Here is a 57,671-nt window from a genome sequence, read left to right as displayed (position 1 = left end):
CGCAAAAGACAGTGGAATCCCTATCAACATAATAAGTCAGGGGATGGGGCACGACTCCGAAACCACCACACAGATTTATCTGTCCTCCCTCGACACATCTGTAATCGACCATGCCAACTCTCTGATTCTGTCATCCCTACTATAATAATATTTGACTCCTAACAGCAGTTGTTATTATTTTTTTAGTAAAAAAATCTTAGCATATCATTATGATGAATTGTCTTCTATTCAAATGCTATTATATTTCTTGCAATGAATCATTTGCCCACTATCATACAGCGGACACTGATATTTCTCAATATCTTTGTATTTCTTATACTTAGCTCCGCAAAGGGACACTGCATCAATCATACGGCTCCGGAAAATGAATCCGGAGCGATTATGATTGACACACCAAACATAACCGGTACTGTGGCAGACATTAACGGCAATCCAATTGCAGGGGCAATCGTTTCCGACGGAAAAAATATCGTTCTGACTGATTCCACCGGATTCTACAGCATGAATTCCGACAAAACAAAAGGAACCGTATGGGTAAGTATTCCAAGAGGATACGAGCCTCCGATATCCGGCTCACGTCCACAGTTTTTTGCATCGTTGACCAGGCCAAAGAAAGTTGCCGAGCGACATGATTTCGTTCTGACGCCGATAGAGAATCCCGACAGTTACGCACTACTTGTCCACACCGACCAGCATCTCACCGGACGCCCGACAGGCGACATAGAACAGTTCCGTTCATTTATCATCCCCGACTTCAATTCTACAATAGCGCAATACCGGGCTCAAGGGAAACACGTATACAGCATATCGCTCGGCGACGCCGGATGGGAGAAACACTGGGTCGAGTATTCATTCGGGCTACCTGACGTAGCATGCGAGTTTGACCGCATCGAATGCCCGGTATTCAGCGTCATCGGCAACCACGACTACAACCCCTATGTATCAGGCGATACCAATTCAACCGATATTTTCCGCAAGAACTTCGGCCCGACATATTATTCATTCAACCTTGGACGGATACACTATATCGTACTCGACGATATAGTGTACATCAACGCCAATGCCACACCTACAGAGATGGGCGACCGGGATTACCGTCGGCGTCTTGATGCCGACCAACTCCGGTGGCTCAAGGCCGATCTCGCCACACTCCCCACCACATCAGAGCCTATAGTAATATGCTCTCATATACCATTTTATTCGGCTCCGGCGCTTAACGACAACGGCTCGTTAACGGTGACCAACAGTCTGCGGAATGTTGAGGAAATCGAAGAGATACTACGCCCGTACAATAATATAAAAGTGTTCACCGGTCACCATCATCGTGCATATAATGTAGAAAGTCCACGCCACAAAGGAATTACCGAATGGGTATATCCGGCTATATGTGCCACCATGTGGCGAACAAAACAGCTGGCAGGCAATCACATAACGGCCGACGGATGCATCGGCGGCTACGGAATATGGACCGTCGACAGCACAGATATGTCCTACCGATATAAGTCACCGGGCTATCCGGCCGACTACCAGATGCGTGTCTACGACCTTAACACCGTGCTTATCAATGCCAAATTGGTCAGCAATAAAGCGGCAAAATCAAAGGTGGCCAAATGTGCCCATGGCTACAACAAACGCAACAAGCGCAACGAACTGCTCATAAACGTATTCGCTTACGGTCCGGGATGGAAAGTCGAAGCCCGGGAAAACGGATTGCCGCTAAAAGTCGAACAGGTGGCGGCAAGCGATCCGCTACATATTCTCTCTTATGAGATTGCGCAGCTCAACAACGGAGAGCACAACGCCCATTCCAAATCAAACCCCTCAATCCACTTTTTCAAGGCAACAGCATCGGCACCGGACACACAGGTTACCGTCACTGTTACCGATCCATGGGGGCATATCTACACCGAAACTGTAGAACGTCCTAAAGCATTTCATAAACTAATGAAATAACCCATTGACTCTCAACATGAACGAACATCAGGAAATTATCGACTATCTTACTTCGACGTCCGACATCCCGGCCGACCTTCTGAAAGCCATCCAACAATGGCTCATAGAACACGGCGGAGAGGCTGCGACCACAGGTGCTCTGTTTTCCGTATGGGACAATATGGGCAATGACAACGGACGCACATCCGTTGACCCCGATATAGCCAAGGGCCTGCAGCGAATATTACGCGATATTGACTCATCAAGAACAGATGCAGCACTGTCATCATCACATAGTGCCATAACGCTTTCCGAAGAACCATATATAGCGGATACCCCCCCGATTGAATGCTCCATAAAGCCCGTCAATGAAAAACCGGCATTTACAAAGTGGCTGTTTATCGCAGCTTCCATTTGTGTGATTTTTTCTGTCGGTTCATTCCTACTCGGAAATATGATGGCCCGTCATTCATCCGACACAGTATTGCTCGCTGCAGAAGGCTCAATCGGCAAATACACCCTGCCCGACGGCACTCGACTGTGGCTTAACGGAGGCTCGACACTGACATACAACAGCGACTTTGACGACTCCGCCGAACGACGTGTATCAATCGACGGCGAAGCATACTTTGAGGTGACACGCAATCCGCGCCGTCCATTTATTGTAGAGATGGAATCAATGGATGTAAAGGTACTCGGCACATCGTTCAGCGCACGCTCATACCCATACTCAGGAGCTGAAGAAGTAATATTGCTGTCAGGTAAAGTAGAACTAAACAGTCCGCTACTGCCCGATGCGCTTATAATGCGGCCCGACCAGAAAGTCACTCTTGACAAGGTAGCACGACAGGCTGTTGTCGAGCCTGCCAATGCCAGAGCATATTGCCGATGGATTGAGCCGGTGACCACATTTGACAACGAGCCGCTTGGCGACATTCTGATTTTACTGTCACGCCGTTATGGCCTCGACATCTCTGTAAACGACTCTGCTCAAGTCGACACACGCATGTCAATAACACTAAACAGTTCACAGTCGCTTGACGAAGTGATATCGATTATAGAGCATATAATCCCGGTAAAAATTACTGCCGATGGAAACAGTCTCACCCTCGCCTCGGCAAAAGCCGGATGACAACCCTTCTCCCGTATTTTACAATAAGCCAATCCAAAACCTTTTATTCAAATATACCAACCCTCAGACATGACTGCAAACTACAAATTCTGCGGCATTACGCGAAGGCTTTCACAAATTCGTGCAAAAGCCTTGATTGCGGCATCAATTATTGCTATGTCGGCCTCGTCGCCCCTATCGGTAGCCGCCGCTCTACCAAGGGTAAGCATCAATGCAAACGACATTACCGTAAAACAACTGCTTCACGACATTGAGTCGAAATGTAATTATACATTTGCCTACAGTGACGGAGCAGGTCTACCGACATCAAAGCGCGTCACACTCCATGCTACCGACCGACCTATCGACGAGATTCTCGCCGAAGTTCTTCCGGGAGCCGACGTGGAGATAAAAGGCACAACAATCATGCTCACCCCGGCCAAGGCTGCGCCCGAAACATCCAAATCCGGAAGCGCAAAGACACCCAAGGCCAATAAAAAGACCGTGACCGGGCGCGTTGTCGATGACAGCGGAGAGCCGATAATAGGAGCTACTGTGATGCAGAAAGGTACCAACAACGGTACCTCAACCGATATCGACGGCAACTTCACCCTTTCCATCTCTGGCAAAAACCCTACTTTGGTGGCCCGCTACGTAGGTTGCGAGCCCAAAGAGATAAAGGCCGCCCCGGGCACTTCGGTCAACATCACGCTTGACCAGTCAGGAGTAAAACTAAACGACGTTGTTGTCACCGCGCTTGGTATCAGCCGAGAGCAGAAGTCGCTCGGCTACGCTGTGTCAAAGGTATCAAGCGAAGACCTTAATAATACCGTATCCGGCAACTGGCTTAACTCCATGAACGGTAAAGTTGCAGGCCTTTCGATGACAAGTGCCGGTTCAGGCCCCCTTGGCTCCATGCGCGTTGTACTACGTGGTGAACAGTCGCTTAACTATGGTGCCAACGAGGCGCTTTTCGTAGTCGACGGTGTGCCCATCACCTCAGGAGATGCCGGCACCGGCAGTGGAGCTTCATTCTCCAACTCAGATGCACCTATCGATTTCGGTAACGGCGCCTCTGAAATCAATCCCGAAGACGTAGAGTCAGTGACCGTGCTGAAAGGTCCGGCGGCTACCGCCCTATATGGTTCACGTGCAGCCAACGGAGCCATCGTCATAACTACAAAATCAGGAAAGGCCGAGAAAGGCGTGGGAGTCACTCTCAACTCATCTATAACCTGGGAAAAAGCCGGATACTATCCCGAATTCCAGGGAGTCTACGGTCCGGGAGCCGACGGTGGCTTTGCCCCATACGCATTCTGGCGATTCAAAAACATAGACGTACCCGAAGGATTTCCGGCTAAAGCCAACGGCTCACGCATGAGCTACGGCGAAGCATACAGCGCCGACAAACTGCGCAGCCAATACAACTCGTACAACCCCGTCACCGGCGAGTGGACACTCACGCCCTTTGTATATGCCGACGACTGGTTTACCGGATTCATGGAAACAGGTGTAACATACCGCAACAACATTACCGTAAGCTCCAACAACGGCAAAGGAACATCAGCACGCCTGTCTATAACAGATACACGCAACGACTGGATTCTCCCCAACACCGGATATAAGAACCAGACAGTATCGGTAGCGCTCAACACAAAAATGAACAAATGGATGAAGCTGCAGGCCCGTGTCAACTATCTGCACAAATCATCCGACAATCTGCCGGTACAGGGCTATAGCAATCAGAGCCCATTCTACATGCTTATATGGGGCAACACCAACATAAGCCCTGCTCAGTATCGGGAAGAATATTTTGGAGGCAAATGTACTCTCGAAAACTATTCAGGCGACCGTTATGACGGCAAAGCCATGGTAGGAAGCATGGGAAATGCCAAGCCCGTAAACCCTTACCGTCAGATGTATGAGGCAACAAATGCCATAAACAAAGACCGCGTATACGGCAACGTTGCCTTAAACATTGCCTTCCCGGTAAAAGGTCTTACCCTTGACCTGCGTGCCGGCACTGACATAAGTGTCGACTGGCGCCAGCAGAAGAAGCCATTCCGCTCGCCTGACTACGACCGTGGCTTCTATCGCGAACAGAACAACCGTGACATCGAGACAAACCTCGACTTCATGCTACGCTATGTCAACAACAAACTTGTCGGAAAACGTCTCGGACTCAACGCTGCCTTCGGCGGCAACTCTATGATACGCCGTGTATTCAGAAATTCCGTGACTCTTAAAAATCTCGGAGAAGAGGGTATATACAATACCACCAACCTCCCCGACGGAGAGTTCGCCCGCCCATACAACTGGCGTAGCCATAAGGTTGTCAACTCATTTTATGGCTTTGTCAACTTGAGTTGGGATGATACATATTATCTTGACCTTACAGCCCGAAACGATTGGTCATCGGCTCTCGGTCGTGGCAACTGGTCATTCTTCTATCCCTCGGTCTCGGCAAGTGTATTGCTCGACAACGCCCTCAAGCTCCACGACTCTGCTCCATGGATCGACATGCTGAAAATCCGCGGTTCATGGGCCAATGTCGGCAATGATACAAACCCCTACACCCTTACCGACACATACGCGTCATCATCATCATATCCCTCAAGCTCACTTCTACCCACTACTGCAGCCAATTACTTCATCAAGCCTGAAAATGTAGAGAGCTGGGAAATAGGTATCGAGTCCATGTTCCTCCACAACCGCTTCGGTGTAGATGTCGCTTTCTACAACTCATCTACCACCAACCAGATTGTAAGCGCTGTAGCCGACATGATCACCGGAGTGTCCGCACGCAAGATGAATGCCGGCGAAATCAGAAACCGTGGTGTTGAAATCGCGCTCCATGTAATACCCGTACAGACACGCAACTTCACTTGGTCGTTCGACATCAACTGGAGCCGCAACTGGAACAAACTCGTATCTCTCGACAAAGACTGGGACCCCTCTGCCGCATTTATCCAGAACGACGGTGCAGGTGGCAGCTATGCTTCGATACGTTCCTACGTGGGCGAAGAGATGGGATGGATTTATGGCAAGGGATATAAACGTGCTCCACAGGGAGCCACCTACACCGATGCCAACGGCAATGTAGTCGACTGCTCGGGCATGAAGATTATCGATGCCTCCAACGGCATACCTCTGCTCGACGATGCCGCCGACACACGAATTGCAAAAGTCAATCCCACATGGCGCGGCGGTATGACACATTCATTCCGCTACCGCGACTTTACTCTCGGACTTACATTCTCGGCACAGATGGGCGGACATGCTTTCTCCCATACAAATGCCGTGCTTTCCTACATGGGAAAACTCACCAACTCGCTTGAAGGCCGCTACGATGGACTTACTGTAGAGGGTGTCGTAGCCACCGAAAATGCCGACGGATCCATCACCTACACTCCCAACACCCGTCCGGTAGCGTCGGTAATCGACTACTATCAGAAAGCCAAATACATCCGCAATAACGCCGAAGAGCACACATTCAAGACCGACTTCTTCAAACTCGGCGAAGCCCGACTCGACTACTCGCTCCCTCGCAAGATATGCCGTAAACTGCGTGTCGTGCAAGGAGCCGCCATCGGCGTTTATGCCACCAACATCTTCTGCATCACCGACTGGCCCCAGTTCGACCCTGAGGCGGCCGGTACAATGAACGGTACAAATATTGTAAACGGCCTTGAAATGGGCGCCCTTCCGATGACCCGCACATACGGCTTCAATATCAAACTTTCATTCTAATCCCATCATATCCGACATGAAAATCAAAAAATATACAATCGGTATCCTTACAGCATCGCTAATTGCCACCTCTTCGGTGTCATGCTCCGACAGCTTTGAAAGCATAAATACCGATCCCAACGAGACTCCAATGGGAATGCTTAACCCCTATGGAGTGTTCGAAGCGATGTTTTACGGCTATGTAAACCGATCGCTTGCATTTACACGCCAGTACAACAACGAACTCGTACAATTCACTGCGTGTACCGGGTCCAACGGCAACGACATACATCGCTACAGCATAAACAACAGCAACGTATCCACCATCTGGACATACTACGCACGCTATGCAGCCAACGCCGACCATATGGTACAGCTCGGCATAACAAAGAACGAGCCGGCGGCACAGGCTGTAGGTCTGACGCTCAAAGTCCTTATAATGTCGAATCTCACCGACCTGTTCGGCGACGTGCCATACCGCGAGGCTTTCCAGCACGACCAGGATAACTGGACACCGGCTTTCGACTCGCAGAAAGATGTATACGAACAGATGTTCGCCGACCTTGAGGCTGCCAACAACCTGTATGCGAAATCGCCGGTATTTGCCAAACCGTCCATCGACCTTATGTATGGCGGTAATATGACCCTGTGGCAGAAATTCAACAATTCACTGTATCTGCGATTGCTCATGCGCGTGAGCGGACGCACAGAAATGGGAGCCGACACAAAAATCGCCGAGATTGTGTCCAACTCCAGCAAGTACCCAATAATCTCTTCAGAATCCGAAAGCGCTACTGTAAAATACACAGGTATCGACCCGTATTTCAACAATTTCCGTCCAAGCAACACTACAGAGACACAGGTAAAGGCCAATAAGATTGCCAAAACTTTGCTCAACCTCATGCTGCTTACCGGACGTGACTCCGAAGAAGACCCTCGACTTACCACTATGGCCATACAGAGAGCCGGCGACTGGAAAGGTGTACAGGGAGGATGCGCTATATCCGACGCACGCCTGGAGGATGACGGCGCAAGCTATCCCAACTATGCCGTGCTTGTGCGCGACGCCGCGCCTGCCTGGATTCTCGACTATTCCGAGGTACAGTTCATCCTCGCCGAAGCCGCACTGAAAGGCTATATAACCGGTGGAGAAAGTACTGCACGCACTCACTATGAGAATGCCGTGACTGCAAGTTGCAGGAAATGGGGACAGCTCACCCAATACAGTTCGGAAAAATACCAGATTACCGATGAACGTATCGCCGACCTTCTTGCCGGAAAACTCGCAGGATGGGATGAAAATTCCGACCACGACATTCTTATCGCCAACCAGAAATTTATATCTTTGTTCTGGATTGGCTTTGAGGCATACCATGAACTGCGCCGTACCGGATATCCGGTAATTACTATCGGCAATGGCTGCAGTTACAACAACTTCGAGTATCCACAGCGCCTTTACTATCCGACCAACACTGTAGGCTCCAACAGCACAAACGTACAGATAGCTCTCGACCGCATGGGTGGTGAAAACAACCTCCACACTTCGGTATGGTGGAGCTACAAGGCTATCAACGGTACATTTACCGCTGTACGCCAGCAAAAGTAAATCCTTTAATCGCTCACACAACAACCATTATGAAACTCAGACATATATTCAGATTTCCGGGAATGCTGGCCATCTCGGCACTAATAGCCGGAATGGCTACTGGCGTCACCTCATGTAAGGAAGACGACGAGACCATATCAGGCGAACCATATTTCTATATCGAGGGGGCTGAAGACGGTGTGGTACACATGGACGTCAAAGGACTCGCCCAGGACAAATGGGCGTTCGGAGCCGGCGACCATTATATAGTACGGTCCAATTGCCCGTGGAAGATTATTCCGATCGACGGAGAGATGCCCGAATGGATGAAAATATATCCCCTTGAAGGAAATGGAGAAGGAATACTGCGCTTTTATGCAGTCAGCAATCCCATGGCCCAAATACGGTCGGCCGAATTCCGTGTAATAATAAACGGCATCGAGATGGACCAACACCTCGTGCTGTCACAAAACCCGTCAGGGCCGGTACTTACCCTTACCGCAGACAACCTGATGCTCCAGCAGAGCGGCAGTTTCAGCGACGTGATAGTGACGGCCAACTATGATTGGGTAGTTGTTCCCGACCAGACCGCCACATGGCTCAGTGTAGAACGTAATGAAAACAAACTCACCATAGGCACCGATGAACCAAACCACTCGGGAGCCGAACGCACTGCGACTGTCATAATACGCGGTACTGGAGAAAACGCCACAATTACCACTCCTATCACAGTCACCCAGCTCGATGCGATATTCTTCGATGACTTCGGTTGGTGCTTTACCCCAATGAACACGACCGCCGACTTCTGCGACGAACCCAATCTCGACGCTGTAGTCTGCTGGGGCGATCAGAGCCTGCGTATCGACAAATGGATTGACCCTGTAAAGTCGGCCAATCCGGGATGGACAGGTGTAAGAGGTACAAAAAACAAGTCGGCAGGCCCCTACACATACTCCCGCCACAATTACATCCTTTTCGGAACATCCAACAAATGTGCCGGCAACATCTGCTCCCCGGCAATTGCGTCGATTGAAGGAGCAATCAACACGACAGTAAGTTGGAGCATGGCCGGATTCACTTCTGCAAAAAATGCCAAAGAAAAAGGCAATGAGTTCTGGGTATCAATCCTTGGACCCGGACGCATAACCGAGGTGACAGCCAACGGCAGCAGCACCGCGGAAGTAGTGACCGGTCTATGCACAATCCCGTACAACAGCACAGGCAACACGCCGGAAGGCAAAGCCGGCGTGCACGACATTGACCTTACCGAGGCTGCCCGATTCTACATCGGCAAGGATGGTTATTTCGATGTGGACACCGATCCGACAGGCCTTGAAGTCTGGAAAAATCCCGAAAGCATGTTCAGCATGAAAGTCGATGGCATGACTGCCGAGACCCGTATTGTATTTATCGCATGCGACGCCGACAATCTAACTATGGAGACAGGCGAAGGCTGGGATGTACGTGAAGGAAACAGCAAGTATAAGTCAAACCGAAAACTATTTGACAATTTCAAAGTAGTAGAAAACTGACAAAAAGTGTGATATGCCTACAATGGAGGGCGGTGACAGAATAAAAATGTCGTTTATTCTGTCATCCTCTCCATCTCAGGCATCTGTAATATATATTAATCCTATATATTATATCAAGATGGACAGAACACATATTTTCTTCTCCACAGTGCTGATGGCGTTATCGCTGAATACCTCCGCAGAAACCATCGAGATAAACGGCACTGAACGACAGTACGAAGTAATCAAGTCGGAGCAGCCGGCTCCTGGAGTCACATATAGCCGACTGCGATTCACCGACAGCAGTTTTCAGCTCAATGTCAACATGATTGTCACCGACCTGTCAAATCCGGGATGCCGCGTAGAGACATGGTGTGCCAAGGAATCCTCGCGCGGAATCGAAGCCATCACCTCAGCCGCCTCGCGTCTTACCTCCGAAAATCTGAAACCGGTAGCAGCTGCAAACGGCAACTTCTGGTACTGCTACGGACAGAATGAATACCCCACATACAACTATATACCGCGCCTGCTGTCAATACGCAACGGCGTATTAGTGACCGAGCTTAATACCGGACGTGAGAAATGGGACGGAGGAGCCAAGCGCAACGGCGCCGTAGGCATAACATCCGACGGTCATATATACGTTGATTACTTCACCCCCGACTACACGCTTAAAATGCCTACCCGCGAGATGAACATCAATGTATGCAACAAAGGTGTTTCCGCTAAATACGCAACGGCCGGAGAATTGGGTATATACAACAGCTACTACGGCCGCGACACAAAATTCATGTATGTGGAAATTGACGAGAACAAAAAACTCATAATCGACGAAGAGGTAGCCGACGCTACAGAGGTACTGCTTGATATCGATGAAGGTGAAAGCTGGATGACCGCACGCGACATTTCATTTACGGTAAAAAGTGTCAAGAAGAATGCTCCTGCAGGCACTCTTGGAGACCATGATCTTGCCTTGGTAGCGCGCGGCACAACCAAAGCAAAGCGACTTGCTGAACTAAAAGTCGGCGACAAGGTGCAGCTCAACTACTCATTCCTCGTTACCGGCTCCAATGTTACTCCGCAATTTGAACAAGCCATATGTGGCAACGCTCTTGTGATGCGCGACGGCGAACTAACCGAACACAACTACAATGAAGAGTACAACTCAATGATATACTCACGAACAGCCTACGGATGCGATGCCGACAACCGAAAGCTGTATATAATCGTGATTGATAAATCGACCGATCCGGTGTATGGAAAGTCACGTGGCTGCACTACCGCCGAGATGTGTCAGATAGCCCGCCACTTCGGATGCTCTAATCTGGCCAACTTCGATGCCGGAGGATCTGCCGAAATGATGTACGATGGCAAAATCATAAACACCACTACCGAAGCTACCCCTCGCGATGTTGCAAACGGTCTGATGATATTCTCCACCGGAATGTCGGCGGCTATTGATACTGTTATTTCTGAAAACAGTTCGGCAGCGCCAGTCGAATGGTATTCAATCGACGGACGCAGACTCTCAACCGAACCCACGGCATCCGGTATGTATGTACGCCGCCGGGGCAACTCATCTGAGAAAATATTTATAGAAAATTAGCTAATCTGCCCGCTGGATTGTCATAAAAGCGTGTTGACAATATAAAATGACAGAAAAGGATATATCCGACAGCCGACTCATACAGCTTCTGCAAGGCGAAGAGGATACCGCAAGGGGTGCATTGACTATGCTCTATCTGCGGTATGCTCCTCGTGTGCGCGAACTGGCGCAGTGTATCCTTCATGATTCCGACGAAGCCCTCGATGTGGCCCATGATGTATTTATGGCTGTATGGCAGCACCGAAGTGTGCTGGAGGGAGTCGTATCGCCGTCGGCCTATCTGTTCCGGATGACACGCAACGCCGTACTCAACCGTCTTAAGCACCGCCGTATTGTCGATGACTACGCATCGCAGCCATTTGACACGATTTCGCCCTACGACCCGGCCGCGACATTCTCAACACGCGAAATGGCGGCAATGATACGCGCGGCAATTGCCGGAATGCCGCCCCTCCGTCGCAAAATATTTCTTATGAGCCGCTCCCGCGGCATGACCTACCAGCAGATTGCCGAAGCCGTGGGCGTAAGCCACAAGACAGTACAGTATCATATAGGCATAGCGCTCAAAGAATTGAGAAAGGTACTTTCTGCCCTCATGCTGTTTATATGATTTTTCACCTTTATAATCGTAGACATGTGTCATATTCCCGCATAAGCGCGTCTTTATATAAAACGAGCATGAAAAATCTCCAATCAGTATCCATCCTCGCTATAGGAATATCTGCGGCTATGTCACAGGCAGTAGCCGCCACTCAGACAAAAGGTAAACGTCCGAACATTCTGATATGCATGGCCGATGACGCAGCCCATATGGGCGCTTACGGCAACCGCTGGGTCAACACCCCTAACTTCGACCGTGTGGCTCGTGAAGGACTTCTCTTCCGCAATGCATTTACCTGCAACTCAAAGTCGGCGCCGTCGCGAGCGTCATTCATTACCGGACGCAATTCATGGCAACTGCGCGAAGCCGCTAACCATTAGTGTGAGTTCCCTCGCGACATAATGTCATTCCCTGAAGCTCTCCAACTCAACGGCTACTTCACAGGATACACCGGCAAAGGATGGGGCCCCGGTATAGCTACTGACTCTCTCGGCAACGACCGTCTGCTCACGGGCCGCCCATATAACGACATCACATGCACTCCGCCTACAAAGCAAATCAACGCCATTGATTACTCGGCCAATTTTGCACAGTTTCTTAAGGAGTGGGATGGAGAGCAGCCGATATGTTTCTGGTACGGCGCACGCGAACCTCATCGCAAATATGAATACGGCTCAGGCATACGGGCGGGGAAGTCTCTGACAGATATAGACTCTGTGCCGTCCTACTGGCCCGACAACGAGACTGTGCGTACCGACATGCTCGACTATGCCTACGAAATAGAGTATTTCGACCGACATCTCGGCAATATTCTCGCCCAACTCGACAGCATCGGACAACTTGACAACACAATAGTAATCGTAACATCCGACAACGGAATGCCTTTCCCGCGCTGCAAGGGCCAGGAATATTATCAGGCCTCACACCTACCTATGGCAATGATGTGGCACGACGGATTAAAGCACCCCGGACGGGAAGTCAATGAAATCATAAGCCAGATTGACATAGCGCCTACTCTTATGGAACTCGCAGGAGTAGACCCCGTAAACTCCGGAATGCTGCCCGTGACCGGACGCTCCATGACCGACATCATCGCCGACAAGACCAACCCAAAAGTCGACCGCGGATATGTGATGCTCGGAAAAGAGCGCCACGATGTCGGACGACCCGACGATCAAGGATACCCTATCCGAGGAATAGTGCGCGACGGCTATCTGCTGTTGCGCAATTACGCTACCGATCGCTGGCCGTCAGGCAATCCTTCTACCGGATATATGGATACAGACGGCTCACCCACAAAAACCGAAATAATCAAGGCACGCCTTGACTCTGCATCCCATTATCTATGGAATCTTTCAATGGGCAAACGACCGGAACTCGAGCTTTATGACATTAAATCCGATGCAGAATGCATCAATAACCTTGCCGACAATCCGGATATGGCTGAAATCATAACCCGTCTGAACCGCGAGATGACCGAACGTCTTATCGACGAAGGCGACCCGCGCATGTTCGGCGAAGGATACCTGTTTGACCAATATCCAAGTATGAACAAATCGCATATGTATTGGAATCGTGTCAATGCAGGAGAAAAAAAGGTCCCACACCACTGGATAAGCAAAACCGACTTCGACCCCGCCGCCGAAGAGTCGGAATAACAACATACGTTTTATACATCAATCGGTCGGCTATGCCCTCAGGCAATGGCCGACCGATTGATGCTATATCGCCCTATTATTGCGTCGCGACACAAAATTTCATTAACTTTGTCGCCACAAATTATCCGATAAACAGAATATACGCCGCAATGAACCACCTTTTCAAAGAAGTCTCTGAAAACTACACTCTCCCCGAAGCTATCCGCGAAGCTCAGCGCTGTCTCCACTGCAAGGTACCCGGATGTAAGAAAGGCTGCCCCATTTCCAATGACATCCCCGACTGGATTTCCGAACTCGCCAAAGGCAACTTCGGAAACGCAATGAAAATAATCAACTCGCGCAGCAATCTGCCGGCAGTGTGCGGACGCGTATGCGGCCACGAACGTCAATGCGAGGGCAATTGTGTGCTCGCAAAGAAAGGCCGCCATATCAATATTGGTAAACTCGAGCGCTTCGTAGCCGACTTCGACGGAGAGGCCGGACTCACCCACGAGGCTATCCCGGAGAAATCGCGCGGTGCAGTGGCTGTCATCGGTAGCGGACCGGCCGGGCTCACTATTGCCGGCGACCTCGCACGCCAGGGATTCCGGGTGGAAATATTCGAGATGCAACCCGAGCCGGGAGGCGTGCTGATGTTCGGCATACCTGAATACCGTCTCCCAAAGGAAGTTGTCCGTCGCGAAATCAAAAAAATCGAGAACCTCGGTGTACTGTTCCACCTCGATACCACCATCGGCCGCACCCTTACCATCGACGACCTCTTTGCCCGTGGCTTCGACGCCATATTCATGGGCACCGGCACCGGACGACCAAAGACACTGCCGATACCGGGAATTAATCATCCCGGAGTGCGTCAGGCCATCTGGTTTCTGCGACGCGTGAGTCTGTATCAGTCAGGCTGCATCGACCAAAAGGAAGTGGTAATAGGCCGGGGCGACCGTATAGCCGTAATCGGATGCGGCAATACCGCCATCGACGCCGCACGCACAGCTCTGCGCATGGGTGCCGCTGAAGTGACCGTAATATATCACCGTACAGTCAACGAGATGAGCGCCCTCCGCGCCGAATATGACGATGCCGTCGCCGAAGGCGTAAAATTCATGTGGAAATCATCCGTCAAAGAGATTCGCGGAGCTGAAAACGATGGAGCGCCGACCGATATGCCATGGGATGCCGGCAATCGGCTGAGCGGCATAACAGTCGACACCGAAGGCACTCTGACCGACATGACGGTAGACCGCGTGATACTTGCCGTCGGATCGGCCCCGGCATCGCGTATCGTCGACTCGACCGACGGTATTAACGTCGATTCCAAAGGCTATGTACTCACCCGCGATGTGCCCTATGGCATGACGTCACGCAGAGGAGTATTCGCAGGAGGCGACGTAACCAACCGACCAGCCACAGTAGTCCACGCCATGCAGGACGCTAAACGTGTGGCCGACGGTATCATACGCTACATCGATGCCGTAAAACTGATGGAATCCATCGACTTGCCATCATAACATAATTTTGCCCGATACATACGTGAGGTATCGGGCAAAATTATATTATCAATATTTATTCTTCAAAGATATCTCTCAACTCCTTGTTGGATATTTCGATTGTCAACGACTTTCCCGAATGGCTCTGATAGACATAGATTATCTTGGCCCCGGCTTTGATGATGTTATCAAAAAAACGCTTATTTGCAGCATTCAAGCCAGCCTCGCCTTTCAGCATGTACAATAATGAGCTCTTAAAACTGTCATTATTGCCAACACCATCATTAATTCTATCAAGACTATAATAATATATTACAGAATTATCCTCATAAGCGATACTTTCCAAAGTCACATTATTGCCCATTCCAAGAGATATCGGACACTTTGAATTTGAAAAGTCTATCTCTTTCTTGATTTCGGCATATATGCCCGATTCAATGTCGATTGCGGAATTGTCGTTATTCTGACGGGGTTCCGTGTCTTGAACCGTTTCTGCGGCAGCCTGAGAATTTGTATTGGACGAACTGCATGAAGCACACAATCCCAGGACCATGCTGAAGATTAACAACTGTATTTTTGCCATGATTATCAAATTTAGGTTATACAGCCGTAAATATACGCATATATTTTGAAACATGAATCAATGACATGTAGAATATCTGTGTTCAATAAAAAAATTACCGCTATATATACCATCCTGTCACCTACCGACAACGTTACCGCCGCACAGGTATGATTGACAGCAACCGGTTTAGATTGCGGCGCGAGAAGATGTGGATAGAAAGGAATGTAACCATATAGCCGGTAGTCAATGCAGCGATGGCAGTACCCTCGCGTATGCCGTCGATTGTACCTGACATAGCCAAAGAGAGCAACGCCGCAGAGCTTACAAGAAGCAAATCGAAGCCTACCTTCAGACGTCCGAACTCCTTATTATATCGACGCGATGCATATTTTACGAAGCCTTCGGCGCTCATTATCGCCACATTGGGTTTAAACTCAAGCACTACACCTATAGCCTGCGACATACATCCCACACAGAGCATCGCCAAAGCATACCAATAATTTGAAATCTCAATCCCGCGACACATCCACATGTTGAAGTCAATGAATGCTCCGAAAGCAAACGAAAATGGAATCTGCAACAGTATCTCTACCACATCCTTACGAGTGCTTCTCCCCTTGATTAGCTCAAACTGCCCGAGTATCAGCAGCATGTTGAGCAAAAAAGTTGCTGTGCCGAGAGTAAGAGGCGTGTTTAGCGATAATACATAATTAATACTTGATATAGGCGTTGTGCCAAGAGTCGATTTTACTATACACACTACTCCAAGAGAAAGAAAATACAGACCGGCCACAAACACCGCATACCTGATAACAAGATTTCTCATAATTTCAGTTGACCTTAAATGATTGTTTATCAGCGGCTCCACACCGCCCCTCTTGGAAACATTGAGTTTCTTAATGCGTGCCATCAGCGGCACATCTCTTTTTGCAGTGCAAAATTACAAAAACTTCCAATCATATCATCCACCTACCCCTACTCATCTACCTGACGTATATCCCCCGTATACAGACATATACTTTCCATTTCCGACAATCAGTCGATTCTCTCCGACAAAATATCACTGTAAAACGATAGATTTCTCGTTTTTATTTAATAAATTTGGGAAAACAAAAATTTAAAAACCTTACAAAACATTCCAGTAATGACACTTTGGATTATATGGCTCTCTCTGGCAGCACTTCTTATGATTGTCGAAGTGTTCTCGCAGATGGTATGGACACTATGTCTTGCTATCGGATGCGTTGCGGCCCTTGTCGGCGACTGTTTCGGAGTCGCCCTTGAGTGGCAGCTCATCATTCTCGCAGCCACTACCGTAGCGGCCTACATTATTCTTGTCCCATACGTAAAGCGCTGGCACGAAAAACAGGTAGCCAAAGAAGGCCGCGCATCACGCACCGGCATGGAGGCCCTTCTCGGGCGTCGCGCCGTAGTCACTCAGGTAATTCATCCCGGAGAAATCGGACGCGCACGTATCGACGGCGATTCATGGCAGGTGGTAGCTCCGGGCGTACCTTATGCGATACCCTGCGGTGCCGAAGTAATCGTCACCGACTACAATTCAATCATACTCACAGCCACTCTCCCTGATAAATAGAACCCTAAACAATAAGCTATGACATACATTCTTGCAGCAATCATTGTCGTACTGGCAATAGTGATTATTTCGGCCGGTGTAAAAGTCGTGCCACAGTCTGAAACCCGGGTAATCGAGCGGCTCGGACGCTTCCACAGCGTGCTCAATCCGGGCCTCAATTTCATCATACCGTTTATCGACAAGCCAAAGACAATCTATACACGCCGTGTAGAGACAACCGTCGGCGGACGCTATTTAGTGCGCAACACCGTGACAAGCGTAATCGATCTCCGCGAACAAGTATATGACTTCCCCTCACAGCAAGTCATAACCCGCGACAATGTAACCACCGAAATCAACGCGCTACTCTACTTCCAGATTACTGACCCGAAGAAGGCCGTATATGAAATCGACAATCTGCCAAACGCCATCGAGAAACTTACACAGACATCGCTGCGTAATGTCATCGGCGAACTCGAGCTCGATGAAACACTCACAAGCCGCGACACCATCAACACAAAGCTCCAGGCAATTCTTGACGACGCTACCAACAAGTGGGGCGTGAAAGTAAACCGAGTGGAACTGCAGGATATCACACCTCCCGAATCAGTACGCGTGGCTATGGAGAAGCAGATGCAGGCAGAGCGCAACCGCCGCGCCGAAATTCTCAATGCCGAAGGCGAAAAGCAATCCCTCATATTGCGTTCCGAGGGTGAGAAAGCATCTAAAATCAATCAGGCCGAGGCCACGAAGCAGTCACAGATATTACGTGCCGAGGGCGAGGCTCAGGCAATAATCCTCAATGCTCAGGCTGAAGCAGATGCAATCCTGCGTGTAGCCGAAGCCGTACGCTCAGGCAACACAGACCCCGCCACCTATATGCTCGCAATGAAATACATTGACACTCTGCGCGAGATGACATCAGGAAAGGACAACAAGACTGTATACATCCCCTACGAAGCATCATCGGTGCTCTCCTCAATAGGCTCGATTCAGTCGTTGTTTCAGAAATAAACTACATAAGCTATATCCATAATGACGAATGCCGTCGAAGCCAACAGGCCCGACGGCATTCGTCATTATGGATATCAAAAGTCAATAGTTGGTAGCCTCTATTTCAAAATAGCTTCTGGCATGTGCGCATACCGGACATTCCTCGGGAGCATTCTTCCCGATTACAATATGTCCGCAATTGCGGCATACCCATACAGTATCACCGTCACGGGAGAATACAATGCCCTGTTCAATATTGGCAAGCAGTTTGCGATAGCGCTCCTCATGATGACGCTCGATGGCTGCCACTGCACGGAAACGGTCTGCGATTTCTGAGAATCCCTCCTCGTCGGCTTCTGCCGCCATACGGTCGTACATATTGGTCCATTCGAAGTTCTCTCCCTCGGCAGCCTCGCGAAGATTGGTCATTGTATCGCTGATACCGCCTCCATTAAGGAATTTGTACCACATCTTGGCATGCTCCTTCTCATTGTGGGCTGTTTCCTCGAAGATTGCGGCAATCTGCTCATAACCATCCTTGCGGGCCTTGGAGGCGAAATAGTTGTATTTGTTACGGGCTTGCGACTCTCCGGCAAAAGCCTCCATGAGATTACGCTCTGTCTTTGTTCCTTTTAATTCTTTCATTTTCTATAGATAATTATATTAGTTATTATTCAGTACAATCCTTACAGATTCCTTTGAAATATACATCCATGCTGTCTGCACGGAATCCGGGCATGAGCGACAACTCAATCCCATCGGGAATCTCCACATCTGTTATTCTCCCACATCTGCGACATATAAAATGTCCGTGAGGAGGCTGCAGCGCAAAGTCGTAGTGACGGTTGCCGCTCTCTATCTCCAGCTCCTTGACAAGCCGTCCGGACGTAAGAGCATGAAGAGAATTATATACTGTCGTACGCGACATTGACGGAAATTCCTCCACAAGATCAGTGTAGATTTCGTCGGCAGTCGGGTGTCGCCTCAGATTGGCGATATGAGAAAGCACCGCTATACGCTGTACCGACGGACGCACACCGGCATTATGCATCATTTCTGTCAGTCGTGATGGCGAGAGCAATGTATATGATTCAGTCAAGGACATAAATTTAACTATATTGTAATTACTACAAAGTAAGTGATAATTTCAATTTATCGATATTGATTTTACATTTCTTCTGAAAAAATATACTCCATTAACAGAATGCGTCGATTCAGTATGTCCCTTCCATGCGGATACACCTGCCTCACAATACATATAAGCGGAGGCAAACATTTACAGAGAATGTAGGGGTGAATTGGAGGAAAATAGGTATATTTGCAGAACAATTCATAGACAATACAATATGGGAAAAGTCATACTTACCGGCGACCGTCCTACCGGCAAACTCCATCTCGGCCACTATGTTGGCTCGCTACGGCGCAGAGTCGAGCTACAGAACTCAGGACTCTTCGACAAAATCTTCATCATGATTGCCGACGCACAGGCCCTTACCGACAATGCCGACAATCCCGAGAAGATACGCCAGAATCTCATCGAGGTTGCACTCGACTACCTGTCTGTAGGCATCGACCCCGCTAAATCGACCATATTCGTGCAGACCGCCGTGCCCGAACTCACCGAGCTCGCATTCTACTACATGAACCTCGTAAGCGTAAGCCGCGTACAGCGCAACCCTACAGTAAAGACCGAAATCAAAATGCGTGGATTCGAAGGAGAGTCAATCCCGATGGGCTTCTTCTCCTATCCCGTAAGCCAGGCTTCGGACATCACCGCATTCAAGGCCACGACAGTCCCCGTAGGCGACGACCAGGCCCCAATGATTGAGCTGACACGCGAAATAGTCAACCGCTTCAACCACATCTACGGCGAGGTACTCGTGGAGCCTGAAATCATGCTCCCAGACAATGCCGCATGCCACCGACTGCCTGGCACCGACGGCAAAGCAAAAATGAGTAAATCGCTCGGCAACTGCATCTATCTGTCCGACACGCCAAAAGAAGTCAAGAAAAAAATCAACTCGATGTATACCGACCCTCTCCACCTTACCATCGATTCGCCGGGACATCTCGAGGGTAACTGCCCGTTCATTTATCTCGACGCATTCTCTCGGCCCGACCACTTTGCCAAGTACCTGCCCGAGTACGCGTCGCTCAACGAGCTAAAGGAACACTACACCCGCGGCGGAATAGGCGACGGCACTGTAAAGAAACTTCTTTACAACGTAATCGAAGAAGAACTCTCTCCAATACGCGAGCGCCGCAAGATGTGGGAAAAAGACATACCGGGCGTATATGAAATACTGCGCAAAGGCTCGGAAGCCGCACGCGAAACCGCAGCACAGACTCTCGAAGAAGTACGCGCGGCAATGAAAATCAATTACTTCACCGACAAAGCCCTCATCGAGAAGCAGGCCAAGGCTTTCGGCAAATAAGCCTGCAATCATACAACAGCAATTATTCATTTACTTTAACCCGACAATATGAAAAAAGGCACAATCCTCGTAACCGGCGGTACCGGCTACATTGGATCGCACACCGTAGTCGAGCTGCAGCAGGCCGGCTACCCTGTAGTGATTATTGACAATCTCTCCAACTCAAACCGCGAGGTACTCGACGGAATCGAGCGCATATCAGGCATACGTCCCGAATTTGTCGAGGCCGACTGCACTGACATGAAGGCCCTTACCGCTCTCTTCGACAAGTATACCGACATAAAGGGTATCATCAACTTTGCCGCCAGCAAGGCCGTAGGCGAATCAATGGAAAAACCGGTACTCTACTACCGCAACAACCTCAACACCCTGATGAATCTTCTTGACATCATGGCCGAGCGCGGAGTCAAGGGTATTGTATTCTCATCATCCTGCACTGTTTATGGCGAGCCCGACGTAAACCCGGTCACCGAGCAGTCACCCATCAAGAAAGCCACATCGCCCTATGGCAACACCAAGCAGATTTCCGAGGAGATAATCACCGACGTAATCAATGCCGGCGCACCCTTCAAGAGCGTCATACTCCGCTACTTCAACCCCGTGGGCGCACACCCCTCTGCCGAAATCGGCGAACTCCCCAACGGCGTGCCCCAGAACCTCATCCCCTACCTCACCCAGACAGCCATGGGCATACGCAAGGAACTCAGCGTATTCGGCAACGACTACAATACACGCGACGGCTACTGCATCCGCGACTTCATCGATGTGGTCGATCTTGCCAAAGCCCACGTAATCGCCGTAGAGCGTATGCTGGAAGACAAGTCGGAAGCCAAGATTGAAATCTTCAACCTCGGCACAGGCAACGGACTCAGCGTAATGGAACTCATAACCGCCTTTGAGCGCGCCACAGGCGTAAAGGTTCCCTACCGTATCGCACCACGCCGCGCCGGCGACATCGAACAGGTATGGGCCAACCCGACATACGCCAACGAAGTACTCGGATGGACAGCCTCGACTCCCATTGACGACACCATGCGTTCGGCATGGAAGTGGCAGCAGCGTCTGCGCGAGCGCGGTATCATGTAATCCGCTCGCTATCTGACAAATAACATCGCCCCCTGAACCGGTCGGTTCAGGGGGCGATGTTATTTGTCAGACTGAATGAATCAACATCCTGAAGCCTCATTTTAGGTTTGCTCGTTTTGCGGATTTTTCGTAAATTTGTATGCTCTAAACAGGGCAATGACGCCTGAAGACAAGGGCGTTGAAAACAATCAAACGCAAACATAAATGTCAGAACAGAAAGAAGAATACAGCGCCAGTAACATCCAGGTGCTCGAAGGCCTTGAGGCCGTAAGAAAACGCCCTGCGATGTATATCGGCGATATAAGCGCAAAAGGTCTGCACCATCTTGTATATGAGGTGGTCGACAACTCTATCGACGAGGCTCTCGCAGGATTTGCCAATCATATCGACGTCACCATCAACGGGGACAACTCAATTACCGTGGTCGACAACGGCCGCGGCATACCCGTAGACATGCATGAGAAAGAGCACAAAAGCGCCCTTGAGGTTGTGCTCACAGTGCTCCATGCTGGCGGAAAGTTCGACAAAGGCAGCTACAAGGTATCGGGCGGTCTCCACGGCGTAGGCGTGAGTTGCGTCAACGCTCTGTCGACATATCTCCGCGCAGAGGTACACCGCAACGGAAAGGCCTACATGCAGGAATACTCATGCGGCAAGCCCACCAGCGAGCTGAAGATTATCGGAGAAAGCACACACACCGGCACAAGCATAACATTCAAGCCCGACGACAGCATATTCACAGTCACCGTCTACGACTACAACACCCTGGCCAACCGTCTGCGCGACCTCGCATTCCTCAACGCAGGAATCACCCTTACGCTTACCGACATGCGTGCAATCGACGCCGACGGAAACCCGCGCCGCGAGGTATTCCATAGCGAGCACGGTCTGGAGGATTTCGTACGCTACATCGACTCAAGCAAAGAATCGCTCATCAACGACATAATCCACCTCAACACCGAGCGCCAGGGCATACCTGTGGAAGTAGCGCTGACCTACAACACAACATACAACGAAAACGTCTACTCGTTCGTCAACAATATCAACACTATCGAAGGTGGCACACACCTCTCGGGATTCCGCCGCGGACTCACCTCGACACTGAAGAAATATGCCGAGGACTCCAAGATGCTCGAAAAACTCAAAATCGAGATTGCCAGCGACGACTTCCGCGAGGGTCTTACCGCCGTAGTATCGGTAAAGGTAATGGAGCCGCAGTTCGAAGGTCAGACAAAGACCAAACTCGGCAACAGCGAAGTCACAGCTTCAGTATCACAGGCTGTGAGCGATGCCCTGCGCGACTATCTCGAGGAACACCCCCGACAGGCCAAAATGATTGTCGACAAGGTAATCCTGGCCGCCACCGCACGACATGCAGCCTACAACGCACGAAAAAATGTACAGCGCAAATCACCACTCTGTGGCGGAGGTCTTCCCGGAAAGCTCGCCGACTGCTCAAGCCGCACGGCTGAAGACTGTGAACTCTTCATCGTCGAGGGTGACTCGGCAGGCGGTACCGCCAAGCAGGGCCGCGACCGTACATTCCAGGCAATCCTCCCGCTCCGAGGCAAAATCCTCAATGTCGAGAAAGCCATGGACCACAAGATTTTCGACAACCAGGAAATCACCAACCTCTTCCGCGCCATGCGTGTCACAATCGGCACGGCCGAAGACTCCAAAGAGGTAAATCTCGACAAACTCGCCTACCACAAAATCATCATCATGACCGATGCCGACGTCGACGGAGCCCACATCGCCACACTGCTGATGACATTCTTCTTCCGCCGCATGCGCCCGATTATCGAGAACGGATATCTCTATCTGGCTACCCCGCCGCTGTACAAATGCACCAAAGGCAAGGTTGAAGAATATTGCTGGACCGACGCACAGGTACAAAGTTTCATCGCACGCAACGGCGACAAGACAAAGGTAATGCGATACAAAGGTCTCGGCGAGATGAGCGCACAGGAATTGCGCGACACAACCATGTCACGTGAAGGACGCCTGCTCAAGCAGGTCAACATCAACGACGCCGCCGAGGCCGACAGAATATTCTCCATGCTCATGGGCGAGGATGTCGCACCACGCCGCGACTTCATTGAAGAAAACGCCAACTATGCAAATATCGACGCATAATCTCCTATAAACCTTTACACAACGACGAGTGGCACACACAACTTATGCCACTCGTCGCGCGTTATTAAAACATAGCTGCGGGAGCCCGCATTATACCCTTTCTCCATATATTTACCAAACTTATACACAACATGGCCAATTCAAGAAACGCCCGCAAAAACGCATTCCGCGAACTACACGCGGCAATCGATGACTTTATCAGCCGACAGGGCAACAAGACATTCAACTACAAGCAGGTGGCCCATGCTCTTGGCATAGACACCAAACCGCAGCAGAAAGCTGTGGCAATGCGTCTTGCCGAGCTTGAATTCGACGGCATACTTGTCGAAGTCGCACCCGGCAAGTATCAGGCTCCGAGCCGTGGCACAGAAGCTATCGGCACATTCTCACGCCGCAGCAACGGCAAAAACGGTGTAATACTCGACGGCGAGGAGGATAACCTCATATTTGTAGCCGAACGCAACTCTATGCACGCTCTCAACGGCGACCGCGTAAAGGTGCTTGTCGCAGCCCACCGCAAAGGCCAGGAACCCGAATGCAAGGTGCTTGAAATTATCGAGCCGAATGACCAGCAGTTTATCGGAACTCTCACTGTCGAACGACACATAGCGACTCTCAACACCGACTCCAAATTCCTCGCCAACGATATATTCATCCCCAAAGGCAAACTCAAAGGCGGAAAGACCGGCGACAAAGCTATAGTCAGAATCACCGACTGGCCCGCCGACGACAAAAACCCGCGTGGTGAGGTAATCGACATACTTGGAAAGAACGGAGAGAACAACACCGAGATGCATGCCATTCTCGCCGAGTTCGGGCTCCCCTACCGCTACCCGGAAAATGTTGATAAAGCCGCCCAGCGTATCGACGCGGGCATCACACCCGAAGTGATAGCATCGCGACTGGACATGCGCGACGTGACTACATTCACCATCGACCCGCGTGACGCCAAGGACTTCGATGACGCCCTTTCAATACGTCGTCTGCCCGACGGACACTACGAAGTAGGTGTCCACATAGCCGACGTGACACATTACGTCACACCCGACACGATAATCGAGAAAGAAGCCCAGAAACGCGCTACATCGGTATATCTGGTCGACCGCGTGGTGCCGATGCTCCCCGAACATCTCTCAAACGGCATATGCTCCCTGCGTCCCGACGAAGAGAAACTGACATTCAGCTGCGTATTTGTCATGGACGATGATGCCAAAGTGCTCTCCCATCGTATCGCGCGCACAGTCACACGCTCCGACCGACGCTTCACCTATGAGGAAGCCCAGGAAGTAATCGAGACAGGCCATGGCGACTTCGCTGAAGAAATCATTACTCTCGACCGTCTTGCAAAGATACTGCGCAAGCGCCGCTATGAGCACGGATCGGTCGAATTCGACCGTGAGGAGGTACGCTTCGAAATCGACAAAGACGGACATCCCATCGATGTATTCTTCAAGGAATCCAAGGACTCCAACAAACTAATTGAAGAATTCATGCTGCTTGCCAACCGTACTGTAGCAGCCGAGATAGGCGTCCCGAAAGGGAAAAAGAAGCCAAAAGCATTCGTCTATAGAATTCACGACCAGCCCGATGTGACACGCCTCACCGACCTGGCCGCAATAGCACGCAACTTCGGATATAAAATCAAGACAACCGGTACGGCCAAGGATATAAACAAATCAATCAACCGCATGCTTGCCGACGTCAAAGGCAAGGGAGAAGAGAATCTGCTGTCGGTACTCGCAATCCGCTCAATGGCCAAGGCTATTTACTCGACCGACAACATCGGACACTATGGTCTGGGATTCGACTATTACACCCACTTCACATCGCCAATCCGCCGATATCCCGACATGATGGTCCATCGCCTTCTCGACAAATATCTCTCCGGAGGCCGCTCGGTCAATGTCGAGAAGCTGGAGGAACAGTGCAAGCACTCTTCGCAGATGGAACAGCTCGCGGCAAACGCCGAACGCTCGTCAATCAAGTACAAGCAATGCGAGTACCTTGCCGACCGTCTCGGAGAAATCTACGATGGAGTAATATCCGGCGTGACCGAATGGGGATTATACGTGGAGCTCAACGAAAACAAATGCGAGGGCCTTGTGCCGATACGCGACCTTGCCGACGACTACTACGACTTTGATGAGAAAAACTACTGTCTCGTCGGACGCAAGACCCACACACGCTACACGCTTGGCGACTGCGTACGCGTGCAAGTGGCACGTGCCAATATCGAGAAACGCATGGTAGATTTCTCACTGCTTGACGACAAGGGCCGTCCTGTAGGCGAAGATGCAAAAGGTAAAGAGGTAAGCGTGAAGGAGGCACTCTCCGGACGTCCGAAGTCGGGACGCGGTTCAAAGCAGCGTCGTGGAGCTGACCGCACCCGCCGTCGCCGCTAACCCGACTGCTGCAAACAGTATCGACTCTATAAATCAGATATGGCATTATCAATCGACGATTGATAATGCCATATCTGATTTGTAGTTTTTTGATAGATTATAACACTCAGACACTTAGTCTCCTTTGTTACGTTCCTTGGCTTTGTTTTTTGATTTTGTTGAAGATGTCTCGAGATCTTTCTCCTCGGCAAGTTCGATTACATTCTTATCGCGGTCGAGTACACGGTACTCCAGGTAAGCCAGCGACTGATCGGGCATTATCTTAAATTTGCCACCGAGTTCAAGTTTCCATCTGCGCGACAACGACACAAGTCCCTTCTTAAGATAGGCATCGACATAAGGGTGCACATACATAATGAAATTGTTGACCTTAAGATCATTGATAAGATACTCAAGTTTCTCTTTCAGTGTATCGGTAAACAGCAGCGAGGGTTGCACCTCCCCTTTGCCGAAGCATGACGGGCACTTTTCTGCAGTAACGACATCAAGAGCCGGACGCACACGCTGACGCGTGATTTGCATCAAGCCGAATTTGCTAAGAGGCAGTATGTTGTGGCGGGCACGGTCATTGGCCATTACCTCGCGCATGTGGTCGTATAGAGCCTGGCGGTGTTCGGCCTTGTTCATATCGATAAAATCGATTACTATTATACCGCCCATATCGCGCAGACGTAGCTGGCGCGCGATTTCGTCGGCGGCACGCAGATTTACCTCAAGAGCATTGCTCTCCTGGTCGTTTGCAGCACGGGAGCGATTGCCGGAGTTGACATCAATGACGTGGAGCGCCTCGGTGTGCTCGATGATAATATATGCGCCGGAGCGAAACGATACCGTCTTACCAAACGATGATTTTATCTGCTTCGTTACGTTGAAATGGTCGAAAATCGGCTCGTCCTTAGCATAGAGTTTTACAATCTCCTGCCGCTCGGGAGCAATCAGACTTACATATTTTGAAATCTGTCCGAACGTCTCGGCATCGTTCACGTAGATGCTCTCAAACGACGGACTGAACACGTCGCGCAACATCGACACGATACGGCTCTCTTCCTCGAAAACGAGAGTGGGCGGAGTAGAACGCTGTGCATTGGCCACAGTATCCTCCCAACATTTGAGAAGAGTCTTCAGCTCATGATTAAGCTCGGCCACACGCTTTCCTTCAGCCGAAGTGCGCACGATTACTCCGAAATTTTTAGGACGTATACTCTCCACCAACTGACGCAGACGCACCTTTTCCTCGGTGGTCTTTATTTTCTGCGATATTGAAATCTTGTCGCTGAATGGTATCAGCACCAGAAAACGTCCGGTGAAAGTAATCTCTGTGGTAAGGCGCGGACCTTTTGACGAAATAGGCTCCTTGACAATCTGGACCATCAGCAACTGGTCCTTCTCAAGCGTGTCTGTCACAGACCCGTGCTTGTTTATGTCGGGGAGCAGTTTCATCCTCGAGAGAGAGGGAACACGCTTTTTATCGTCGAAAGCCTGCTTAAGAAATTCGCAGTAAGAGGCGAATTGTGAGCCAAGGTCAAGGTAATGAAGAAAAGCGTCTTTATCATAGCCTACGTCGACAAACGCAGCGTTGAGCCCCGGCATAAGTTTTTTTACCTTTGCCAGATATATATCGCCGACGGCATAGGCAATGTTGCGCGCCTCTTTCTGAAGAGAGACGAGCCTATTGTCCTCGGTAAGCGCAATTGACACTTCCGATGGTTGAACGTCGATGAAGAGTTCGCTTTTCATTATCTGAATATCTCCGCCTTGATTAGATACAGACGGCAACGTGGCGCGGTGGCGGAGTCAGCGCCGGCCGCCGGTAATAGGGATTCAGGAACTACAGCCCGAGCCGAAAAATCCATATAGAAATAAATCCTATCAGGAGTGGCGGGCTGCCTTCTGATACGCGCACATTTCATTTTATTTCGCACGCGTGATATACGCAGAGAACAAACGGCGCCAGGCGGAATAATGAATGCCGCTTTGGCAGCGTTTGCTCTCGTGTATATTCATAAAGAACCGCTTCGCGCTTATTTCTTCTTGTGGCGATTCTTTCTCAGGCGCTTTTTGCGCTTGTGAGTGGCCATCTTATGGCCTTTTCTTTTCTTTCCGCTGGGCATCTTGATGCAGTTTTGGAGTTAATAAATATAGTTGATTTAAAGGAATAGCTCTTGTAGGGAGATTTACTTAACCTCTTTCATGAACACTTTTGCAGGCTTGAAAGCCGGAATTTTGTGCTCGGGAATAATAATGGTGGTATTCTTGGAGATGTTGCGAGCTGTCTTTTCGGAACGAACCTTCACGATAAAGCTGCCGAAGCCACGGAGGTATACGTTCTCGCCATGTGCAAGAGAATCCTTCACGATCTCCATAAACTTCTCGATGGTATCCAGTACAGCGCCCTTCTCAATGCCGGTGCTTTTGGATATTTCGTTAACGATGTCGGCTTTAGTCATTGTTTTGTATTATTTAGAAAATATGATTTGAGTTGTTGGGTAGCAAATAGTTAGAAGCCCACAAAATCCCTGCGGGCATTTGCAGGTGCAAATATCGCACTTTTTTTTGACATAGGAGATATATGTACCATATTTTTTTGAATAAAAAGCACAAAAACACCTACTTAGATACAATGCGATATATAATCAGAGTGTGACCTCTCCGCAGATATTGCACTCCAGATATTTTCTTACATCCTCGCCCGAAAGGCCGATACCGAAGAGATACATCATCTTGGTGATGGCAGCTTCGGAGGTCATGTCGTGGCCCGAAGTCACTCCGGCGGCTGCCAGACGGTCGCCGGCCACATACCGCTTGGTATGCACGCCTCCGTTGACACACTGCGTGACATTAAGTATCACTATGCCGCGGTCAATGGCGCTCTTTATGGCATGAATGAACCACGGAGAGGTAGGCGCGTTGCCGGCTCCGAACGTGCGGAGCACAATACCTTTTATCCCAGGAGCATTGAGGAGATAATTGAGTATGTCTTCGGTAATGCCGGGATGCAGGTCGACAAACATCACCCCTGTGTCCATGGCGTAGCGCACCTTGAGAGGGCGCTTGATGCGCGCTCTCATCAGCGCTTCTTCATTGAAATGGATGCCAAGGCCTATCTTTGCGAGCGATGGATAGTTGTTCGACTTGAATGCATTGAAGTTGTCGGCGCTCATCTTGGTCGAGCGGTTGCCTCTCCAAAGGTAGTTTTCGAAAAGTATAGCCACCTCCTGCACCATTGGCTCGCCATTGACGTCGGTAGCTGCGGCTATCTGCAGGGCTGTGATAAGATTCTCTTCGCCGTCGGTCCGCACTTCACCGATTGGAAGCTGCGAGCCGGTGATAATCACCGGCTTATGGAGATTCTCAAGCATAAACGACAGAGCCGATGCAGTATAGGCCATAGTATCGGTGCCGTGGAGCACTACAAATCCGTCGAAGCGGTCGAAATTCTCCTCTATCGCGCGAGCCATCTCTACCCACCTGTCGGGATTCATGTCGGATGAATCTATCGGCGGGTTAAACTGTATATTCTCTATCGTATAGTCGAGCATCTTGATTTTCGGGACATTGTCAATCAGATGGTCGAAATCAAACGGCTGCAACGCATGGGTATGCGGATTTTCAATCATGCCGATAGTGCCGCCTGTATATATGATGAGAATATTCGGTTTATGCATAGACAAGAGATATATTGGGATAGCTGAGTTTCAACTTCTAAGCGCAGAGTCGGTTATCCGATTTTCGCACCGGGAGCCGTCGGTGCCGATGGCGATATTACCACCAGAGAGCCGTCGGGCTGCTCGGCCGACAGAATCATGTCCTCGCTCACGATGCCGCGCAGTTTGCGTGGAGGCAGGTTGGCGATAAAGCACACTTGCTTGCCGACAAGCTCCTCGGGCTTGTAGTAATGTGCGATGCCGCTTACTATGGTGCGCTTCTTCCGCCCGTCGTCGATAAGGAACTGAAGAAGTTTGTCGGCCTTAGGCACCTTAATGCATTCGAGCACGGTGCCCACGCGCAGATCGGCTTTCATGAATGTGTCGAAGTCGACATCGGCAGCCTGCGGCGCCGGCTCCCAAGAGTTGATTTTGTTTTGTTCCTTGATATCTTCCAGACGCTTCATCTGACCTTCGATTACAGAGTCTTCAATCTTCTCGAAGAGTAGTTCGGGAGTGGCGAGGCGCGAGCCGGCGGCAACTATGTCGAGCGAGCCGAGCATATCCCAGGATATGTCACCAAGACCGAGCATGTCGCGCAGACGCTTGCTCATAAAGGGCATGAACGGCTCGGCGGCCACGGCGATATTTCCGCAAAGCTGCAGAGCGGTGTTAAGGATGGCACCGGTAAGCGAGAGGTCGGTTTTGGCGAGCTTCCACGGCTCCATATCCTGGAGATATCGGTTGCCGATACGCGCGATTTCCATCATGGCCTTGAGGGCATCGCGGAAATGGAATGTATCAAGCGCAGCTGTAAGGTCGGCGGCAGCCTTCTCCAGTTCAGGAGCGAGAGCGGCACGTCCGGCATCTACATCTGCTGGTACGGGGGGCACCACGCCATCGAAATATTTATGGGTAAGCACCATGGCGCGGTTGACGAAGTTACCGAGTATCGCCACAAGCTCGCTGTTGTTGCGGGCCTGGAAGTCGCGCCATGTAAAGTCGTTGTCCTTTGTCTCGGGAGCATTGGCTGTAAGCACATAGCGCAACACATCCTGCTTGCCGGGGAAGTCGCGCAGATACTCGTGGAGCCATACAGCCCAGTTGCGCGATGTCGATATCTTGTCACCCTCAAGATTGAGGAATTCGTTGGCCGGAACATTGTCGGGAAGCTGGAATCCGTCGCCATAGGCCATAAGCATCGCCGGAAACACGATACAGTGGAATACGATGTTGTCCTTGCCGATAAAGTTGATGATGCGGGTCTCGGGGTCTTTCCAGTATGTCTCCCACGTGTCGGGCAGTATCTCCTTTGTGTTGGATATATAGCCGATAGGGGCGTCAAACCATACATATAGCACCTTACCTTCGGCGCCCTCCACGGGCACAGGTATACCCCAGTCGAGGTCGCGGCTTACGGCACGAGGCTTCAGTCCGAGGTCGAGCCATGATTTGCACTGGCCGTATACGTTGGTCTTCCACTCCTTGTGTCCGTCAAGAATCCACTCACGCAGGCGTTCCTCCCAGCGGTCAAGCGGAAGATACCAGTGGTGGGTGTCGCGAAGTTCGGGCACAGCTCCGGTAATGGCGCTTTTGGGGTCAATCAGTTCATCCGGGCTTAGGGATGTCCCGCACGCCTCACACTGGTCGCCATAGGCGCGCTCGTTGCCGCAATGAGGACATTTGCCTGTCACATAGCGGTCGGCAAGAAACTGTTTTGCCTCAGGGTCGTATAGCTGACGTGATGTCTGCTCTACAAACTGGCCGTTGTCGTAAAGACGACGGAAAAATTCGCTCGCAGTAGCCGAATGTGTCTCGGATGTGGTGCGGGAATATACATCAAACGATATACCCAACTCCTCAAACGAGTCCTTGATTATCTTGTGGTAGCGGTCAACGATATCCTGTGGAGTCACACCCTCGCGGCGTGCCTTTATAGTGATAGGCACACCGTGCTCGTCGCTTCCGCCTACCATCACAACGTCCTGTCCGCGCAGGCGCAGATAACGGGCGTAAATGTCGGCCGGTACATAAACACCGGCGAGATGTCCGATATGAACCGGACCATTGGCATATGGAAGAGCCGTAGTAATCAGTGTGCGTTTAAATTCCTTTTGCATCGCGTAATTATATTTATGTGTGCAAAATTAGCCATTTCCCGCTTAAAAAACAAATGTAAACCACCGCCCCATAGAATCCTACGCCAAAGCATCCATGCAGTGCCAATGACCAAATTATTGTACCTCAAAAATATTGATAAAAATGAGTCATGGCGGTGTATCCCGAGGAAACACCGCCATGACTATGGATTGGATAGTGTGTGTGGTATTACTTCATGGCTACCTTCTCTACTTTGACTGTGCCGTCGCTGAAGGTGCGCACTACTACATATACATTGCCGTCGGAAGTGCTCGGCTCTGCTACCTCGATACCTGCGGCGTTGAAATAGCGTGAGTCGATTACTTCAAGACCATCGGTGTCGACACCGTCGATACCGGAGGTTGCGCTTACCTGTATCTCATACTCCTTGGAGTGCTCTCCGGCAGTAGCGGTAATGCGAATCTTTCCGGCGAATGCAGCGGTAAACGATGCGACGCTCTCATTGAATGAAAGAACGGAACAGTCGCTCGACCAGGCTACGACGGGAGTGCCTCCGACATGGAACGGACCGGTGACACTTTCGGCAGTGTCATTGCCGCCGAACACAATCTGCGCTGCATTAAGCATTGCCACATCATTATCGGCGAAGCCCTTGACTACGGGGAATGTGTAGTCGTCGACAGAATCAAATCCTGCGCCGAGGTCGAGTGCGGCAAGTGCGGCTACAGAGACAGCCTTTGCCGATGCATCGGCGTCGTTGTCACAGCTGTTGGTGTCGATGTAATAGCAGTCGGTCATAACGTTGCCCTCAGCCCACTGCTTGTCGTTGTTGACACTTATGCCCACAATCGAGCCGCAAGAATCGGCGGGAGCTATAATCTTGCCTGCATTGTAGCAGTTGGTAAACGAGGTCTTACCCTTGGTAGTGTTGCCGACAAGACCGCCTACACGCGAGAGTCCTTCGACAGTACCGGAATTGTAGCAGTTGATGAAACTTGCCGCATTGCTGCCGGCGAGGCCTCCGATTTCATTAGAGCTTGTAACCTTTGTGGCCTGCTCCTCGCTTGTCGAAGATATATATCCTGTGTTCCAGCAACCCTCGACAACTCCATTGGTCGGGGCTCCCCATGCAATGAGACCACCGGCACGCTGTGCTTTTGCAGTGATATTGCCTGTGTTGTAGCAGTTGAGGAGCTTCGGCCCGGTTCCGGCAAACGCGGATGTAATACCGCCAAGCATCTGGTTGCCCTCGATATCGCCCGTGTTGTAGCATCCTGTCATGGTCACGGCACCGCTTACGTAGCCGGTAATACCGCCACCCTGGTTTCCGTCGGCCACGATAAGACCTTCGTTATAGCAGTCGGTAAATTCGACTGTAGCGGGGGTCGATGTAGAACCGGGTGTTCCGCACAGATATCCGGCTATACCTGCGGCATAGACATTCTTGTTTGATATGATTGTACCTTCGTTGTGGCAGCGTACGAACTGCGAGCCGGGAGTGTACTGCATGATGAGTCCTGCGGTATACGACGAGTTTACAGCCTTTGTGGCGGCAGATGTGATATCGCCCGTATTGTAGCAGTCGGTCATTACAAACTGGAAGTTGGCCGCTCCGCTTGACGATGTAGGTCCGCCGGCAACAATACCGGCTACCTTTCCTCCGGCCGTAATCGGAGTAGCGTTATAGCATTTGGTGAATGAATACAGACCGTCGGCCTTGTTGCCCGATGCATTTCCAATGAAACCGGCAACATTGGCTGAATATTCGGTGTCAGCGATGTTGATTTCGCCGTCGCTATAGCAGCCTGAGAATGTCGACGGGCCGCATGTGGCTACCAGACCGCCCACTGTCACGGCAGTGGCCTTTGTATATGTGGCTGTCTGTGAAATCGTACCGGTGAAGGCACATTCATTGAATGTAACGCGACCGGTGCTCTGGGTAGTGGCTACAATACCACCGATCATGTTCTGGGCGCTGGTAATTGAACCGGCAAACACTACGTTGTCGAACAGTGCGCCATCGTATGCATTTCCGGCTACACCGGCACAGTTGGCCTTGGTAGTGGTGACAGCAACATTGCTCTTAACATTGCGGAGGGTACCGTAGAGTTTATCTACGACAGGAGCCACATATGTATAAGCTCCGCTTGCTTCACCACTTACTACTATATTCTTGACAACAGCTCCGGCGCTTATTGTGCCGAATATAGCGCAGGCATTGTTGGCAGTAGCCTTAAGCGACAGGCCCTTCAGTTCGTGTTCGTCACCGTCGATTGTACCGAGGAGGGTAGTCACTCCGTCGGCTGCCATCCGGCTGATTGCAGTCTCGGTGAAATCAAGGTCGGCAGTAATCTTAACAAACTGATTTTCCAGACCATCGCCCGCTCCGTCCATATACTTCACGAGTGAATTCCAGTCATCGGTATTGTTGATAAGGAAGGGGGATTCCTCTGTGCCCTTTCCGGTGAGCGGATTGGATGGTTTGGCAGTAAGAAGGATGGCACGACGTACTCCGGCCTCGTTTAAAGCAACAAGGGTGTCGGATACTACCGATTCCACCTTGGCGGGAGCAATAAGCCGGTTGCCCTCGATTGAGAATACCTTACCGTCGGCAAGACTCCATTCGGCACCGTCCGACAGGGTGGACGCTACAGTAAGATTGCCTACAGTCTGTCCGTCCGGGATAAGAGCATATACCTTTCTTGCTGCTTTCACCTTCACCTCATCGGCAAACATTCTGAAGGCAGGATACATACCGGCGGCAAAGTCCCATTCGGCAGTATCGAAGCCCTCGATTGTCTCACCGGAAACGAGAGCCGAGGTCTCCATCGGGGTTACATTCTCCATATCGCTGTTAGCACCGGCCTTCAGACCAATCATCTGCACATCGTAGTATACGCCTGCTATATCTTTTGTACCCTTCAGGCCTGTAATAGCTCCAAGAGTAGCCTTGTTGCCGCAATATACATTGCCGAAGCTGAAGCAACGTGTGAGGTCGTCCTTGCCCGAGCCGGCTGTGCTGGTGCCTTCGAGCGAACCGCATATGCCGCCGGCATTGTTAAGGTCGGCCGACACATTGCCATAGTTCACACAGTTGATAAACGAGCCTCCGTTGGAACCGCCTGAGATGCCACCGGCACGCTGCAGCTGCTTGCTGTAGTTGGTGACAAGCAGAGTGGCACGAACATCGCCGGTGTTGACACAGTTCTCGATTGTTCCTCCGGTAGTACCGGAAATACCTCCGACATTAGCGTAGCTGGTTGTGATATTTCCTGCATTGTAGCAGTCCTTGACCACACTGCCCTTGTTCATCTGGCCTACGATACCACCTACCCAGCATGAGTAGCCGATTACATCGGCATAGTTGCGGCAGTTCTCCACGCGGCCGTCAAGCTGGCCCACGAGAGCGCCACATGTAGCATACATCTCAAGACGTGAGTCGGCTCCGATGGTGACGTTGCGGATTATGCCATCGACACCCACACGTCCGAACAGGCCCGATATGCCCTTACACTGACTTGCATTAAGCGTGCCGGGCTTGCCGTCCTGGATTGGAGTAGTCCATACAAGCCGGTCGGGAATTACCAGACGGTTTATTGTATGACCCTTTCCGTCGAATACGCCCTGGAAAGCTATCGAGGCCGAGCCGGCGGAATTGTCGGCGTTGATGCCAAGGAATGCCGTGTCATACTCCATATCGATGTCACCGGCAAGCTCAAAGTACATTCCGGGGAATGTCTGACGTTTCACGGTAGTAGCCAACGACATGGCCACAAGGTCGTCCTTGCTCTTTATGATAAACGGAGATTCGACTGTACCGTCGCCTTCGAAGGGTATGGGAGCGATGTTGACATAATGGTAGGTCTGCGAGGTACCGTTGACTACATAAAGGGTGTCGACACCGAACTCCTCGCCGATAACAATCATACCGTCCTTGATGGAAGCATAATAGCCGTCATCGTAGAGGCGTCCCTGCTTGAGGAATTTGAACTGTGTATTGCCGAGCGCTGTAATGGGAGTGTTGTTAGACAGTTTCTTGAAATTGTCGGAGGGAATCATATCTACGGCCGAGGCACTGTACATAGCAGCCTGCGAATCGGCAGTAGCCTTGATACGAGGATATGCTCCTTGAGTAAAGTTCCATACGTCGGCCGAGAATCCCTTGGGACCGGAAGCCGAAGTAAGATCACTTGTCAGGGCTCCGAAACGTGTGGAGTAGAAATTGGTCACCTGACTGTCGTAATATATATTTTCAAGCACAGGATTGCTACCGTCGATAATCTTGCCGATTACCTCATTGCAGTTCTCGCGGTTGTACTGATATGTCTCACATTCTACAGTAGCGGAAGTGTAACAGTTGCGCACCTCCGGCGAAATCTTGTTGGAGCCGAGTTGAATCTGGCCGACGATACCGCCTGTGATACGCGAATAGCAGTGAACGAATCCGGAAGAGTAGCAGTCGACCAGTTTGCCGGTGAGCAGACCAGTGACACCACCTACACACGATTCATTGCTGTAGCCGACCACCATGCCTGCCGAGAAAGAACTGCGCAGAGTACCCACCTGTACCATACCGGCAACACCGCCGAGATACTGCTGACCGTCGGTATTTTTATATCTTATCAGACCGCTGAATGCGAGATTCTCGCCATCGCCTGTAATCAGGTTGCCGACAACGCCACCGCCGGGATTGCCCGAGCCGGTCATGAACACCTGTGTGCCTGTGGCCGAACAGTTGCGCATGCCGCCGTGCACCTCACCGGCTACACCGCCGACATAACCGCCGCCTTCGATGATTCCACCCTCGACATGGCAGTTGCTGATTGAACCGCTTACGATACCGGCCACACCGGCGGCAACCACACGCAGAGTGGATACCTCGGGATTATATACGGTGATATTCTCAACCGAGCCTAATGTCCAGGCCACAATAGAGCCGGCATTGTAGTAGTCAGCGCTGACCGTAGGATTTTCAAGTATCACGTTTTTGAACACGCTTACAGTATCAGCCATGCCGAAGAGTCCGGCATAATATTTCGAGGCTCCATTGACTGTAAGCCCCTTAATTTTATGTCCGCGACCGTCAAACACACCGGCAAAACGCTGCGACCATGTCGAACCGATAGGCTCGAAGCGATAGCCGGCCATGTCGATATCGTTGGCAAGGGCGAAATATTTGCCGAGGTATGTACGTGTATACTGGTTATTATAGTAGGCCCCCACATACTCTGTGTCGTTGTTGACCTTATCGGCCAGCAAGATAAGATGGTCGAGCGACTTGATAAGATAGGGACTTTCTTCAGTGCCATCTCCCTCAAACTCACTAACGGAAAGCGAAGGATAGCTGAACGGCGTGAATGCAGTCAACTCGGCATCGGTCAGTTTGCCCGCATATGAGCTGGCGGCGGCACACAGCAGCGACCAGTCGGTCCACGACAATGTTGTATTATTGTCGTCGGCAGCGGCCGGGGTCTCTATTATATTGCTGTATTTGGTGAGATTACCCGCTTCGTTAAATTCCACACAGCGAATCATAGTCCACGCTCCGCTTCCATTGATAAAAGCGGTCTGGCCGTTGATTTCAGCGGTGCGGTTGCGTTTGAGTTCAATCTCGATGTCATATCCGCGGTTGAATATATTGCTGACAGTAAGCATATTTTTGCTTGTCTGCTTTATCAACACATAATATCCCACAGCATTTCCGGCAGAGTTCTTATAGGTGAACTGACCGGTTGGCCGGGAAAGGACAAGATTGTAATATGCAGCGACAAACTTATCCTTGTTGGTGCCAGTCTGAACGAATATTCCCCACCATGCCTCAGAAAAGTCGATAGAACCGTCGGCAGCAACAGTTCCGGTTATCTGACTGCTGTAGTCGGGGGTGCCATTGGTATTGATTACCGCAATATCAAGCGTTCCATAGCTGGCGTCATTGGTAATATACTGGCGCGGAACGGAAATAGAGCCGGTGGCGGCATCAAGATGCGCACGCACATCACACCCGCTCCAGAAAGATTTGATTGTGACAGAATCGCCTTCGGTGTCAGGCACAATCTGCATAGTAGACCCTCCGTCAAAACTGCTTGACGTAAGGGTTGAGTACTTGCCCACATAGTACCCGCTGACACTTTCTGCGGATGTAGCCACGCGTGAGGCTGCGCGCAGTGTGTTACGGGCACTTCGGGCAACAAGCTCGCCGGAACCGACAGATAGCGCAACCCGTGGCGCAGTCTCAAGCCGGAAGTCGCTCGCAGAGGCTACCGCTCCTGAAGAGGCGGATGCCACAAATGGCTCATTGTTCAAGGCCTCGGCAGAGGCAGGCAGCTGAGCCTGTCCCATGCCGCAATTGCCTATGAGCGCGCCGGCGACCAGAATTAATGAAGCAAAATTCTTCATAGATGTGAATATGACTGAGGATATTGTAGGAATAATTGGCCGGAGACGCTACCGATGTCCTCTATTACACCGACGGCGACAATAACCTGGCCAATCCGGTATTTATCTTACTACTTTCAGGGTCTTGGCTCCTTGTCTTACAATAAAAATTCCATGACGCCCTGCGTGCTCTGCTATGCGCATACCCTCCAGAGTATACCACTCTGCCTCTCCGTCGGAGCAGAAGTCAGAGAGCACACTCTCGATTGCCGACGAGCCGGGCTGCAATCCGAAGGCAATCTCCTGTATCCGGCATGGCGCCGAGGCATTGCCGCTAATCTGAGTCAGCTTATATGATGCGCCGGAGGCCACCGGAACACTGAAATTAAGCGTAGCCGTAGCGCCTTTGGCAACAGTTGGATTGGATGTACCTGAGATTGTGTTGAGGATTACCCACTTTGTTCCGCCGTCATTGGAATAATAGAACCGGAACACGGCATTCTGCGACGTAGGGTTATCAATCGTTATCGTGCAGGTCTCTACCTCTCCTTCAAAAGGATTACATACAATAACGCTCCCCTTTACAGTAGTGGCATAACCGGTGCCGTCGTCAGCAATCTGTATCCTGGCGCCGGAGGTAAGACTCCATGTAGTGAAACGTCCCCGGACATTGTCAATGTCATCATCGGTGGATTCCATCGTGGCAAAATCCTCGACAAGAGTCGGAGTATCATCCACACTGACCGTAAACGAGATATTTCCGTCGTCATCATATGCAATATCCTCCACAACCAAAGGCGACGATACCATAGTCCACGAACGGATGGACGGAGTGGTGGCATTGGTTATTGACGTCACATTGCCGCTGCCGGGGAACGGATCGCCGTCGCTGTCTGTAACTGCACCTTTAGAGCTGACCTTCGGTGTGGCGCGCAACAGGCTATAATATGTATGTGTCGGCGAAGCATTCACCTTGTTGTTCTCCCATACTGAGGTATTGGTCGAATCCACCCGGTGAACAAGCATCCCCTCGCCGGGGAGGTATTCATCCCAACGCACTTTCTTCCTGTGCTCAAGCAGAAAGTATTCATTATCCACAGCGGAATTGATGCGACATCCGTCGGGGTTGTCGCCTTCGGTAAGCGGAGACAGAGTGTATGTGCCCGGCGAAGTTATCTGCCGAGGGGATGTGAATCCGAGAGCATAACGCTCAAACAACGAGTATCCGCATGGAGTACGACTCATATTTAGATAAGAGCCGGAAGCCATTATCGACCACCGCTGCGGATGAATCGCCTGGCCGCCGGTCTCGTAGTCGACATCGTAGAGGTCGGGCAAACCGAGCACATGGCTGAACTCATGGCATATCGTGCCGATACCATCGAGCTGCTTATTGGCAGGAGCGCCGTAAAGTTCGGTAGAGCAGGCATAGCGTCCGAACGATACGCCGTCGAGCGAGAGATTCATGACTGTGGATGCATGTGGCCAAAGCAAAGTGGCATCGTTTCCGGAATGATTCGAGCCTCCTCCGGAGAAAATAAAGTAGACCATGTCGACCTGGCGGTTGCCGTCGGTATCATACAATGTGTAGTCCACCTGCTCATCGGCGGCACGAAGAGCAGCGCTGACAAGAGTCTGGGCTCCGGCGCTCTGATTGGCATAATGCTGGGAATAATTTATCTGCACCGGCCCTACCACATCAAACTGAGGGTCAAACTTGCCGTTGGAGTTTTCATAATAATAATCTCGCACCGAGCCGGTACATTCCACCTTCGACGGAATGAGAGTGTTTGACATATACCCGTCATAGTCACGCTTGTTGACCATATCATTGACAATATCATAGATATCCTGGCGTGAAAATGGCGCGTCATTATACTCTACAAGTATCACCAGCCCCCGGAATTTACTGTAATCATATCTGGCAGGCGCTTTATGTACCCGCATTATATTGTCGGCATTCTGCCGCACGGGATTTATTGCCGGCTTGAGATTCTTCACTCCTGTAAGAGACCGGAGTCCGTCTACGGCCCGCTCGCCGGTAGGCACAAGGCTTCCGTCGACAGGACTGACGCGTGCATACTCCCATACGCCATTGTCGGTATTGAACACTACCGTGTTGCCTTCTGCGGTAGTTGTATAATTGAAGTATTCATCGCCATGAAGCACAAGTGTCACCGTATTCCCGTCAGGCAAAGTAACAGTACGGGGAGAAGAATCTGCCATGACAGCATATGCAGGCACTGACATAGCCATGAACACAGCTCCGGTAAAAACAGATTGTAAAATTTTATTCATATACAGATTGTCATTTTATCAACGCACCAGACTTAAAATTGACATGGAGCATATAACATCAAAATAAATCTCGACTGTTAGATATGTAAATATGTACCATTTGCAAAGTTAATAAAATTTCATTAAGAGTAATTTATTTTAACTAAAAAACGACGAATCTGACATTTTTCCAATCATACATCCATATTTTACTAATAAATAAAGAAATATCTACTCTGAATCTAATCCAAGCACATCTGTTTCTGGCAAAATGCTACCGGTTTATACGGTCATTTTCATATAATCGATGCTTAATAATCCTAAAACAAGATTCTGCGTAAATAACGTGACGGCATACCGGAGCATTCCGGTATGCCGTCACGTTATTTACGCAGAATCTACGCTATTATACTATATGTTGTCGGATTTCTGTCGGTGAAGCCTGAGTACCTGACATGTGCGTGCCGGCAGATAAAGTTTGAGCCAGCCTTTATGGTCGGGTGCATAGAGCGGATCGGGCTGGGTGAAATGATGTACACCCTCATCAATATTGCCGAAGCCTCCGAAATCCTTGTTGTCGGATGATAGGATTACCTCATATTCCCCTTCGGGAGCAAGGAATCCATAGCCGTCATACGACTTGAACGGAGCCCAGTTGAACACAAACACAAGGTCGCCGCGCTTGAATGCCAGCACCTGGTCATCATCCTTTTCCCATAGTTTCTCGACAGGTAGTGCCTGGAAATCATATACATCACCGACAAGCTGCACCATGGCGTTGTCAAATGCGTTGAGCTCACAGTAGCGCAGCTCCTTGCGGTCGACAAGATCCCACTGGCGGCGTGCATACTTATAGCTCCAGCCATTACCTTCGCGCGGGAAATCAATCCATTCGGGATGACCGAACTCATTGCCCATGAAATTGAGATATCCGCCATTGATTGTAGCGAGGGTGACGAGACGTGTCATCTTGTGCAGAGCAATGCCACGGTTTACCGCCGCATTGTCGTCGCCTTTGGTCATATGCCAGTACATCTGATCATCGATAAGGCGGAATATTACAGTCTTGTCGCCTACCAGAGCCTGGTCATGGCTTTCAACATATGATATTGTCTTTTCGTCGGGACGGCGGTTGGTGAGTTCCCAATAGATTGATGTCGGATGCCAGTCCTCATCCTTCTTTTCTTTAAGTATCTTAATCCAGTAATCCGGAATACCCATGGCCATGCGATAATCGAATCCGATGCCGCCACCCTTTATAGGATAAGCAAGTCCGGGCATTCCGCTCATCTCTTCAGCAATAGTGATGGCACGACGGTTTACTTCATGGATAAGTTTGTTGGCAAGGGTAAGATATACAATCGCATTGGTGTCCTCGTTGCCGTCGTAATAGTCGGAATACGAGCCGAAAGCCTTGCCGAGACCGTGGTCATAATACAGCATCGAGGTTACTCCGTCGAAGCGGAAACCATCGAAGCGGAACTCCTCAAGCCAATATTTACAATTGGAGAGCAGGAAGTGGAGCACCTGATTTTTGCCATAATCGAAACATAGCGAATCCCATGCGGAATGTTCGCGACGGTGGTCGCCATAGAAGTAAAGGTCAGGGGAGCCGTCAAGACGTCCCAATCCCTCCACCTCATTCTTTACAGCATGAGAATGCACAATATCCATGATTACTGCAATACCCTTCTCATGAGCGGCATCAATAAGTGCCTTAAGTTCCTCGGGAGTTCCAAAGCGTGAGGATGGAGCATAGAAAGAACTTACATGATAGCCGAACGAACCGTAGTAAGGATGCTCCTGTATGGCCATTATCTGTATGGCGTTGTAGCCGTCGGCGGCAACACGAGGCAGAACGTTTTCGCGGAACTCATTATATGTGCCTACTCCTTCGCGCTCTTGCGACATGCCTATGTGGCATTCGTATATCAGAAGCGGTTTGGTATCGGGCGCGAATCTCTTTACTTTCCATTTGTAGAGTTTCTCCGGACACCATACCTGGGCAGAGAATATGTGTGTCTGCTCATCCTGGACCACCCTGTTGGCATAGGCAGGAATACGCTCGCCGCCTCCGCCTTCCCAGCAGACATACATTTTGTACAGATCTCCGTCGCGCAAGGCTGTGGCAGGGAGCTTTATCTCCCAGACGCCGTCGGAGGCCGCTATACGACGCAGGGCATACTTGCGCATGACTTTCCATTTTGAGAAGTCGCCGATTAGGTTGATGGATGTGGCGTGTGGAGCCCATTCGCGGAACACCCATCCGCTGTCGGTACGATGAAGGCCGAAATAGTTGTAGGCGTTAGCAAAAGCCTTCAGCGAGCCGGAGCCGGCGGTGAGTTCCTTCTCCTTGTTGATTGCATCCTGATGGCGCCCTTCGATGGCTGCGGCGTAAGGCTCGAGCCAGGGGTCGTTTTTAATGATGGCAAGTTGTCCCATGGTGATTTTATATTGAATATTGTGTTTTATTTATGATTTACTTAATCAACGCATAATGCATTGACCCGGAAGATACAACAAACCTCTGTAACGGATGGTTTGTGATAGGAAAGCGCCTGAGACTGACAAATATATTGTATGGCATTCAGGCATCTTAAAAGCGATATGACACACCGACCAGACCCGTTACACCTTTGTTAGGTATGCCGTATACGATTTGCCAGTCGCGGTTGAGCAGATTTTCGACAGTGCCCCATACATTAAATCTGTCACTGAAGCGCCAAGTGGCGCAAAGGTCGAGCGATGCTGCTGTGCCGAGTGAATATTTCCTATATTCAAATGGGTTAAACAAGCCGGGATAATCCGGCTTTATACCATACAGGCAACGGCCCGAGCGTACAGTATAGCCTAATGATATATCAAGAGGATTTATGGGATGTACACCAAGAGTAGCAGCAAACACCGAACGGGCACGGTCCAATGAGTTGATATTACCTCTGTCAAACTCCTGCGGAGCACCCTCCCAGCTTACACGCAGCGATGCTATGTCGCGATAATCGTAGTTGAACGCAGCCCCGTAGGACATATCGGTAAAATCATCTATGACCATATACTGGCCTATGGTAAAGTATGGAGAAAACGGCGACTCGCTGACACCGCTGTTTAATGAACCGACATTGCCTTGGGGCAGGCTAATGACGGCCGGGGTATAATAGGAACTGACACGCCCATAACTACCCCACAGCTCAATGGAAGCTCCGGCAAATGGACCTATTATAATACCACCCTCTACATGCAACTTATCCAACATCGGCCCAGCGTTACAATCTCGTCCGACATATCGGTTGCGGTCGTAGAGGTCTCCGAGTGTCTGCATATTGACCCGACGGTCATTAAGCTGGCCCCATATTGCGAATGAAGCGGATGGAGTCCAGTCAACACGCAAATCGGGTCTCACACGGTTGCTTCCACAGTCTCCTCCGGCAATCTGTATTCCAACACCGGCATTCACGATAAGATTGTCGTTTTTCCAACGCAGATACGGGTGCATCTCTGTGATATTGTATCCAACGTCATCTAATCCATATTTAAAGCCTTCATGGCTGATATATGGGCCATTGAAATTTTCAGAATCATCCGGCCACGTTCCACTCGCTACTTCAAATATGTTTTCACCAGCGGAACGGTCGGTATCCGTGAAATCGATATCCGCTCCTACATGCCAGAATTCACTGATAGCATACCGGCCGGAAAATGATACCGACAGTGTTTTTTCATTTCTTGATGAAAGATCAATCAATGATGCCAATTCTCTATTTCCGTCAAAAGTAATGATAGACTCCTCCTTCACCTTTGAAAGATGGAAGTAATCATAGCCCAGATTTACCGAATAGTCAAATGCACCAGTCTGCGCCTGCCATCCAAGGTCTATATCAAACCGGTTGATATTCTGGTTAAAGCCCTTGCTGATTAATGTAGGCAAGTTGAACGACGACAAGTCATATGCCACACGGCCCGACAGCGTACCGACACCCGCAAAGGTATGCGAACCGCCAACGCCGACACCAACATCCTGGGTATTATATGTTGTCTTGCCTTTGTCAGGCAAATAATAGCCTATTTTCTTTCCGCTGTTGAACGGGGCCTTGCGCTTTACCGAACTACCGTCATATTGCATCCAGACGTTGAGATCGGAGTTGTCGGTCTTAATAAGTTTATACCCGGCCGATACTCCAAGCTGGAATGCAGGGAAATATCCGGCCATTACGTATCCACGGTAAGGCGATGGAGTTATTGAAGAAGCATATGCCGCCGGGGGGAGTGTAGCCACTGTGGGCGACACAGGCGCGGCAACACCGCGGTCGGACCATCTCAGCGACTTCTGCTGGATGGCCGGTAGCACAAGTTTGGGGGTGAGCACCATACGTGATGCCTCGCGCTCCTGCGGCACGACATCCTTATCTACGGTAATCTCTTTTGAAAGTGACTGTCCCGAGGCGTTGAGTGCTACAAGCGCCGCGAGCAGCGTATATGGTTTTATTATTGATGGCATATCGCAAAGATAACGAAAATATTTGATTCCCGACTCTTATATATCATATTATTACCGCCACTTCCTTAAAGGCATACACACGCTCCGGCGCCCCGTCAAGAGGTGCGAGAGTCATCATGCCGTCAGGTGCGATACTACGGATAGAGGCACGGAAAATCTCGCCTGTCGCCGTATCGCGGTAGGTAAGGCCGTAACGCCCCCACAGCGACTGCATGTAACGGTCATGGCGTGGAGCAGACGGTAGAGAGAGTTCATGCATGATTTCCCGGCATACACGCTCCAGCACCTCATCACGGTCAAAACCATGACCTGCAATCTGCGCCATTGACACCGGATTGGGGGCGTCGCTACGCCATACGGTCTGGTTGACATTAATGCCTATCCCGGCTATACTATGACGTATACAGCTACCGAGCAAAGAATTCTCGATAAGAATACCGCATATCTTGCGGTCGGCGGCATATATGTCGTTGGGCCATTTTATACACACTGCCGTGTCGGGGAGATAATGACGGAGTGCGGAGGCGATGCCGAGAGCCACAGCCTCCGAAAGGCTGAACTGCTCGGCGGCACGGATGCCGTCGGGGCGCAACAGCATCGAGAATGTAAGATTGGCACCCGGCTCGGACTCCCAGGAGTTGCCACGCTGTCCCCGTCCGGCGGTCTGGGCGTAAGCCGACACAACCGTCCCGTGGGGCATGGTCTCCGCTATCCCGGCAAGGTAGGAACTTGTGGAATTCACTGAGTCAAGAGCAATCAGGCGCGCTATGGATGATGTCATGAATCTATCGGCTGTAAAAACAGATATGCGGCCATGGCGATTATCACCAGGCCGACAATTATATAGAATATACGTGCATGGATGCGCCGCATGCGTCCGGTCAGTACGCGGGCATTGATGCTGTTGTAAAACCATGGCCAGCCGGATACGCCCGCCGCGATGGAAAACACGCCCATCGCAGCGAATATACATACCAGCATGGCTTTCGCAACCTCAATAGTCATAATCAGCTATAATCTGAACTGCCCCGCTCAGGCAGGAATAAGGCACATGCTCACAATCAATCTATTCGTCGGGGGTAGTTACAGTAAGCAGTCGTGAGCCATCGGGCTGCTCGGCAATGTCCACCCTTACTGTATCATCCGGGAGAATGTCGGCGATGCGTTCGGGCCATTCAAGGAAACATATGGCGCCGGAATCCAGATAATCCTCGACACCAATGTCAAAAGCCTCATCGAGATTCTCAAGACGGTAGAGGTCGAAGTGGTAAATCAGTTCGGCGGTAGTCGACGAGCGGTATTCGTTGATGATGGCAAACGAAGGCGAGCTTGTGGGGTCCTCGTCAACACCGAGCACGCGGGAAAGGGCATTGATAAATGTAGTCTTGCCTGCCCCCATCTCACCGTTGAAGGCAAATACCGTATAGTCGTCCATAAGGTCGACAAACTGCCGGGCTACGCTGTCGATAGCGTCAAGCGAAGGTATGGTAAGCGTTGTGGTCATATTTTCGATATTATGAGTGATAATTATTTCTTGGGAGTAAGAGTTATGAGCGGCACCACCATCTCCTCAAGCGAGATTCCTCCATGCTGGAATGTTCCTGTATAGTACTGCACATAGTAATTGTAATTGTTGGGATATGCGAAGAAATCGTCTTCTCCGGCAAATATATATGTCGACGACACATTAGGCGAAGGGAGGCCGAATCTGTCGGGACGCTTTATTTCGTATACCTGACGTGGATTGTAATTCAGGTTCTTTCCTACTTTGTATCGCAGGTTGGTATTGGTGTTTTTGTCTCCAATCACCTTTATAGGATTGTCGACACGTATGGTCCCGTGGTCGGTGGTGAGAACAATTCGGTAGCCCGCCTCGGCAATCCTGCGGAAGAGATCGAGAGCCGACGAGTGGCGAAACCACGTCTCGGTCAGCGACCTGTATGCGGCATTGTTGGTGGCAAGCTCGCGTATCATCTTCGACTCAGTGCGGGCATGCGACAGCATGTCGATAAAATTCAACACCACCACATTGAGATTGTTAAGGGCAAGATTGGAGAACTCTCTGAGCAGACGCTCGTTGCCGGTGGAATCATTTACCTTGTTGTAGGAAAATTTCACCTTACGGCGGTATCTCTCAAACTGCGTGGCTATCAACGGCGACTCATTGAGATTCTTGCCTTCCTCGCTGTCTTCGTCAACCCACAATCCGGGAAACATCTTGGCTATCTGCAAAGGCATGAGGCCTGAGAAAATGGCATTGCGAGCATATTGGGTAGCGGTTGGCAGAATAGAGGTATACAGCCGTTCATCGAAGTTAAATATATCAGCAAGCAGAGGCTTGATTGTGCGCCACTGGTCAAGACGGAAATTGTCGATTAATATGAAGAACACCTTCTCCCCATTGTCAAGAAGTGGGAATATACACTCCTTGAATATTTCGGGACTCATGAGCGGATGGTTGTCGGTAGTAAGCCAGGACTCATAGTTTTTCCGCACAAATTTATTGAAGGCCGCATTGGCCTCCCGCTTCTGCATCATGAGCATCTCCTCCATGCCGCTGTCGGGAGCTGCAGCAAGTTCCATCTCCCAATACACAAGTTTGCCATACAGATTGTGCCAGTCCTCGATGGTGCGGCAGGCGCCTATGAGCTGCGACAGCTCGGCAAACTGCTGGCGGTAGCCGGTGGCAGTAGTCTCGGTGACGAGCTGTCCGGAGTGAAGGTTCTTTTTAATCGACAGGAGTATTTGGGTAGGGTTTACAGGCTTGATAAGGTAGTCAGATATCTTGCTTCCGATAGCCTGATTCATGATATTTTCCTCTTCGCTCTTGGTAATCATTATCACCGGCACATGTGGAGCCGACTGCTTTATGAGCATCAGTGTCTCAAGGCCGGTAAGGCCGGGCATGTTCTCGTCAAGAATAATCAGGTCGAACGGATGCTGCCCGACAAGCTCAAGCGCGTCGCGGCCATTATTGACAGTGGTTACATCATAACCCTTGCTTTTCAGGAAAAGTATATGTGGCTTCAGAAGATCAATCTCGTCGTCAGCCCAAAGTATGGAGTTTGGCATATTTATTCGGATTGTATTGAGGATTCAGAATCAGTTGCCGGTTCTGCCGGTTGTGGAAATGTGTCGTACGATTCATCTTGACCGGGTGTTCCTGAGGCATCATCAACAGGGGCATCATCCGTTTCCGGCCAGTCATCCGGAACTTGTGCGTCACTGCTGTCGGTCAGTCCCGGAGAAGCCGTTACCGGCTCTTCCTCGGCTTTGGAGTCGACATAACGGAAATAATCCTCGAAGCTGCGTCCCTGACGTATGAGTTTGTCGAAGTTTTCCACACTTATCATCACCGGCCGTACCTCAAGAGGAAGAGTCAGACGTCCCTCCTCGTCCATCACCTTGCGGTAATGAGCGAGTTCCTCGAAATTGGCGAATCCCTTTATAAGCAACAGACCGAGACGTCCGAAGTTCATCTGTTCAAGGTCGAAGTCGCGGACTACAAACGCACTGAAGTTGTGGTAAGCAACATCATACAGCAGTTGATTGGCGTTGACCACGTCGGTAGGATATACCAGCACGAGCAACTGAGGCACATCGGGATTCAAATCAAACGTTATCGAGTCGTTCTCGTTGAACACACTGTCGTTGCCAAGACGCAGATCCCACAACATGCCTCGAGTATTTGCATTTCCCGCATGCAGCTTGCGCCCCTGTGCAAGCGCCTTCAGGTAGGCCGACGCCAGTGGAGTGATATCGGTCTTGGGATAGCGTTCAAGCAGTTCCTTAAGAGTAGAGCGGAACTCCTCGGGCTTGTTTTCAGTAACATACGACAGCGCGTCGATAAACATGAACTTTGGCATAATCTTGCTCAGCGGATATCTATGCATCATGTCGCGGTATGCAGCATGCACCTCATCGTTACGGTTGTTGAGATAAGCGTCGTAGGCTTTCTCATAGAGGCTCTCCTGCTCGGCATGCATGCGCCGCAGATTGTCGATATAGGCAGGATCGCGCATTGCAACCGCATACTTTGAGTCGGGGAATTCTTTTAATATGAGCGCGCGGTAATGTTCGGCAAGATTATGCCTTCCGTCGCGGGTATACATCATATACATGTTGTAGTACACATCCAGACGATATATGTTGTCGGGATATCTCTTCATAAGGTCATCCCAGTCAATAGCCGCGGCATCATAGTCCTCCAGCTGATCCTTCAGTATTAGTCCTATGTTATAAAGGCCTTCCTGCACAACATCGGCAGCCGTCTGCTTCTCTTCAGGAGTAGATGGTATCTGCCTCAGATAATACTCGCGGTTGTGCGGGTCGGAAGCAAGCTGTGCATCCTTCTCCGAATCCTCTGCCGAGGTGTCGGTAGCGTCGGAATCTTCCAAACTGTCCGAAGCCTCGGTGTCGGCACTCTCCTCAGTGTTCTCGAATTCATCGAAACTGAATGAAGCCTTGTTTCTACGCCTCCAGTCATCCTCAAGTTTTCGTGCACCCCACCGCTTCTGGAATTCAGTGCGTCCGGCGTTACGTGTCGCTGTATTGTAGAAATACCAGGAGTCATCATTATTAATCATGAATGTGGCGGGAGCAGATGCGGCATTGCCTGTATTCTGCATCTGCGTTCCGTTGGCCTGCTGCTCAGCGAGATATTCCTCACGACGCTGGCGCTCCGCATCTTCCGCCTCTGCTTTTTTAAGGTCGTCGATAATACGGTCGATTATTTTCAGACGTTGCACTGAATCCATCTCCGAGAGACGTAACAAAGAGTCATTGAGAGTTACGTTTTGTGAATAAACGGCCAGTTCGTCAAGCACATCGCTGCGCCGCTTTATGGAATCAAGCCCCGGATAGCTCTGTGGCAACAGAGGCACAGCCTGGCTGTAACATGGCTGGGCGAGGTCATAACGGTGGGTCTCGAAGTACAACCGACCGAGAGCGAGCTGGTCGATGGCTTTCTCGATTCCGTTGCGTGTCGATTTCTCCGCAGCAAGACGATAGTTTTCGATAGCATTGGCTGTGTCGCGTCGCGACAGATACAGATTGCCTATGGCATAATATATCTGGTCGAGATAATCCTTGTTGCGGTCGTAGCGCGTCATGCGCCGCAGCGCTTTCACTTCCGGCTCTATGGATGAGCCGGAATATACCTCGCTCTGGCGTATACGTGCATTGATTTGTGTACGATATGGCGAACTTGCTGTCGAAGAGCGCTTGTAGGCTTCGTAGGCCTTGCGACTTTGCCCCTCGCGCTGGTACAGTTGTCCCAGCATGAAATTCAAGCGCGACTTCTGGCTCCCTTTGGCCGAGCGCGCAGACTGCTCAAGATATGGAATCGCTTTGGACGGATTGGCCGACCGGCTCCAATAGGCACTCTGCACCAGATTGTACAGATTGCGCAACTGTGAATTGGCTTCAAGTTCTTTCTCCGGTATTTTCTCAAGTATGTTTTCCGCTTCGAAGTCCCATCCCATCGACAGATAGGAGCGGGCCTGCCATATACGGGCTTCTGTCACGGTAGCCGGCAACCATGAAAAATGTCGTGTGATATAGTAGAACGTAGCGGCGGCTCCAAGAAAATCGCCATTGTTGTACTGCGAGCGTCCCATCATCATCCACGCATTGTGGAGAAATGGATTGTACTCATCACGTTTCATCCATGCCTTGTATGCAGGATCTGATGATTTGCCGGCCTTCTTTGCGGGCTTTTTCTTGATACTGCGCAATTGAATCGCCTTCTGGGCTTTCTCTATCGAACGTGTAAAATCGCCCGAAGGCTGAGGAGCGGATTCGTCGCGGCGTGCATCGGCAGGATGGGCGAAAAGTAATTGTGAATAATCGTCCTCATAGTTCGTCTCCATCTGCTTGAGCGTCTCCTTATAATGCTCGTCACCGTTATAATAGATATTGTAACGCGTGATAAATGCCTGGTACTTGCGTGTAGCGGCCGTGTTCTTTCGGAGACTGCACCCCGATAACACGGTCAGCATGGCTATAAGCGCCACTATAATTACCTGTTCAAGCCTTATCCTGCCCATATATTGGTATATAACGCTTTGCGGGTCTGTGTTATTGCATCTTACGCCGCATCATCAGACTGAATGACACACGCGACAGCAGATAAACGCCAATCTGCAACAACACAATCATTGCTGAGCAGGGCACATCTACCACCGTAGCCAGAAACAATCCTCCTGCCGAACTAACCACCCCGACAGCGGCGGCCATAGCCATAATAGAGATAAAGCGGCGACACCATATCTCGGCTACGATTACAGGCACTGTCAGGATTGAAATCAGCAGCATTATGCCGATAAGACGTATGGTCAACACAATGCCGACAGCGACCACGGCTGTCATAATGGAATTGACCCACCGTACAGGCAATCCGGCTACCCTGGCGAAATCGCTGTCAAACGCACATGCGACCACTACCTTACGAAAGCATGCCAGAAATAATGCAGTAACCGTGGTATATATCGCAAACGCCATCAAATCGATGCTGCTTATCGTAAGGACATTGCCGAAAAGAAACGAATTCAGTTCAGGCACATATCCAGGAGTAAGAAAAACGAACAAGATACCTACGGCCATGCCCAACGACCATACAACAGCAATAGCCGAATCCTCGCGCACGCGGTAGCGCGTAGACAGACTCTCGATTCCAAGGGCTGACGCCACAGCAAACACAGCGGCGGTAATGACCGGGCTAATGCCAAGAAAATATCCCAGACCAAGCCCACCGAAACATGCATGGGTAATGCCACCGGTTATCGACACCATGCGCCTGGTGGTTATATACGTACCAATCATAGAGCCGGCGATACTTATAATCACCAGCCCGACAAGTGCATACTGAAAGAATGTATAGTCAAGAAAACTCATGTGACAGTGTCAGGATTGGATTAGGAGTATCATGCATGCTGTCGGCTACGCGCCTCACGGGCCTCTGCCACAATCATCAGCAGTTCCTGGCGAATTGAAGTCGGCAGGTTGATATCACGCATCTGGATGCTCCTGCCCCACCCCGCTATATCATCGGGAAGCAGTGTGAGCAATACGTCGCGGAATTCCTCTATCTCTTCATCGGAATAGTCATCGGCACCGCGCCCACGGAAACGGTCGAGTTCCTCATCATCGTAATATACAACCTCCGGGCTTACTGCTGTCAGAAGGCTGTCACGCTCACATGTCATATGCATGCCGCAACAATCCTCGCTGTCGGCCTCATCCTCTTGGGCCGTTGCTGCTGACTGTACCTCTTCCGATGTGACACTGCCGCCGTTGTGTCTGCGTGTAATGCAGTCGTGAATCCATAGCACAACTCCGGCAATGAGAAGAATCAGCGATATTATCAATATTACTTTCATCTATTTACGTTTAGAAGAACGACGTTCGGCCCAACTGCCGAGAGCGATACATGCCAGCCCGATTACTATGATAAAGATTATTCCCATCACTCTTCGCCCTCAACTTTTGAAATTTCTTCGATGACAAAACCGGCTGAGCGCATGTGATTCCAGAAATCAGGATAGCTTTTTGTCACAACCTCGGCATTGCGTATTATCAAGCCCAGCACATACCATGCAACAGGGGCAAAAGACATGGCCATACGATGATCGTCATAAGTGTCAATCGCCACGGGGCTATTGTCGTCGACCGGACAGCGTGCGCCCTCCCATGCTATCGAGCTGTCATCGATATCAACTACAAACGATATCTTCATCAGTTCGCGACGCAAGGCCTCAAGACGGTCAGTCTCCTTAATTTTAAGAGTTTTAAGGCCGGTGATATGGAATGGTATACCGAGAAGACAACAACTTACAGCCACTGTCTGGGCGATATCGGGTACGGCACTGAAATCGGCTTCGAAGCGTGGCGTCAGGTCGGGGTCGGCCATCAGGTCGAGCACTCCCGCAAACTCGTCGCTCTCCTCTGTGACAATACCGAAACTGCGATAAATATCCTGAAGTGCGGAATCGCCTTGCATACTGCCGGTCTTTTTAAGTCCTCGCAGTCCGATAGTGCCGAAACTGAACGATTGAAGTTCATACCAGTATGACGCCGCGCTCCAGTCGGCCTCGACTGCATAAGCCACAGGGGTGTATGACGCGTGTGGAACCGTTATCACATTGCCCTCGCACTGTGCTTCTACTCCCCACTCTGCCATTATACCGAGTGTCATGGAAATATATGGCTGCGACACTACATCGCCCTTTATATGCAGTTTCAAGCCACCGGACATTGTCGGGGCTACCATCAGCAGGGCCGACACAAACTGGGAGCTGACACCTCCGTCAAGTTCGATTTCGCCACCGGCAAGAGTGGTGCCCTCAATCTTGAGAGGAGGATAGCCCTCTTCTCCGGTATATTCGATATGCGCACCACACATGCGCAATGCATCGACAAGCGGTGCTATCGGGCGCCGACGCATACGCTCGGAACCGTCAAGTGTCACCATACGTCCGGGTGTGGCTGCGAAATATGCTGTCAGAAAACGCATGGCTGTCCCCGCCGCACCGATTGACACTGTATCATCCGATGAACCAAGAGCAGCAAGCATGACATCGGTATCGTCGCACTTGGCAACCCTCGTAACCACACCGTCACCACCGGCAAGAGCGTTGATTATCAACACCCGGTTGCTTATGCTCTTTGACAAAGGCAAATCAATAATCGCCTCAGGCAACTCTTCCGGTGGAAATATTCTGTAGTCCATATCAGTCAGTTTGTTATACTATGTGGCAACATAACATCTATTCCCACTTACATGCAGTGGTATCACTATGTCACCTCCGCCACAAATTTACTCATTTCCCCCGAATTTTCCATATCTCCACACTATGGAAAATCGGAGACGACTCCATTAACCATAATAGTGAATTCCTACAGTATGCGACACCACACGGGAAATTGCAGAAGCATTCCGGCTACAGAAGCATGGCGGCAGTACGGCGGAGGGCTGTGATAAAGGCATCTACCTCATCACGCGTATTATACATGGCGAAAGAAGCCCGTACAACGCCCTCGACGCCGAGGCGATGCATAAGAGGCTGGGCACAGTGATGGCCTGTACGCACAGCTATGCCCTGCTTGTCGAGCAGCATGCCTACGTCATACGGATGGGAATCGCCTACGAGAAACGATATTATGGCATCCTTGCCCGGAGCATTACCGAATATACGCACTCCGGGTATCTCTTCTGTCATACGTCCGGTAGCGTACTCCAGAAGTTCGCGCTCATGAACCTCTATATTGCCGTATCCGACAGAGGAAACATAATCGATAGCGCGATGGAATGCGGCTATATCGATAAAGTCGGGGGTGCCGGCTTCAAATTTGAATGGAAGTTCTGCAAAAGTGGTATGCTCAAAACTGACATGGCCAATCATCTCACCACCACCCTGATAGGGCGGCATCTTCTCAAGAAGATTACGGCGCCCGTAAAGTACACCCACACCGGTAGGCCCATACATCTTATGGGAGGAGAATACATAAAAGTCACATCCGATGGCCTGAACGTCGACAGGGCGATGACTTACGGCCTGCGCACCGTCAATAAGCACCGGTACTCCGTGACCGTGGGCTTCCCTTACAAGCTCCTCTACCGGATTAACCGTCCCAAGCACATTGCTCACATGAGTCACTGCCACAAGCGCGGTCTTTTCGTTAAACAGCTTGCGATAAGCGTCAAGGTCAAGCACTCCGCTGTCATCCATAGGGATTACGCGGAGTGTCACCCCGCGTCCAATCAGCTGCCACGGCACAATATCTGCATGATGCTCCATCACGCTTACTATTATCTCGGCATCGTCAGGGATAAGCCGCCCGTAGGAAGACGCCACGAGATTTATGGCCTCTGTAGTGCCTCTTGTAAATATAATTTCAGAGGTATGGGAGGCATTGATAAATCCGCGTACGCGCTCGCGCGCTTTCTCCTGAAGCAGAGTCATCTCCTGAGAAAGGGCATGGACTCCGCGGTGCACGTTGGCCTTGGTATGGTAATAGGCGTGCTCGATAGCCTCCACCACACATGAAGGTGTCTGCGAGGTAGCGGTATTGTCGAGATATATCAGCGGCTTGCCGTATACGGTGCGGTCAAGAGCCGGGAAGTCATTGCGAAATGAAGCAGTGTCCATAGGTAGTCGGGTGGATTATTGCTGTATATGGCAGTCGCCGCAGAAGGATGTGCGTCCGTGAAGGCGCATCTCGACCAGATGGCGCAGACGGTCGCGTAAGCCTTCGAGGCCTACGGTGTCAATTACATCGGCCATGAATGCCTGCATGAGCATGGTGCGTGCAGTCTTCTCCGAGATACCGCGCTGACGCATGTAGAACAGCGCGTCCTGGTCAAGCTGTCCGGTAGTGGCGCCGTGGCTACACTTCACATCGTCGCAATATATCAGCAGTTGTGGTTTGGTATGCATTCGCGCTCCGTCTGATGCCAGCAGGTTGCGGTTGCTCTGATAGGCTTCAGTCAGTATTGCACCGGGGTGTACGGTTATTCCTCCTTCAAAAGCGCCACGCGCGTCATCGTCAAGTATATATTTGAACATCTGACGGCTATGGCAGCGAGGAGCACGGTGATTAACTGTCGAATCGTTGTCGATATGCTGCTTGGCCGACCCTATGGCCATACCTCCGAGGAATGTATCGCAATGTTCGCCGAGTATGTCGATAGTATAGTCATTGCGTGTGGTGCCGTTGCTCAAAGTAGTGCCGTTCAACACCAGATGCGAGCCCTCCCGCTGGGTAGCATATGTCATGCTCCAGCGCGATGTCATAGCCGATGACTCCTCCATATCGTACAGCTCAAGCGAGGCGTTGCGGCCAACAATTATTTCTACAACCTGCTGCGCGAGGTATGCCCGGTCGCAATCCTGTGTGTGGTCACAAACGAGAATCTGAGCGGAAGCGTCATCGTCGACAATCACAAGCACGCGGCGGAAAGCGGCAAGAGGCACACTCGAACTGAATATATTGACAAGCTGCAGCGGCTTCTCAAGGCGCACTCCGCGCGGCACATACACAATCACACCGTCCTGTACGAGAAGAGTGTTCAGCGCTACTCCGACATTGCCGGAGGGAGCGGTCTTGCCATAATATCGTTCAACAAGTTCCGGACAATCTGCCGCCACTTTCGCAAGAGAACCGAATATGACTCCCTGCGGCAGACGCTGGGCATTGCCTTCAGCCGGTATGAATGAATCGTTGAGCACGAATCCCATGACTGTAGACATTCGCGGCACCTCACACTTGAAGGTTGCGGCAACGTTGACCGGGATATGCACCCGCGAGATGTTTACGCCGAAGTCAGGCGCAAGCATATCCTCGATAGATGTCTTTTCATATCCTTCGGTACGCATGGTGGGGAGCTTGGCCCCCTCCAGAGCCTCAAGTGCAGCGGGACGCAGCGCATTGATTGCCGGCGCCGAATGGGCGTCGATGTCAGCGGCGTTGTCGCGGTAGAGGCTTATATATTGGTCGATGCTGCTCATGAGGCAAAACGTTTTTTTATTGTGCGTCAACTTCCTCTTTGAGCCAGTCGTAGCCACGCTCTTCCAATTCAAGAGCCAGTTCGGGGCCACCTGTGCGGATTATGCGCCCCTTGTAGAGAACATGGACAAAATCGGGCTTAATATAGTCGAGCAGACGCTGATAATGTGTAATCACGATAGTGGCGTTGCGGTCGGTCTTCAGAGTGTTCACACCGCCGGCCACTATGCGCAGCGCATCGATGTCGAGACCGGAGTCGGTCTCGTCAAGTATGGCGAGACGAGGCTCGAGCATGGCCATCTGAAATATCTCGTTGCGCTTCTTCTCTCCTCCGGAGAATCCCTCGTTGACCGAGCGCGAGGCCAACTTGTTGTCAAGCTCCACAATGGCACGCTTCTGTCGCATAAGTTTCAGGAAGTCGCTCGCAGAGAGAGCCGGTTCGTTGAAATATTTGCGTTTCTCGTTGACAGCAGCACGCATGAAGTTGACCATCGTCACTCCGGGAATCTCAACCGGATACTGGAACGAAAGGAACAACCCTTCGTGACTGCGGTCCTCGGCCGAAAGGTCGAGCAACTGTTTGCCGTGAAAGTCGACAGAGCCGCCTGTGACTTCATAACCCGGAGCACCGGCGAGCACCATCGACAGAGTCGACTTGCCAGAGCCGTTAGGGCCCATGATGGCATGTACCTCACCGGGGTGAACCTGCAGGTTGATTCCCTTTAATATCTCCTTGCCGTCGATAGAGGCGTGGAGGTCTTTGATATCGAGAAGTAATTCTTCCATTGATATGATATATTTTCTATTTCTGTTATTCAAATGTCCGGCGGCATGAATTACAGCCATGGACAACGGTGTCGGGCCT

At 50.7% G+C, this 57,671-nt stretch carries 38 protein-coding genes and 1 pseudogene (1 of these 39 only partly in view); 16 read left to right on the top strand and 23 right to left on the bottom strand.

Annotated features, from left to right (window positions below; translation table 11 throughout):
• From ADH68_RS08320 to ADH68_RS08275, 10 genes and pseudogenes are all read left to right on the top strand, one after another.
• Nucleotides 1-145: the end of a tyrosine-type recombinase/integrase gene (locus ADH68_RS08320; RefSeq protein WP_068961213.1), read on the top strand. It extends 1,058 nt beyond the left edge of the window; only the last 145 of its 1,203 coding nucleotides appear in the window; its start codon lies off the left edge, out of view; the stop codon is at nt 143-145.
• Nucleotides 146-381: 236 nt separating this feature from the next.
• The gene (locus ADH68_RS08315; protein WP_161953081.1) at nt 382-1,953 is read left to right on the top strand and encodes a calcineurin-like phosphoesterase C-terminal domain-containing protein; all 1,572 of its coding nucleotides are present in this window, start codon (nt 382-384) and stop codon (nt 1,951-1,953) included.
• Between the two features lie 16 nt (nt 1,954-1,969).
• Nucleotides 1,970-3,064 (top strand): FecR family protein, encoded by a 1,095-nt coding sequence (locus tag ADH68_RS08310; RefSeq protein ID WP_068961215.1) that lies wholly within the window; start codon nt 1,970-1,972, stop codon nt 3,062-3,064.
• Between the two features lie 69 nt (nt 3,065-3,133).
• A complete protein-coding gene (locus ADH68_RS08305; protein ID WP_084274075.1) occupies nt 3,134-6,793 on the top strand; it encodes a SusC/RagA family TonB-linked outer membrane protein in 3,660 nt (1,219 codons plus the stop codon).
• Nucleotides 6,794-6,809: 16 nt separating this feature from the next.
• Nucleotides 6,810-8,378, top strand: a complete 1,569-nt coding sequence (locus tag ADH68_RS08300; RefSeq protein WP_068961216.1) for a SusD/RagB family nutrient-binding outer membrane lipoprotein — start codon at nt 6,810-6,812, stop codon at nt 8,376-8,378.
• A gap of 29 nt (nt 8,379-8,407) precedes the next feature.
• On the top strand, nt 8,408-9,889 hold the full coding sequence (locus tag ADH68_RS08295) for a BACON domain-containing protein (RefSeq protein ID WP_068961217.1): 1,482 nt from the start codon (nt 8,408-8,410) through the stop codon (nt 9,887-9,889).
• Nucleotides 9,890-10,007: 118 nt separating this feature from the next.
• Entirely contained in the window at nt 10,008-11,474 is a 1,467-nt protein-coding gene (locus tag ADH68_RS08290; RefSeq protein WP_157755878.1) for a phosphodiester glycosidase family protein, read from the top strand.
• Between the two features lie 46 nt (nt 11,475-11,520).
• Nucleotides 11,521-12,084: an RNA polymerase sigma-70 factor gene (locus ADH68_RS08285; protein ID WP_068961219.1), complete on the top strand. Its 564-nt coding sequence runs from the start codon at nt 11,521-11,523 to the stop codon at nt 12,082-12,084.
• Nucleotides 12,081-13,733, top strand: a pseudogene (locus ADH68_RS08280) (sulfatase family protein). Before ADH68_RS08285 ends, ADH68_RS08280 begins: the two are co-directional and overlap by 4 nt.
• Before the next feature lie 149 nt (nt 13,734-13,882).
• Nucleotides 13,883-15,238 (top strand): NAD(P)-dependent oxidoreductase, encoded by a 1,356-nt coding sequence (locus ADH68_RS08275; protein ID WP_068962104.1) that lies wholly within the window; start codon nt 13,883-13,885, stop codon nt 15,236-15,238.
• A 55-nt stretch (nt 15,239-15,293) separates the two neighbouring features.
• Here ADH68_RS08275 and ADH68_RS08270 read toward each other — a convergent pair whose 3' ends face one another.
• Nucleotides 15,294-15,800, bottom strand: coding sequence for a hypothetical protein (locus tag ADH68_RS08270; RefSeq protein WP_133165695.1), 507 nt, complete (start codon nt 15,798-15,800; stop codon nt 15,294-15,296).
• A gap of 133 nt (nt 15,801-15,933) precedes the next feature.
• The gene (locus ADH68_RS08265) at nt 15,934-16,608 is read right to left on the bottom strand and encodes a YczE/YyaS/YitT family protein (protein WP_068962105.1); all 675 of its coding nucleotides are present in this window, start codon (nt 16,606-16,608) and stop codon (nt 15,934-15,936) included.
• A gap of 318 nt (nt 16,609-16,926) precedes the next feature.
• Here ADH68_RS08265 and ADH68_RS08260 point away from each other — a divergent pair, with 318 nt between their 5' ends.
• Nucleotides 16,927-17,379 carry an NfeD family protein gene (locus tag ADH68_RS08260; protein ID WP_068961221.1) on the top strand — a complete coding sequence of 151 codons (453 nt, stop codon included), beginning with the start codon at nt 16,927-16,929 and terminating at the stop codon, nt 17,377-17,379.
• Nucleotides 17,380-17,397: 18 nt separating this feature from the next.
• Entirely contained in the window at nt 17,398-18,372 is a 975-nt protein-coding gene (locus tag ADH68_RS08255) for an SPFH domain-containing protein (RefSeq protein ID WP_068961222.1), read from the top strand.
• 81 nt (nt 18,373-18,453) lie between these two features.
• Here the strand turns inward: ADH68_RS08255 and rbr are convergent, their stop codons facing one another.
• Together rbr and ADH68_RS08245 are read right to left on the bottom strand one after the other, a co-directional pair.
• Nucleotides 18,454-18,996 carry a rubrerythrin gene (rbr, locus tag ADH68_RS08250; protein WP_068961223.1) on the bottom strand — a complete coding sequence of 181 codons (543 nt, stop codon included), beginning with the start codon at nt 18,994-18,996 and terminating at the stop codon, nt 18,454-18,456.
• 25 nt (nt 18,997-19,021) lie between these two features.
• On the bottom strand, nt 19,022-19,456 hold the full coding sequence (locus ADH68_RS08245) for a Fur family transcriptional regulator (RefSeq protein WP_084274077.1): 435 nt from the start codon (nt 19,454-19,456) through the stop codon (nt 19,022-19,024).
• Between the two features lie 241 nt (nt 19,457-19,697).
• On the opposite strand from ADH68_RS08245, the gene trpS reads away from it, so the two are divergent.
• The 4 genes from trpS to rnr all read left to right on the top strand — a co-directional run bounded on the left by trpS (nt 19,698) and on the right by rnr (nt 26,410).
• Nucleotides 19,698-20,786, top strand: a complete 1,089-nt coding sequence (trpS, locus tag ADH68_RS08240; protein ID WP_068961224.1) for a tryptophan--tRNA ligase — start codon at nt 19,698-19,700, stop codon at nt 20,784-20,786.
• Between the two features lie 48 nt (nt 20,787-20,834).
• Nucleotides 20,835-21,872, top strand: a complete 1,038-nt coding sequence (gene galE, locus ADH68_RS08235) for a UDP-glucose 4-epimerase GalE (RefSeq protein ID WP_068961225.1) — start codon at nt 20,835-20,837, stop codon at nt 21,870-21,872.
• Between the two features lie 204 nt (nt 21,873-22,076).
• A complete protein-coding gene (gyrB, locus tag ADH68_RS08230) occupies nt 22,077-24,008 on the top strand; it encodes a DNA topoisomerase (ATP-hydrolyzing) subunit B (protein WP_068961226.1) in 1,932 nt (643 codons plus the stop codon).
• A gap of 131 nt (nt 24,009-24,139) precedes the next feature.
• On the top strand, nt 24,140-26,410 hold the full coding sequence (gene rnr, locus ADH68_RS08225) for a ribonuclease R (RefSeq protein ID WP_068961227.1): 2,271 nt from the start codon (nt 24,140-24,142) through the stop codon (nt 26,408-26,410).
• A gap of 114 nt (nt 26,411-26,524) precedes the next feature.
• On the opposite strand, the gene ADH68_RS08220 is transcribed toward rnr, so the two are convergent.
• From ADH68_RS08220 to sufC, 19 genes are all read right to left on the bottom strand, one after another.
• Nucleotides 26,525-28,147 carry an Rne/Rng family ribonuclease gene (locus tag ADH68_RS08220; RefSeq protein WP_068961228.1) on the bottom strand — a complete coding sequence of 541 codons (1,623 nt, stop codon included), beginning with the start codon at nt 28,145-28,147 and terminating at the stop codon, nt 26,525-26,527.
• Nucleotides 28,148-28,584: 437 nt separating this feature from the next.
• Nucleotides 28,585-28,857: an HU family DNA-binding protein gene (locus ADH68_RS08215; protein WP_068961229.1), complete on the bottom strand. Its 273-nt coding sequence runs from the start codon at nt 28,855-28,857 to the stop codon at nt 28,585-28,587.
• A gap of 186 nt (nt 28,858-29,043) precedes the next feature.
• Nucleotides 29,044-30,081 carry an asparaginase gene (locus tag ADH68_RS08210; protein ID WP_370015215.1) on the bottom strand — a complete coding sequence of 346 codons (1,038 nt, stop codon included), beginning with the start codon at nt 30,079-30,081 and terminating at the stop codon, nt 29,044-29,046.
• A gap of 47 nt (nt 30,082-30,128) precedes the next feature.
• The gene (gene metG, locus ADH68_RS08205) at nt 30,129-32,174 is read right to left on the bottom strand and encodes a methionine--tRNA ligase (protein WP_068961231.1); all 2,046 of its coding nucleotides are present in this window, start codon (nt 32,172-32,174) and stop codon (nt 30,129-30,131) included.
• Nucleotides 32,175-32,382: 208 nt separating this feature from the next.
• A complete protein-coding gene (locus tag ADH68_RS08200; RefSeq protein WP_068961232.1) occupies nt 32,383-38,550 on the bottom strand; it encodes a hypothetical protein in 6,168 nt (2,055 codons plus the stop codon).
• 102 nt (nt 38,551-38,652) lie between these two features.
• Nucleotides 38,653-40,827, bottom strand: a complete 2,175-nt coding sequence (locus ADH68_RS08195; RefSeq protein WP_084274078.1) for a M6 family metalloprotease domain-containing protein — start codon at nt 40,825-40,827, stop codon at nt 38,653-38,655.
• Between the two features lie 390 nt (nt 40,828-41,217).
• Nucleotides 41,218-43,248 carry an alpha amylase C-terminal domain-containing protein gene (locus tag ADH68_RS08190; RefSeq protein ID WP_068961234.1) on the bottom strand — a complete coding sequence of 677 codons (2,031 nt, stop codon included), beginning with the start codon at nt 43,246-43,248 and terminating at the stop codon, nt 41,218-41,220.
• A 154-nt stretch (nt 43,249-43,402) separates the two neighbouring features.
• The gene (locus ADH68_RS08185) at nt 43,403-45,301 is read right to left on the bottom strand and encodes a hypothetical protein (protein WP_068961235.1); all 1,899 of its coding nucleotides are present in this window, start codon (nt 45,299-45,301) and stop codon (nt 43,403-43,405) included.
• Between the two features lie 43 nt (nt 45,302-45,344).
• A complete protein-coding gene (locus ADH68_RS08180) occupies nt 45,345-46,082 on the bottom strand; it encodes a biotin--[acetyl-CoA-carboxylase] ligase (protein WP_068961236.1) in 738 nt (245 codons plus the stop codon).
• On the bottom strand, nt 46,079-46,306 hold the full coding sequence (locus tag ADH68_RS08175) for an immunity 17 family protein (RefSeq protein ID WP_068961237.1): 228 nt from the start codon (nt 46,304-46,306) through the stop codon (nt 46,079-46,081). Before ADH68_RS08175 ends, ADH68_RS08180 begins: the two co-directional genes overlap by 4 nt.
• A 61-nt stretch (nt 46,307-46,367) precedes the next feature.
• Entirely contained in the window at nt 46,368-46,805 is a 438-nt protein-coding gene (gene tsaE / locus ADH68_RS08170; protein WP_068961238.1) for a tRNA (adenosine(37)-N6)-threonylcarbamoyltransferase complex ATPase subunit type 1 TsaE, read from the bottom strand.
• A 23-nt stretch (nt 46,806-46,828) separates the two neighbouring features.
• The gene (porX, locus tag ADH68_RS08165; RefSeq protein WP_068961239.1) at nt 46,829-48,373 is read right to left on the bottom strand and encodes a T9SS response regulator signal transducer PorX; all 1,545 of its coding nucleotides are present in this window, start codon (nt 48,371-48,373) and stop codon (nt 46,829-46,831) included.
• 2 nt (nt 48,374-48,375) lie between these two features.
• On the bottom strand, nt 48,376-51,348 hold the full coding sequence (gene porW / locus ADH68_RS08160; protein WP_068961240.1) for a type IX secretion system periplasmic lipoprotein PorW/SprE: 2,973 nt from the start codon (nt 51,346-51,348) through the stop codon (nt 48,376-48,378).
• Between the two features lie 31 nt (nt 51,349-51,379).
• Nucleotides 51,380-52,195: a metal ABC transporter permease gene (locus ADH68_RS08155; protein WP_068961241.1), complete on the bottom strand. Its 816-nt coding sequence runs from the start codon at nt 52,193-52,195 to the stop codon at nt 51,380-51,382.
• A gap of 29 nt (nt 52,196-52,224) precedes the next feature.
• A complete protein-coding gene (locus ADH68_RS08150; protein ID WP_068961242.1) occupies nt 52,225-52,680 on the bottom strand; it encodes a hypothetical protein in 456 nt (151 codons plus the stop codon).
• 86 nt (nt 52,681-52,766) lie between these two features.
• Nucleotides 52,767-54,029, bottom strand: coding sequence for a 3-phosphoshikimate 1-carboxyvinyltransferase (locus tag ADH68_RS08145; RefSeq protein ID WP_068961243.1), 1,263 nt, complete (start codon nt 54,027-54,029; stop codon nt 52,767-52,769).
• A 211-nt stretch (nt 54,030-54,240) separates the two neighbouring features.
• On the bottom strand, nt 54,241-55,449 hold the full coding sequence (locus ADH68_RS08140; RefSeq protein WP_068961244.1) for an aminotransferase class V-fold PLP-dependent enzyme: 1,209 nt from the start codon (nt 55,447-55,449) through the stop codon (nt 54,241-54,243).
• A gap of 15 nt (nt 55,450-55,464) precedes the next feature.
• Nucleotides 55,465-56,808, bottom strand: a complete 1,344-nt coding sequence (gene sufD, locus ADH68_RS08135; RefSeq protein WP_068961245.1) for a Fe-S cluster assembly protein SufD — start codon at nt 56,806-56,808, stop codon at nt 55,465-55,467.
• Nucleotides 56,809-56,824: 16 nt separating this feature from the next.
• Nucleotides 56,825-57,592, bottom strand: a complete 768-nt coding sequence (sufC, locus tag ADH68_RS08130; protein ID WP_068961246.1) for a Fe-S cluster assembly ATPase SufC — start codon at nt 57,590-57,592, stop codon at nt 56,825-56,827.
• Nucleotides 57,593-57,671 lie beyond the last annotated feature (79 nt).

Origin of the sequence: Muribaculum intestinale, from assembly GCF_002201515.1 — a bacterium.
Classification (GTDB): Bacteria; Bacteroidota; Bacteroidia; order Bacteroidales; family Muribaculaceae; genus Muribaculum; species Muribaculum intestinale.
This window is presented reverse-complemented; position numbering and strand designations above follow the sequence as displayed.

Bases quoted from the DNA above. Each gene is read 5' to 3' on its own strand.
- sufD (WP_068961245.1), bottom strand. From the start codon at position 56,808: ATGAGCAGCATCGACCAATATATAAGCCTCTACCGCGACAACGCCGCT.
- ADH68_RS08255 (WP_068961222.1), top strand. From the start codon at position 17,398: ATGACATACATTCTTGCAGCAATCATTGTCGTACTGGCAATAGTGATT.
- rbr (WP_068961223.1), bottom strand. From the start codon at position 18,996: ATGAAAGAATTAAAAGGAACAAAGACAGAGCGTAATCTCATGGAGGCT.
- metG (WP_068961231.1), bottom strand. From the start codon at position 32,174: ATGCAAAAGGAATTTAAACGCACACTGATTACTACGGCTCTTCCATAT.
- ADH68_RS08185 (WP_068961235.1), bottom strand. From the start codon at position 45,301: ATGCCATCAATAATAAAACCATATACGCTGCTCGCGGCGCTTGTAGCA.
- ADH68_RS08155 (WP_068961241.1), bottom strand. From the start codon at position 52,195: ATGAGTTTTCTTGACTATACATTCTTTCAGTATGCACTTGTCGGGCTG.
- porX (WP_068961239.1), bottom strand. From the start codon at position 48,373: ATGCCAAACTCCATACTTTGGGCTGACGACGAGATTGATCTTCTGAAG.
- rnr (WP_068961227.1), top strand. From the start codon at position 24,140: ATGGCCAATTCAAGAAACGCCCGCAAAAACGCATTCCGCGAACTACAC.
- ADH68_RS08290 (WP_157755878.1), top strand. From the start codon at position 10,008: ATGGACAGAACACATATTTTCTTCTCCACAGTGCTGATGGCGTTATCG.
- ADH68_RS08275 (WP_068962104.1), top strand. From the start codon at position 13,883: ATGAACCACCTTTTCAAAGAAGTCTCTGAAAACTACACTCTCCCCGAA.
- ADH68_RS08140 (WP_068961244.1), bottom strand. From the start codon at position 55,449: ATGGACACTGCTTCATTTCGCAATGACTTCCCGGCTCTTGACCGCACC.
- porW (WP_068961240.1), bottom strand. From the start codon at position 51,348: ATGGGCAGGATAAGGCTTGAACAGGTAATTATAGTGGCGCTTATAGCC.
- ADH68_RS08315 (WP_161953081.1), top strand. From the start codon at position 382: ATGATTGACACACCAAACATAACCGGTACTGTGGCAGACATTAACGGC.
- ADH68_RS08295 (WP_068961217.1), top strand. From the start codon at position 8,408: ATGAAACTCAGACATATATTCAGATTTCCGGGAATGCTGGCCATCTCG.
- ADH68_RS08180 (WP_068961236.1), bottom strand. From the start codon at position 46,082: ATGACATCATCCATAGCGCGCCTGATTGCTCTTGACTCAGTGAATTCC.
- ADH68_RS08145 (WP_068961243.1), bottom strand. From the start codon at position 54,029: ATGGACTACAGAATATTTCCACCGGAAGAGTTGCCTGAGGCGATTATT.
- ADH68_RS08310 (WP_068961215.1), top strand. From the start codon at position 1,970: ATGAACGAACATCAGGAAATTATCGACTATCTTACTTCGACGTCCGAC.
- ADH68_RS08190 (WP_068961234.1), bottom strand. From the start codon at position 43,248: ATGGGACAACTTGCCATCATTAAAAACGACCCCTGGCTCGAGCCTTAC.
- ADH68_RS08285 (WP_068961219.1), top strand. From the start codon at position 11,521: ATGACAGAAAAGGATATATCCGACAGCCGACTCATACAGCTTCTGCAA.
- ADH68_RS08270 (WP_133165695.1), bottom strand. From the start codon at position 15,800: ATGGCAAAAATACAGTTGTTAATCTTCAGCATGGTCCTGGGATTGTGT.
- ADH68_RS08265 (WP_068962105.1), bottom strand. From the start codon at position 16,608: ATGAGAAATCTTGTTATCAGGTATGCGGTGTTTGTGGCCGGTCTGTAT.
- trpS (WP_068961224.1), top strand. From the start codon at position 19,698: ATGGGAAAAGTCATACTTACCGGCGACCGTCCTACCGGCAAACTCCAT.
- ADH68_RS08200 (WP_068961232.1), bottom strand. From the start codon at position 38,550: ATGAAGAATTTTGCTTCATTAATTCTGGTCGCCGGCGCGCTCATAGGC.
- ADH68_RS08245 (WP_084274077.1), bottom strand. From the start codon at position 19,456: ATGTCCTTGACTGAATCATATACATTGCTCTCGCCATCACGACTGACA.
- galE (WP_068961225.1), top strand. From the start codon at position 20,835: ATGAAAAAAGGCACAATCCTCGTAACCGGCGGTACCGGCTACATTGGA.
- gyrB (WP_068961226.1), top strand. From the start codon at position 22,077: ATGTCAGAACAGAAAGAAGAATACAGCGCCAGTAACATCCAGGTGCTC.
- ADH68_RS08220 (WP_068961228.1), bottom strand. From the start codon at position 28,147: ATGAAAAGCGAACTCTTCATCGACGTTCAACCATCGGAAGTGTCAATT.
- ADH68_RS08260 (WP_068961221.1), top strand. From the start codon at position 16,927: ATGACACTTTGGATTATATGGCTCTCTCTGGCAGCACTTCTTATGATT.
- ADH68_RS08150 (WP_068961242.1), bottom strand. From the start codon at position 52,680: ATGAAAGTAATATTGATAATATCGCTGATTCTTCTCATTGCCGGAGTT.
- ADH68_RS08175 (WP_068961237.1), bottom strand. From the start codon at position 46,306: ATGACTATTGAGGTTGCGAAAGCCATGCTGGTATGTATATTCGCTGCG.
- ADH68_RS08305 (WP_084274075.1), top strand. From the start codon at position 3,134: ATGACTGCAAACTACAAATTCTGCGGCATTACGCGAAGGCTTTCACAA.
- tsaE (WP_068961238.1), bottom strand. From the start codon at position 46,805: ATGACCACAACGCTTACCATACCTTCGCTTGACGCTATCGACAGCGTA.
- ADH68_RS08300 (WP_068961216.1), top strand. From the start codon at position 6,810: ATGAAAATCAAAAAATATACAATCGGTATCCTTACAGCATCGCTAATT.
- ADH68_RS08195 (WP_084274078.1), bottom strand. From the start codon at position 40,827: ATGAATAAAATTTTACAATCTGTTTTTACCGGAGCTGTGTTCATGGCT.
- sufC (WP_068961246.1), bottom strand. From the start codon at position 57,592: ATGGAAGAATTACTTCTCGATATCAAAGACCTCCACGCCTCTATCGAC.
- ADH68_RS08215 (WP_068961229.1), bottom strand. From the start codon at position 28,857: ATGACTAAAGCCGACATCGTTAACGAAATATCCAAAAGCACCGGCATT.